Origin of the sequence: Pantoea sp. Ap-870, from assembly GCF_011752515.1 — a bacterium.
GTDB lineage: Bacteria > Pseudomonadota > Gammaproteobacteria > Enterobacterales > Enterobacteriaceae > Pantoea > Pantoea dispersa.
In genome coordinates this window covers 510,201-567,871 of sequence record NZ_VWXG01000002.1, presented here as the reverse complement: position 1 = coordinate 567,871, position 57,671 = coordinate 510,201, and the positions used below count along the sequence as shown (strand labels likewise).

Below are 57,671 nucleotides of genomic sequence, written 5' to 3'. Positions count from 1 at the left end.
TGCAGCGACGTCATGAATGACAATCCGCTACGAGACTGGCGGCGCAGGTTGGTGTCCAGCATGGCAACAGTCTGGCTATTCCTTTCAGCCAAATCCTTTGGTGATGAACTTGCCTGGCATGTATGAAATTTATCAAAGCCGATATTCTTATCCTGTAGCAATGCAGCATATTCCCCTATAAATCATCGCCTCACCATAGAATATCATGTGCAGAATACCATCAGCTTTAAACATCAGCACAATGGATTATTTCAGCCGCTGCGCCTTTTGACAGTCTCATACTCTAACGCTACGCTTAATTGCAAGGATATATGTCACAAACTTGCGTAAAGATAAAATATTTCCTAAGGTGACCGCCTTTCAGCCTCTTATAGCTTTCATTTCCCTTCGTGAAGTGCCGGCTGCGAAAGCTATAAGATCGCTCCAATTTTACTCATGGGGAGTTTATGAGCACCGGAACGATGACCAATAAACCTGATTTGACCGTTGACGATATTACCGTCATTGACAACAAATTATTGAAACGCGCCGTAAGCGCAGCAGCGCTGGGTAATACCATGGAGTGGTTTGATTTCGGCGTTTATAGTTACCTTGCCGTGATTATCGGCCAGGTATTTTTCCCGGACGCCAGTAATACCGCGCAGCTTATTGCGTCGTTTGGTACTTTTGCGGCCGCGTTTTTAGTACGCCCAATTGGCGGCATGGTATTTGGCCCACTCGGCGATCGCTTTGGCCGGCAGAAAGTGCTGGCCTTCACCATGATTATGATGTCGATTGGCACCTTCTGTATTGGCCTGATTCCCAGCTATGCCAGTATCGGTATTGCCGCGCCGATCCTGCTGTTGCTGGCGCGTCTGGTGCAGGGCTTTTCCACCGGCGGTGAATATGGCGGTGCCGCCACCTTTATTGCGGAATACTCCACCGACAAACGCCGCGGCTTTATGGGCAGCTTCCTGGAGTTTGGTACGCTCGCCGGTTATCTGCTGGGCGCCAGCCTGGTGACCGGTATGATTGCGCTGCTGCCGCATCAGGCGATGATGGACTGGGGCTGGCGCATTCCGTTCTTCCTGGCCGCGCCGCTGGGGCTGTTTGGCCTGTATATCCGCCTGAAGCTGGAAGAGACACCCGCGTTTAAAGAGCACATGGATAAGCGTGAAGAGGCCGAACATAACAAGCCGCAGCTCACGCTGTGGCAAATGCTGCGCACGCAGAGTAAGCCGCTATTGAAGTGTATTGGTCTGGTGCTGCTGTTTAACGTGTCTAATTATATGCTGACCGCCTATATGCCAAGTTATTTAACCGGCATTCTGGGGCTGAGCGAAATATCCGGTCTGCTGCTGGTGATGGTGGTGATGTTTATCATGATGCCGCTGACCTTAATGTGGGGCCATTTTACCGACCGCATCGGCCGTAAACCGGTGATTGGTTTCGGCGCACTGGGATTATTAGTGCTGGCGATCCCGGCGTTCTTGCTGATTGGTTCTGGCAACATGCTATGGGTATTTGCCGGTCTGGCCGTGCTGGGCTTACTACATACCTGCTTTAGCGGTACCATGCCAGCAACTTTACCGGCACTGTTTGTCACGGATATTCGTTACAGCGCACTGGCTATCGGCTTTAATTTGTCAGTCTCGCTGTTCGGCGGAACGACACCGTTAATTACCGCATGGCTGGTCGACACCACGCACAATACCATGATGCCGGCGTATTACATGATGGGTGCCGGCGTGATTGGTTTGTTGACGGTATTAACGCTTAGTGAGACAGCACGTAAGCCACTTAAAGGTTCATCCCCTGCGGTGGCGACCAAAGCCGAAGCGCATAAACTGATTGATAAACTGCGTAAACAGCGCAGCCGTAAAAAACAGCAGCCAGCATAATCCTCGCTGATATTCACATCAGGTGCGCTCAATGCGCACCTTTTTTGTGCCCTGCGTCAGACTTATAACTCAGATAATCGCCCCGGGCTGCGGTAGACTGCCCCTCTCTGACTGTTTTTTACTCATTAAGGGATAATGATGTCATCTGCCGTGGCTCCCGCCGTTAATCAAAAACGCGTACTGATTGCCGGATCCGTCGGCAATTTTATCGAGTGGTATGAATTCGCCGTATACGGTTTCATGGCCACGCTAATCGCTAAACATTTCTTCCAGCTCGAAGGAGAAAGCGCCTTCACCAGCCTGATCCTCACCTATGCGGCCTTTGCGGTGGCGTTCTTTTTTCGTCCGTTAGGGGCAGTACTGTTTGGCCGCCTGGGCGATCGCTATGGCCGTAAACCAGTGCTGATCGCGGTGCTGGTATTGATGACACTGGCCACCGTCGCCATCGGTCTGGTCCCGGTTTATGCCAGCATTGGCGTGGCTGCGCCGCTGCTGATTACACTGCTACGCATTTTGCAGGGGCTGTTTGCCGGCGGAGAATACGGCGGCGCGGTCTCGCTGATGACCGAATCGGCGCCGCCCGGAAAGCGCGGATTTTATGGCGCGTGGCAGTCGCTGACGGTGGCGCTCGGACTGCTGGCGGGCGCGGGCGTGGTGGCAGTACTGCCGCTGCTGCTGGGAGACGCCGCCATGAACGCCTGGGGCTGGCGCATTCCTTTCCTGCTGGCGCTGCCGCTCGGCGCTGTGGCGCTGTGGCTGCGCAGCGGCCTCGACGAATCACCGCAGTTCAGCCAGACACCGGCGGCGCCGCAACAGCAGGCGTCGCTGGGTGTCACGCTACGCGCTATCGGGCTGGGCATTGGGCGGTTAATGGTATGGTCGGCCGCCGGTTATACCTATCTGGTAATCATGCCCACCTATCTGCAGGCTGCGCTGCATACCGGCTTTAACCAGGCGCTGCTGATTGCGGTAATCTCTAACCTCGGCTTTGCCGCCACCATCCTGCCGGCCGGCATACTCAGCGATCGCTATGGCCGCCGCACATTAATGCTGCTGGCAACGTTTTTGCTGCTGGTGCTGGCTTTCCCGCTGCTGAAAGTGTTGCAGCACCCGGAGAGCGGTATGGCGATCAAAGCGCTGGTGGTGTTTATCGCCGGTGCGCTGGTGGGCATGCTGGCCGGACCAGGACCGGCGATGCTGGCCGAGATGTTCCCGACCCGCGTGCGTTACACCGGGCTGGGGCTGGCCTATTCGCTCTCCAACGCGCTGTTTTCCGGCTGCGCAGGTCTGATCATTACCGGCCTGATGAAGCAAACCGGCAACGCCGACATTCCCGCCTGGTATGTGATGGCCACCGCCGTGGTGAGTTTTGTCGCGCTGCTTACGCTCAATAAGGACGATCATCGCAAACCCCTTTAACGTCATGCTGCTTCATTCCTGCACCTCATTTGATGCAGCCTTACCAGGGTGAGCGCTGCCCTCACCCATATCGACGCCGCCGGTTAGTCTGTTGACAATCAGCCCGATTAATAGTTGTATTATACAACCTTATAGCCACCGGGCGTTTGCACCATGACCACTGAATCGTTAGTTAATCAGATACGTTCCGCCTCACGACTGATGGTACGTGAACTCGGATTTATGCGCCCGACGCTGGCGGCAACGGACTATTCGCCTTCCGCTGTCCACACGCTGCTGGAGATGGAAACCCAGGGCACAGTGACTGCTGCACAGTTAGTGGAATTGCTCGGTCTGGAAAAGTCGAGCGTCAGCCGCATGCTGGCCAGACTGGTGGCGGCTGGTGAAGTGCAGGAAATCGCCGACGGCAGTGATGCCCGGGTTAAAAGGCTGAAACTGACTGCGCAGGGTATGGCTACCGTTGCCAGAGTCAATCAGTACGCGGCACAACGGGTGCTGGCCGCGCTGGCTGGACTTGAACCGGCACAGCAGCGCACGGTAGCGCAGGGACTGAGCGCTTACGCTGACTCCCTGCGCTGCTGTCGGACCGGCACGCAGCCCCTTCCCTCAGGTGCCATCGACATCGTCAGCGGTTACCGGCCCGGGATGATCGGCCGCATCGCCGAAATGCATGGCCGTTACTATGCCCGGCATCATCAGTTTGGTCACTATTTTGAAGGCAAAGTCGCCAGCGGGCTGGCAGAGTTTGCCGGACGGCTGGGAAGTGAGCGCAATCAAATCTGGCTGGCAGTGCATAACGATAATATTGTCGGTTCAGTGGCGATTGACGGAGAGGATCTCGGCAATAATCAGGCCCATCTGCGCTGGTTCATTCTTGACGAGACATGTCGCGGTAGCGGCATCGGGCGACGCTTGCTTCATGAGGCTGTGGCTTTTTGCGATGGTCAGCGCTTTAGCGCAACGCAACTGTGGACCTTCAGTGGGCTGGATGCGGCCAGACGACTCTACGAGCAGGCGGGCTTTACTCTGACGCGCGAGTGGCAGGGCGATCAGTGGGGCAAAATCATGACTGAACAGCACTTCACGCGATGGTGGCCGGGAAAGATTCTCAACGGCTGATGCGCTGCCGTTTCACCACCGCGTCAGGCCAGAGAAATAGCCGGATTAATGCGGAAAAAACAGGTTTGAATATGAATTTCGGGTTAAGTAATAAATGGCATTAAATAAACGCAAGCTGGATTTTAAAATTATCCGGCAAAAAACCTCAGCAGTCTGCAATAACAAAACCCCGGCACATCAGTGTGCCGGGGATAACCAACACTACCAGTTAAATTTATTACTATCTTCCCACTCTTTGACTTCTTTCTCTGCTTGATCTTTACCGTAGCCGTAGCGCTCCTGAATGCGGCCGACTAATTGATCGCGTTTCCCTTCGGCTACGTCTAAATCGTCATCTGTAAGCTGGCCCCATTTCTCTTTCACTTTTCCTTTGAACTGCTTCCAGTTTCCGCTGATACGATCTTCGTTCATCAGTGTTCTCCTCATTTAGGTGACAGTGCCGCCTGGCATTATTTCGCGCATCGGTTAGCTGCGCAGAGATAAGCGTAGCCTATGACTGAGATTAAAAGGTGCTTAAGCGAACAAATCGGAAAATTTACGTAACGGTACTGTTTAAAGCGCAGCGGGAATTAAATCTGAAAATATAGGCTATGATTTTTCAGGGTACTCAGTGATTTATCTGCGTACCCGTTTGCTACCAGGGCATTTAGTCTTTTGTATTCAGAGAGTAAATGGTTTTAAGGAACGCGAATCGCTTGATGTCGTCCATTCCCCGTGCGGGGCTTAACGAGGCAATAGAATGGAATCCACAACGTTGGAAAAATCCTGGGGTGCTGAAATCCTTGCTGACGGCAGCGTGCGGTTTCGCCTTTGGGCACCCGGTCAGCAGCAAATTACCCTTCACGCCGATGGTCAGCAGCATGCCATGCAGCCGCAGCAGGATGGCTGGTTCAGCCTGACGCTGCGCGGACCTGGTCACGGCAGCGCATATCACTACGAGCTGGCCGATGGCAGCACGGTGCCCGATCCGGCCGCGCGGGCACAACGCGCCGATGTCAACGGCCCTTCTCTGGTTATCGACCCTCACCATTACGACTGGCAACAGCGTGACTGGCAGGGACGGCCATGGCACGAAACGGTGGTCTACGAGCTGCACATCGGCACCTTTACCGCCGAAGGCACCTTCCGCGCGGCTATCGCAAAACTCCCTGCGCTGGCTGACCTCGGTGTCACCATGATCGAAGTGCTGCCGGTATCGCAGTTTGGCGGCGCGCGCGGCTGGGGCTATGACGGCGTTCTGCTTTATGCGCCGCACTCGGCTTATGGCTCACCGGATGATTTCAAGGCCTTTGTCGATGCCGCGCACGCGCTGGGACTGTCGGTGGTGCTGGATATTGTGCTCAACCACTTTGGTCCGGAAGGCAATTACCTGCCGCTGCTGGCACCGGCCTTTTTCCACGAAGAGCGCATGACGCCGTGGGGTGCCGGAATTGCTTACGATGTCGATGCCGCGCGGCGTTATATCGTCGAAGCGCCGCTCTACTGGCTGAAAGAGTTTAACCTCGACGGCCTGCGCTTCGATGCCATCGACCAGATTGAAGATACGTCCAGCCAGCATGTGCTGATCGAGATTGCCGAACGCATTCGCAGCGAAATCCACTCTCGCCCGATCCATCTCACCACCGAAGACAGCCGCAACGTGATCTTCCTGCATCCGCGCGATGCGGACGGTAACGCGCCACTGTTCAGCGGTGAATGGAACGACGATTTTCATAATGCCATTCATGTCTTTGCCACCGGCGAGACGCACGCGTATTACCAGGATTTCGCCGACGTACCGGAGAAATTAATCGCGCGCATTCTCACCGAGGGCTTTGCTTATCAGGGCGAGCTGTCGCCACAAAGTGGCCAGCGGCGCGGCGTACCCAGCGCAGGCCAGCCGCCGGTCGCGTTTGTCGATTTCATCCAGAACCACGATCAGGTGGGCAATCGCGCCCAGGGCGAACGCCTGATTAGTCTGGCCGGTGTCGATCGCACCAAAGTACTGCTCGCCACCCTGCTGCTGTCACCGCATATTCCGCTGCTGTTTATGGGCGAAGAGTACGGTGAAACCAACCCGTTCCTGTTCTTCACCGATTTCCACGGCGATCTGGCGAAAGCGGTGCGCGAAGGACGGGCGCGCGAATTTACCGGTCACGCCGGTCATGACGAGACGGTGCCGGATCCCAACGCTGAAGAGACCTTCACGCGGTCGAAACTGGACTGGAGCAAAGTGGAAAATCCCGCAGGCCAGGCGTGGCTGACGCTCACGCGCCAGCTACTGGCGTTGCGCCAGCAGCACATCGTGCCGCTGCTGCCGGATGCACGCCAGCACAACGGCCAGGTGCTGCGCACCGCACCGGGCTTTGTCGCCGTTAGCTGGCAGTTCCCGCAGGGACAGCTGTCACTGGCGCTGAATATTGGACAGCAGAGCCAGCCGCTGCCCGCGATGCCCGGCGAGACGCTCTTTGCGTGGCCACAGGAAAGCGGCGAACTGCCGCAGCACTCTCTCATCGTGCGTCTGGCAAAAGGAGCAGCGCAATGAGTATTCCAACCGCGACTTACCGTATCCAGTTCCGTAACGGCATGACGTTTGACCGCGCGGCGCAGCTGGTGCCCTATCTGCAGCAGCTGGGTATCAGCCATCTTTACGCCTCGCCGATCTTTACCGCCACCCGCGACTCGACGCACGGCTATGACGTCACCGACGCCAATGAGATTGACCCGGCAATTGGCGGACGCGCCGGTTTTGACCGCCTCAGCGCGGCGCTGCAGCAGGCCGGGATTGGCCTGATCCTCGATATTGTGCCTAACCACATGGCGGCGTCGCTGGAAAATGCCTGGTGGCGCGATGTGATTGAACACGGGGAAGCCAGCCGCTACGCGCGCTACTTTGATATCGACTGGTCACGCAGGCTGACGCTGCCGTTCCTTGGCGATGATTTTGACCGCGTGCTGGCCAATGATGAACTCAGCATCAAGGCCGATCCGCACAGCGGCAATCCGGCGCTGGTCTATTACGACAGTTACTACCCGCTGACGCCCGCCAGCTGGCAGCAGCGTAAAGACGAGGTGCTGGCGCTGCGCGATCGCGCGGCCATCGCGGAACTGCATGCGCAACAGCCGTGGCAGCTAATGAACTGGCGTGAGGCGCGCAGCGCGCTCTCCTACCGCCGCTTCTTTGAAATTACCGGGCTGGTCGGCGTGCGCGTCGAAGATGAAGAGGTGTTCGCGGCTTCGCATCGCCTGATTCTTGAACTGGTACACAGCGGTGTGGTGAGCGGGCTGCGCGTCGATCACGTTGACGGGCTGGCCGATCCGCTCGGCTATCTGCAACAGCTGCGTCAGGCCGCGGGCGACGCGTGTTATATCACGGTGGAGAAGATTCTCGCAGACGGTGAGCAACTGCCCGCCGACTGGCCAGTGTCCGGCACCACCGGTTACGAGTTTATCGCCGCGCTGTCACATGCGCTGATTGATGATAATCAGATCGATATGCTGCATCTGGCCTATGAAGCGGTATCCGCTGAACGTAACGACGTGGCGGCTGGCCTGCGTGCAGCGCGTGAACTGATGGTCGATCGCAACTTTGCCGGGGAATTCAGCCGCCTGCTGGCGCTGGCTACCGAGGCAGCCGATCTGGTGCATCGCAACTTCAGTGAGGCTGAACTGCACGTGGCGCTGCGTGAACTGCTGATCGCCTTCCCGGTGTATCGCACCTACGGCCGCAAAGCCGGTATGCCGCTGGAAGGCGAAGCGTTGCTGTTACAGGTGCTGGAGCAGGTTAAACACAGCGCCTCGCCTGCGGCGCTGAGCTTTTTGCAGGCATTACTGCTGGGGGCGATCACTGAACAGGGCGAGCAGGATGCGGCGGAATTCCGCGCCCGCTTTCAGCAGCTGACCGGCCCGCTGATGGCGAAATCGGTCGAAGACACGCTGTTTTTCCGCAATCACGTGGCGCTGGCAATCAACGAAGTGGGTGCCGAACCGCTGCCGCACGCGTTCTCGCTTGAACGCTTTCATCGCGAAATGCAAATCCGACTGCAGCACCAGCCGGATGGGCTGTCGGGCACCTCCACGCACGATACCAAACGCGGCGAGGATGCACGCGCGCGGCTGTATAACCTGAGTGAAGCGCCGGCGCTGTGGGCGGAGAATGTGACGCGCTGGCGCCAGATGAATCAGCCGCACGTGGTCGCGCTGGCGGACGGACCGGCGCCCGAACCGCCGGTTGAGTGGATGCTGTACCAGGCGCTGGCCGGCGTCTGGCCCACCACGCTGCAGCCGGAGGACACGGCGGCACTGGACGCGCTGCGCGATCGCTTTTTGCCGTTTGTGGAAAAAGCCCTGCGCGAAGCGAAGTTACGCACCGACTGGGCGGACAGCAACGAAGCTTATGAAAATGCCGTGCTGGAGTATGCCCGCCAGCTGCTGTCACCCACCAATCCGGCGTTCCTGCAGGACTTCAGCCACGCACTACAGCCGTTTATCCGTGCCGGACTGGTTAACAGCCTGAGCCAGACGGTGATCAAACTGACCGCGCCGGGCGTGCCGGATATCTATCAGGGCTGCGAAGCGCTGGATTTCAGCCTGGTCGATCCGGACAACCGGCGCGAGCCGGATTTCGCTCAGCTGATGGCGCAGCTGGATGTCCACGCCGCGCCGGATTTCGCCAGCCAGCAGGACTGGCTGAGCGGCCGGCTGAAGCAGCAGATGGTTGCGCGCCTGCTGCATCTGCGCCGCGACCATGCGCAGTTGTTCCGCTTCGGTGATTATCAACCGCTCAGCGCATCGGGCGAACACGCAGAAAAAGTGATCGCTTTTGCCCGGCAGGACAGCGATCACGCGCTGCTGGTGATTACGCCACGGCTGATTTTCAATGGTGCACAGTGGAGTCTTACCCGACTGGCACTGCCGGAATCGCTGGCGCATCGCCACTATCGCAATGTGCTGACCGGTGAAACCGTAGTGATTAATGATGATATTACGCTGGACAATGTGAGCTATAGCGCGCCGCTGGTGCTGATTAGCCAGTAGCGTCCCCGATAAACCTGTTGTTTTACATGACTATCTATTCACTGGATGGAGAGGATTGAATGTCTAACGGTAAACCTATGGAAATCACCGCCGGATCGGGGCACCAGCTCGGCGCCAATTATGATGGCGCAGGCGTCAACTTTGCGCTGTTCTCAGCACACGCGGAACGGGTCGAACTCTGTCTGTACGATGAGAGCGGTCAGCATGAAATTGCCCGCTTCGATCTGCCGGAATATACCCACGAAATCTGGCACGGCTACGTGCCCGGGCTGAAACCCGGCGCGCTGTATGGCTATCGCGTTCACGGACCCTTCGATCCGGAAAACGGTCACCGTTTTAACCCAAGTAAATTACTGATTGATCCCTACGCCCGCGAGCTGCAGGGCAACATCGACTGGAATGAAGCGCACTTCGCTTACGATTTATTGCACGAAGATAAAGATCTGACGCTGGATACCCGTGACAGCGCGCCGTTTACCCCCAAGTGTCGGGTAATTGATACCAATGAGTTTGACTGGCAGGACCATAACCGCCCCAGCATTCCGTGGTCCAACACGGTGATTTATGAAACCCACGTCAAAGGTTTCACCCAGCTTAATCCGGCCATTCCGGCAGAGATGCGCGGCACCTATGACGGCATGAGCCACAAATCTACCGTCGATTACATCAAAAGCCTTGGCGTGACCTCAGTGGAATTGCTGCCGGTGCACTGGTTCCCGGACGATCAGCATCTGCTGGATCGCGGACTGAAAAACTTCTGGGGCTATAACTCGCTGGCCTTTTTCGCGCCTGCCAGCCGCTATTTTGGCCCGCGCGGTATTCAGGGCTTTCGCGATATGGTGCGTGCTTTCCACGATGCCGGCATCGAAGTGATTCTCGACGTGGTGTATAACCACACCGCAGAAGGCAACGAACTGGGGCCGACGCTGTCGTTTAAAGGGATTGATAACTTCTCTTATTACCGCACGCTGCCAGATCAGCACCGTTATTACATCAACGATACCGGCACTGGCAACACGGTGAATACCTCCCATCCGCGCGTGCTGCAGCTGGTGACGGATTCGCTGCGCTACTGGGCAGAATCGATGCATATCGACGGTTTTCGCTTCGACCTCGGCACCATTCTCGGCCGCGAGCCGGAAGGATTCGATCAGCGTGGCGGCTTCTTTGATGCCATGACGCAGGATCCGGTGCTGTCTAAGCTGAAGCTGATCGGCGAACCCTGGGACATCGGCCCAGGTGGCTACCAGGTGGGTGGTTTCCCGCCCGGCTGGGCTGAGTGGAACGACAAATATCGCGACACGGTACGTGAGTACTGGAAAGGCGACAACGTCTCAACCGACTTTGCCGCGCGCCTGCTCGGCTCCGGTGATCTCTACGATCAACGCGGCCGCCGCCCGTGGGCCAGCGTCAATTTCATCACCGCGCACGATGGCTTTACGCTGAACGATCTGGTCTCGTACAACGACAAGCATAACGATGCCAACGGGGAAGATAACAACGACGGCCACAACGATAACCGTTCGTACAATTACGGTGCCGAAGGCCCCACCGACGACGAAGGCATCAACGCGGTGCGCGAGCGGCAGAAGCGTAACTTCCTCGCCACGCTGTTTTTCTCTCACGGCACACCGATGCTGCTGGCGGGCGATGAGTTTGGCCGCAGCCAGATGGGCAACAACAACGGCTATTGCCAGGATAGCGAGATTTCCTGGCTGCACTGGGAAGATCTGCCGGCTTCCGCTGATGCGTTACGCGATTTCACCCGTCAGGTGATTGCGCTGCGCGCGCAGCAGCCGCTGCTGCGACGCGAAAGCTGGCGCGACGGCATGGAGATTAAATGGTTTAACGCCGGCGGCGGTTTCCAGCAGGCGGAACAGTGGGATGAGGGCTCGACGCTCGGCGTGTACATCGGGCGTCCGGACCTGCAAACCGAAGAGGGTATCTGGCACGATGTGCTGATGCTGTTCAATCCGTTTGAAGGCAATGTGCCGTTCCGCATCCCGCAGTTTGGTGAAGGCGGCTGGGTGCTGGAGCTGACCACCTCCGACAGCGCCAGTAAGGGATTGGTGATTACCAAAGAGAAGGATTTCGAGCTGGAGGGCCGCAGCCTGGCGCTGTTCCGCCGGCCGTGAGTTGTGCGCGGGGTGCCGGTTTCCAGGTGCGCAGGAATGCGCACCCTACGGAAATAACGGGACATGCACCGTAGGGTCGCCGTTCACGGCGACCGGCTCCACTGTTAACCCGCCAGACTCTTCTGCTACCCGGCACTAAAATTTCATTAACTAAAAACCACAATCTGCCGATGTTCTTTAATCTGCCCTTGTACCCGCCGCGTCAGGCGTCGGAGTGCGTTTAGATTAAGGATAATAAGATGAACATCTCCCAACGATTGTTACTGACCTTTACCATGCTGTTTGGCGCCATCATTCTGCAAGCCGTGCTCGCCATCTCACTGCTGTCCGGCTTTCAGGAGCGCTTTGAGTACGTGCAGACTAACGCCATTCCGTCGATTAAAGACCTCAATACGCTGATTGACCGCAGCAATCAGCTGGCGCTGACGCTTTACAAACATCAGACTCAGCTGCAGGACAGCAATATGCCTGCGGTTGAAGCGGACATTGATAAACAGATCGGCGGCCTGAAATCGCTCACCGATTACTACCTGACTCACAACCTCTCCAGTGACGAAGATAAGCGCCTGACTGAGCTGGCCTTTGCCAATATTCAGCGCGTGAGCGAGCGGCTGCCGGCGTTTCTCACTGCCTCGCGCGCGCATCAGAACGCCATCAGCCTTGATCTGATCGAGGGGCAGAACGGCATTGGTGCCGCCATTCGCCAGCTGGTCACCAATTACCAGCAGCAGCTGATGCTGAATATTTCTATCGGCGATGAGTTACGCGCCACCAACCTCAGCACCTTCCATGAAGTGCTGTGGACCACCATTACCGGCGTGATAGCCACAGTGATTATTTTTGGCCTGTTCGCCCTGTTCACCGTGCTGCGCATTCGTCGCAGTCTGTCCGATGTCGGCAAAGTCATGATGCGCGCCAGTGAAAATCTCGACCTGACGCTCAGCGCCGACGAAAGCCGTCGCGATGAGGTGGGCACCATGGCGCACTCTTTCAATCAGCTGATGCGCAGCGTGGCCGGTTCGCTGAGTGCCGTGCGCAGCGCGTCACATTCGGTGGGCAGCGCATCGGTGCAGATCGCCGCCGGTAACGAAGACCTCTCTGCGCGTACCGAGCAGCAGGCTGCTTCGCTGGAGCAGACCGCGGCCAGCATGACTGAACTGAGTGAAACCGTACGTCAGACCGCCGATAACACGCGCCAGGCCAGCCAGCTGGCGGCTAACGCCAGTGCGCTGTCGGAAAAAAGTGGTACCTCGCTCAGCACCATGCTCTCGACCATGGATGATATTCGTGGCAGCTCGCGCAAGGTCACGGACATTGTTTCGATGATCGAAGGTATCGCTTTCCAGACCAATATTCTGGCGCTCAACGCGGCAGTCGAAGCGGCACGCGCCGGTGAGCACGGCAAGGGCTTTGCGGTGGTGGCGGGTGAAGTACGCAGCCTGTCGCAGCGCTCAACCTCGGCCGCACGCGAAATTAAGGGACTGATCGAAGAGTCACACCGCCTGACTGAAGCCGGGGCCGCCCAGGCCAGCGACGTCAGCAGCAATATGCAGGTGATGAATGACGCTATCCATCAGGTCAGCGAACTGATGAGCGAAATCGCCGCGGCCGCGGTTGAGCAGAGTCAGGGCATCAGCCAGGTGCAGCAGGCGGTGAATCAGATGGATGATGTGACGCAGCAGAACGCCGCGCTGGTGGAACAGGCCTCAGCCGCGTCGCAATCGCTGCAGGAGCAGGCCGAAACCCTCAACCAGCTGGTCGCCAGATTCGTGCTGGCGGAATCCGGCGCAACGCCGGCGATCAGGCCTGCGGCAGTCAGCCACAAAGCGCCACAGCCTGCGCGCCTGGCAGTGGCCAGCGATGCCGACTGGCAGAGTTTCTAATCCCTTTGCCCTCCGCGTCGTCGCGCGGAGGGGCTTTCTCCCACTGACAAACTCCCCCGGCGCGCTGGCGCGAGCGACATTGCCTCAACGAGCGTCAGCAAAACTGCTATTCTGTGAACCATACTAATGGTAATCAGCAACGAAAGCGTTTCACCTCCGCATGCCCGCCGCTCCCTAAAGGAATCTTATGCACCCTCAGCAACAGACACGCGGTAAATGGGCCATCTTTGGCCTGATGTTTATTCCTGGCTTTACCTGGGCTTCCTGGGTTAGCCGCACCCCCTTTATGCGCGATGTGCTGCACGCCTCGACGGAAATGATGGGCCTGATTCTGTTTGGCTTCTCCTGTGGCTCCATGCTGGGCGTGCTGCTTGCCGGTAAGCTGGTCGCGCACTTTGGCACCAGCCGGGTGATGCGCACGGGTTACCTGATCCTGCTCGGTGGCCTGGTGCTGATGACCGTTGCGTTAACGCTCGCCAGTAGCGGGCTGGTGTTTACCAGTCTGGTGTTGCTGGGCGGCGGAACCGCGCTGATGGATGTGGTGGTTAATGTCGAAGGGGCAGCGTTTGAGCGGCGCATCGGCAAGTCAATCATGACGATCATTCACGGCTTCTTCAGTTTCGGCACGCTGATCGGCGCACTGGCGGGGCTGGCCATGACCGCAGCCGATATCAGCACCCACTGGCACTTTAGCGTGGTGCTGCTGGTAAACCTGCTGATTGCCGCCCTGGCGCTGCGCCATCTGCCCGCCACCAGCGACAGCGAACGCAGCGAACAGCCGCATCATGGCGGCTTTCTGGCCCAGGTAGGACGTGAACTGCGTGACCGCCAGCTGCTGGTGCTCGGCGTGGTGATTCTGGCAATGGCACTGGCGGAAGGCTCGGCTAACGACTGGCTGCCGTTACTGATGATCGACGGCCATAACCTCAATCATACCCAAAGCACGCTGGTCTACGCGGGCTTCACCGCTGGCATGACGCTGGGGCGCTTTCTCGGCGGGCTGGTGGTTGATCGTCTGGGCCGTGTCTGGGTACTGCGCGCCAGCGCATTCTCCGCCGCGCTGGGGCTGACGCTGGTGATTTTCTCCGATAACCCATGGCTGGCGGCGGCGGCCGTGCTGTTCTGGGGCGTCGGCGCGTCGCTCGGCTTCCCGCTAACGGTCTCGGCGGCGGGCGATGGCCATAACAGCGCGGTGCGCGTCACGATTGCCGCCACGCTGGGCTATCTGGCGTTTCTGGTAGGCCCGCCCGGACTGGGCTTTATCGGCGAACATGCCGGATTGCGCATGGCGATGCTGCCGGTACTGATCATGGTGCTACTTGCGCTGGTGTGCGCCGGTGCGGCTGGCCGCCCGCGTCAGGCAAAAACACCGGCGGAACAATAAATCTCAGGGCACGCGCCAGCTGCCCTGCCAGCCAGCCGCAGTGGCCTCGAATCGCGCGCGCTGATGGGGCTCGCGGCTGACATCCAGCCACTCCACGCTATGCAAGGTGATCTGCACCAGCGCGAAGTGCTCGTCGGGCCCGGTGCCCGCCTTTTGCGCGCTGGCAGGCAGTGCGTCATCAGGATGAGCAATCACGCTGCCCGGCCTGACCGGTGACTGAAACAACGCGTGCGAATGCGGGCGCAATGCATGCCAGGCTGCGGCACGCTGTTGTGCATCGTCAACGCGCTGAGCCGTGCCTGCCAGCCTGAGCTGAACGCGCCTGGCGGCATCATAAGCCAGTAACGCCACCTGCGGCTGGGCTGCAATATCCTGCATTTTGGCGCTGCGCCGATCGGCGGTAAAACGCAGGGCCGGCAGCGTGGGCAAAAACTGCCGTATCACCACGGTGCGCAGGCTGGGCTGACCGTCGGCACTCACCGTTGCCAGCTGCATCAGGGTGAAAGCTGAACGCGATGTGGTGGCAGTGCTAAGCAACTGCCAGATAACTTGCAGGCGGTCGTCGAGCGAGATCATGATTCCCTTCCTTAGCGGGCGTGAAGCGGGTTGCTGCCAGCACGTTTCAGCGCCGACAGCGCCAGCGCGCTGAGCAGTAACCCAATGACGATCAGCAGCGCGTAGCTTAGCCACTGCAGCAGCAGAATGCCCAGCACCCCGCCAGCGAGAAATGCCAGCACGGTGTAGCAATGCAGTTTTAGCCGCTCAATGTACAGCGGCGCGTCTTTCGGTGACTCTTTGCGACGCAGCACGTCGAACAGCATCGCCAGCTCAATGCCGATATCGGTTGACGTGCCAGAGACATGCGTCGTGCGCACCCGGGCATTGGAGATGCGCGTTACTACCGCATTTTGCAGCCCCATCAGAAAGCTCAGGCTGAGAATCAGTAACACACCGCCCTCGCTGAAATGAAAGCCGCTTTCGACAATCCCCAGCACCAGCAACGCAATGCCCTCCAGCAGAATATTGATGGCGTAGATGCCGCGTATCTGCCGCCTGCGGCCGGAATTGATGATAAGCGTCGAGACCGACGAACCGGCGATGAATAACAGCACAATCAGCAGGAAGAACAGCCCGATATGCAGATTGGCTTTCGCCAGATGATCGGACAGTGACGAGACGTTTCCGGTCATGTTGGCGGAGAAGAAACCAACCGTTTCGAACGCTGCAGTGTTCAGTGCACCCGCCACGGCGGCCAGCGTCGCCGCCAGGCGGATGTCGGTGTTGAAAGTGCGCGTATCCTCAGTGGAGATCAGCATGAAAAGGTCCCGGCCCGGCAAAAGGTTTATCATCCTCCGGCGGTCAAAAATTCTCAACTGGCAGGGCTGAACATTAACGCGGTTCGCTGTCGATCAGCGCACGCCGGGCCAGGCGTTTGGGCAGGATTTGACCCTGTCACTGATAAGCCGGATAATTTGGAAACGATTCATTCTAAATAGCCCGCATTATGACCAGTAAACCCAATCCGGCGCCGGCTGCCAGAGAGCGCGGCAGACCGCGCAATTTTGATATCGACGAAGCGCTCGACAGCGCCATGATCGTGTTCCGCCAGAAGGGTTTTCATGCGGCCTCGATTGCCGATTTAGGTGAAGCGATGAACCTGACGGCGGGCAGTATTTATAAAGCGTTTCAGGATAAACGTTCCCTGTTTCTGCGGGTGTTTGAGCGCTACATCCTGCTGCGCAACGTGGACCTGCGCGCCCGTTTGCAACAGTACCCGACCGGCCGGGCGCGCATTGCTGAGCTGCTGCAGTTTTATCTCGACTCAGCCAGCGAGATCGAGGGCAGACGCGGCTGCCTGGTGGTTGGCAGTACCGTGGAACTGCAAACGCTGGACGAAGAGTTATCCCAGCTGGTGCGTGAAGCGGTATTACGCAACCGCAACTTCCTGACTTCGCTGGTTGAACAGGGACAAGAGGACGGATCGATTTCGCCACGACTGGATGCCGACACCGCCGCCGGACTGCTGCTTTGCGTGGCATTTGGTATGCGCGTGGTAGGCAAAATTCAGGATGTGACTAATGGCAAAGAAACCATTAATATGGTGCTCGGCATTCTGGACTGATTCGTCTGGCCTATTAGGAAATAGGCGTTTCCTAATTAATATTCGCCGCGATAATTTTTTAAACCCTGGAATCGCGCGCTTAATAATATTTATCAGTCAGTAACATATTACTTAGATTTATGTTTATTTGTTCCGGGGGTTGAGTGAAGCACGATGAATTAGAAGATGCCGATGAGATCTATCTTTTATTGGGCAAAGTCGTCACACAGATTGTACAACCGGGTGAAACCTTATCTGTTCAGCAAATAATTGGCGCACTGTATCGCACGGGCTTGCGCTCGGAGAATCCGGCCATCCAGCAGGCCTGCGATAATGCGATCAGGCTGCTGGCCAAAAAGCTGAATTAACGCACTGCTATCAGGGTAATGATGATGCGATACGATCCTTTTCATAATAATTCTGAAGATGCATTACCATGGACTGGTGGATCGCTGCAGGCAAAGCAGCATGAGTTACTTGGCACGCTGGTGCAGGAAATTTTGTGTAGCGGCAAGTTGCTGAACCGAAAAACCCTTTTTATCGCGCTGATAGCACGTCTCGACCAGTGCGACGATGTGATATTAAAAACGCATTACGAGGCTATTTTTTCTCTGCTGCTTGGTCGCCTGGCCGCTGAGTAATATCGTAACGCTATCCTGCCTTCCCAATATACGCGGCGAAACACATTAGCCGCGCCTGGTAATTTCCTCCTCATCAATTGCCCGCTAAACCGCATTAATTGTGCAAAGAAAGCGAGTCAGGTCAGACCAGAATCCGGATTTTGTTCTACGCTTATAACTGGACTTCAGACCAATCAGGGAAATTACTATGAAGAAACTGACTGTAGCGGCTGTGTTATTGACATCGATTTTTGCCATCGCCGGCTGTTCATCGAATCAGGCGATTAAAACCACCGACGGACGCACTATCGTCACCGATGGTAAGCCACAGGTGGATAGTGATACTGGCCTGGTCTCTTATAAAGATGCGCAAACCGGTAAAACAGAACAGATTAACCGTGACCAGATCACCAATATGAGTGAACTGAACAACTGATCTACTCGATAGGGAGAGCGACATGAAAAAAGTGATTTTGTTACCACTGGCAGCCATTGTGGCACTGAGCGCCCTGACCGGCTGTACCCGTACCAGCTACGCCATTCATACCAATGATGGCCGTACCATTGTCAGCGATGGTAAACCGCAGGAAGCGGAAAGCGGACTGCTGGGCTACGTTGATGCCAATGGTGTCAAACAGCAGATCAACAAAGCGGATGTCAAAGAGGTCTCTGAGATTCCGCATTAATCGGTTCTTATCAAGCCCGCGCAGCGGGCTTTTTTGTGCCAGAACTTTGTGATTAAACCAATACGCAGGGCCGTCGTAAGAGAGCCATCCGGTCCATCGCGCGCCTTTGATCTCAGGGACGCACGACGGTGAGTTTAAATGGCCCGCTGTTTTTCGCAGCATGCGCGACTGAATCATTCACTCTTTCAAGCGGAAACTCGGTTACGTCATAGTGGCTCAGATCAAGCAGTCCCGCGCGTATAAGGCCGCAGAGCGTAGGGACTGCCGAAGGTTCATACATCCACTGCCCTTTTACGGTAATGAGGTTACGCATTATCCAGGGATAAGGTAGCGAAAGATCGTCCCCACCCAGCATGCCAACACCGCCCATAAGGACTGCACGACCATAAGGTCTGACTGACATAATCGCATTCCGGGCGACAGAGGCCTGCGCAGACGGCGGAAGGAAATCAAGGACCGCATCAATGGATCCCCCGGCCATGTGCTTCATGGCAGCAATATCGATCTCTGCTGTACCTGTGAGCTTTACTGTTTCCACACGCGATACAAAACGTTTTTTCAAATCGTTCAGCACCCGTTCATTACGGCCCGGTGCGATGACTTTATGGGCTCCCATGGCAAGGGCAGCAAGCACAGCGGAACTGCCGAAATTACCGGTTGCGCCACTGACCAGCAGGCGCTCTCCCGCTTTCAAATCCATAGATAACAATCCGCCATAGGCTATAAGCAGCGTATTGATGGCACACCACCGCCCCGCTTCTGCAGGCGATATGTCGCCAATGGGCACCGCGTTTTCAGTCGGAATGCGTATTTGTTCAGCAAGACTGCCATTCAGGTGATATTGCTGGATTTTTTGTCCTCCTTCACCACGGGCACTCCATCCCTGAAGGACAATTTCTGGCGACAGCGCGTTGTCACGGGAACGCACCGTCGGATCGCAAAATACCCAGTCTCCTGGTTTCAGCCAGGCTGAGTCAGGGCCGGTCTGGCGAACCTTTCCGATGGCACCACAGCCCGGGATGACCGGCACAGGTAAAAGATATTTTCTTTCCCCACTCAGTACTTCATTCGTGTAGGAAAGAACGGGCGCCGCAACCACATCGACAATGACTTCCCCGGTTCCCATCACCGGTGCAGGCACATTCTTAACGTCTAGCGGGTGGCCAAAGGCAGTAAGCACAGCAGCTTTCATGGTCATATTCTCCTGAGGGCATAGAACAATATGAAACCATCATAGGGCGACCCAAAACGGCGTAAAATACACTAGTTTTATACAGGTATAATTTACTACCAGGTTCAAAAAATGGTTAAGAATACTGAGCTCAGTCAGTTTTTACGTTCACGACGTGCAAGGGTAAAGTCTGAGCGTCTCCCCTCTGCCGGGCATGAAAGACGGCGAACGCCCGGCCTAAGGCGTGAGGAAGTTGCGGCGATGCTGGGAATAAGTACGGAGTGGTATACCAAAATCGAACAGGGACGGGTCAGCACGCTTTCCGAACGGATAGTTAACGCCCTGGGTAAAGCTCTGCAGCTGAACAAGGCAGAATGTCTGCACCTGAAAACACTGACAGGCCGGAAAAAAAGTGCAGATATCGAACATGAAGTCCCGGCTAGCTTATCGCATCTGGTCAGGGCGCTGAGTGAGCCTGCCTACATCACCAATGACAGATGGGATGTATTGGTGTGGAATTCTGCAGCAGAACAGGTCATCACGGACTTCAGCCTGTTGGCTGCAAATGAGCGAAATATCATGGTTTTCATGTTCACTACAGAGGAGGCCAGATACCTTTTTGGCGACACCTGGCCTGCAGAAGCACAGAGAATGCTCGGCCTGTTTCATTCCAGTTATTCACGAAATGCATACAATGAGACCTTCACTGCGCTGGTAGAACTCTTAAGCCGTGAATGTCCGGAGTTTGATACATGGTGGAGTGAGCATGTGATAACGGCGCCGGTTTCCGGAGAGAAAAAACTCACAGGGAAGGACGGGATAACGCGGACATACTGCTATTCAACGTTTACGTCAAATGACTCCCCTGCACTCAAGCTGGCAATTTATGTCCCGTTGTTATCTGCTGACGTCCGCATGTCAGCAGAGCAATCGATATAATCTCAGGCCGCTCTGCGCTGTGAGTTCAACGGGTCGGTGCAACGCTATCTTAATCAGGGGGCGTTGCCATGAAACGAAAAATACGCATTAACTTCATGCCAGGCGTTCGCGGATGTAATTACACATTTCTTCAGGCTGCTGCCGCTCCATTTCACCTGGAATCTGGTGTTAGACCCGGTCTATTGGGGGCTAAGGTCCGGAGTGATGAGATAAGGCGCCACTCATTAACGCCCGCGGTGAAACCACTGCGTCAGGGCGCATTTTAAGCCGCTGTGGGACCACGAAAGCGCCCTGACGGGAAGTTTTCCTGCGATATGTGCGGGCTTGAATGGAAGCCTGAGCAGGATAAACGTGACAGAGATAAACAATGAAACCCCGCTTTTGCGGGGTTTTTTAATGGACCGAAATCTGGAAGTTAATCATGGCTAAGCTGCTCACCCTGACCGAGTGGGCGAGCGAAACCTATTCTCAGCCGCCTTCCCTGTCCGCTATGCGCCGCTGGGCACGCGAAGGGCGAATCTACCCATGCCCGGAGCTACACGGCAAAGAGTGCCGGCTTCATCCGGAAGCGATTTATCTCAATTCCCATAAACACGCCAGGAATCCAAACGTTCATTCGCATAGTGTTGTCGGGGGGTAATTTGCTGATGGAAAAAGTAAAATATGATCAAAAGGCCTGAAACTTATGATGCTAACCTCCACCGTAACCAGACCTGCCGCCGCGCCCGGAAAATCTGACGCAGGCATTGACGCAGGCGCGAACCCGCTGCGGTCTGGATGAGGCGGACAACCCGCCAGCTTTCCATGAGATCCGCAGTTTATCGGGAAGGTTATTTGAAGCGCATTATGGTGAGGTGTTTACACAGCGGTTGCTGGGTCATAAGAATCTCTCGATGACGCAGAAATATTCCGACCTCCGTGGCGATGAGTACGTACTGGTATGAGGCATATGTAATTACGGACAAATTTCGGACATTTTCGTACAGGCGAAAATCTGAACTTGCAAATCATGCATTTCTGAATATGCGGTATATGTATCATATTTGTTAAAAACCGCCCGCTTAATCCAGAAAATTCAACGATATATGGGCACGATACCAGCATGTAAATGGTAGCAATATTTACCAATTCAGCACTTTATAATCAGACAGTTAGATTTTTCTTAGGTCTTTTTCTGACGGATTTCGGCCCGCCCTTACCAGCCAGAATAAAGTTTACCTGGACTGAGAAGAAAAAGTATGGCGCGACTGGCAGTGGTAAATATCAGGTTATGGTGAAGCGTTCTGGATACCATGCAAACGGGCCTCAGTGTCCGACAGATTGCCGGTTTTGTAATGCAGCGATAGCGTTTATTTAGAGTAAAATCTTAAGAAAAATGTCTGAGTGAGGTAACTGACAGGAATAAGTTTTATGCGAAAGGCACTTATGATAGGGGCTGTCACTACAGATTCGCAGATAATGCTTTTTACGACCGTCTCACCCCCAGCCGTAGAAACCGTGTCCCTTCCTTCGGCACGGTGAGCATCAGTGCGCTGCAATATCACTTAACTCCAATTCACACCCATGCGTTGCGACTCGATCGGCACGGTAATAGCGCACCACATCGCCCACAATCAGTAACGACGGCGACACCGGTTTTTGCTGTTCAACAGTTTCAGGCAACCCGGCCAGCGTGGTGATCAGCACCCGCTGGTTCTGACGCGTACCGTTTTCAATGATCGCCACCGGCGTCGCCTCGCTGCGGCCATATTCCCGTAACCGGGCGCTAATCACGCTGCTCCAGCTTAATCCCATGTAAAACACCAGCGTCTGATTGGTCGCGGTCAGCGCCGCCGCATCCAGCTGCGGTTCGCCGCTGCGCCCGTGTCCGGTGATAAAGCGCAATGACTGGGCACAGTCACGGTGCGTCAGCGGAATGCCGCTGGCAGCCGCACAGCCCACTGCGGCGGTAATACCGGGCACCACTTCGCAGACAATATTCGCCTGCTGCAGGCTGACCATCTCTTCACCGCCACGGCCAAAGATAAAGGGATCGCCGCCTTTTAAACGCACGACATTGCGCCCGCTGGCAGCCAGGTCCACCAGCAGTTGATTAATCTGAGCCTGCTTCAGGCCGTGATGACCCGGCTGTTTACCCACGTCGATACAGAGTGCACTGCTGGCGACTTCCGCCATCACCGCTTCGCTGACCAGGCGATCATAGACCACGACATCCGCACGTTGCAGCAGGCGCAGCGCCTTGACTGTCAGTAGATCCACATCCCCCGGTCCGGCCCCTACCAGCCAGACTTTGCCAGGGCTGGACGCGTTGTCCGGCGCCAGCAGTTTATCTAAAGGGTTGATCGCAATCATCATTCTTCCTCCGGTACAGCAACGGAAAGCAAAAGGTGTTTTAGCTCCGGCAGGCAGGAGCCGCAGTTGGTACCACAGTTGAGTGCGTTACCCAGTGCCTGAGTGCTGTGACAGCCCTGTTTAATCGCCTGTAAGATGGTGTTTTCCCCAACGCCAAAGCAGCTACAGATCGTCCGGCCAGCCACGGCACGTTGTGCCGATTGTCCCGCCAGCAGAGCATGCCGGTCCGCCGCATTCATAGGTGCCTGGCGAAAAGCCTGCGCAACCCAGTCATGATTGATCTCGGGTAAAGACGCGCCTGCATAAAAGACCAGGTGCAGCTCACCGTTACGCCAGGCCAGCAGGCGGTAATGCGGTTCCGCCGCATGAGCGGTTTGCAGTTGCAGCCCGGCCAGCGGGATCGTTGCCATGAGCCACTGTTCTGGTGAACCGTCTCCAGCCACGCTAAAGCGTTGCACGCCCTCATAGGGTGTTCGCGCCCAGTAGCGCAGCGCATCAGGCGGGCTTGCGTCGCGCTGCCAGAGCCAGCCCTGCCAGCTGGCGTTGAGCGGGTGGATACGCACAGCGGTTTGTTTAAATGCAGGCTGTGCCGAGACTGGACAGCGGGTTGAAGCCACCAGTCCGCCAACCGTGCCCTGCAGGCTGAACTGTCGGTTCCAGTGCATAGGGACAAAGATCTCACCGCGCCGCAGACCGCTGTCCAGCGTCACACGCACCGTCACCCAGCCCGCGTCGGACTGCACCCGTGCCAGTGCGCCCGCGCACAGGCCATAGCGTTGTGCGTCCTGCGGATGCAGGGCTGCAAATGGCTCATCACAATGCTGCATGAGCCGGGGAACCAGGCCGGTACGCGTCATGGTGTGCCACTGATCGCGGATCCGTCCGCTGTTCATTAATAACGGGTAAGCCGTTTCGCACACCACTGGCTGCGGCGTGGCCGGTGGCAACAGGCGGGCTTTACCATCAGGATGGTAAAAGTGCCGGTCGCTAAACAGCCGGGCGCAGCCCTCGGGATAACGAGCGTTGATTGGCCACTGTACCGGCTTCATCGCATCCCACTGTGCGTCGCTCATACCGGCCAGACCGCTGATATCAAAGGCGCGCTGGCCGTTGTTCTCAAACCCCGACAACGCCGCATGCTCGCGGAAGATGGCTGCCGGATGCGTCCAGGTAAAGCCTTCATGAAAGCCCAGACGCTGGGCGACCTGCGCGAGTAACCACCAGTCCGGTTTAGCTTCTCCGGCCGGAGGCATAAACGCGCGCTGACGGGAAATCCGGCGTTCAGAATTGGTCACGGTGCCGTTCTTTTCCCCCCAGCCCTGCGCGGGTAGCAAAATATGCGCAAAGGCGGTGGTATCCGTTTGCGCCAGCACGTCTGACACAATTACCAGCGGACAGGCAGCCAGCGCCCGGGCAATGCGATTGCCTTCTGGCATCGAAACCGCCGGATTGGTGCCCATAATCCACACAGCTTTGATTGCTCCACGGTCAATGGCGTCAAACAGATCAACCGCCGTCAGGCCGGGCTCACGCGCCATACGCGGACTGCGCCAGAAACGCTGTAAACGGTCGCAATCTTCTGCGGTGAAACTCATATGCGCCGCCAGTTGGTTGGCCAGCCCCCCTACTTCCCGCCCGCCCATCGCATTCGGCTGTCCGGTCAGCGAAAACGGGCCGCAGCCGGGTCGGCCAATCTTGCCGCTCAGCAGGTGCGCATTGAGAATAGCATTGTTGTTGTCACTGCCGCTTTGTGACTGGTTAATGCCCATGCACCATAAGGTCAGTACGCGCTCATGCCGGGTAAACAACCCGTAGAACGCGGCGATCACTTCATGGCTGATATCACAATGGGCTGCCACCGCCGCACCATCCCACTGCCGCGCGGCCCGTAAGGTTGTGTCTACACCGTCCAGATGCGGCAGCATCGTGACGTCAATGCCGTCATGCTGTTCCAGCCAGTGCAGCAGGCCCGAGAACAGGGCCGGATCGCTGCCCGGCCGGAGCGGTAAATGCAGATCGGCGAATTCACAACTGGCCGTGCGGCGCGGATCGATAACCACAACCTGCATCTCAGGGCGCTGCACTTTTGCCTGTTTCAGGCGCTGAAACAGCACCGGATGGGCCCAGGCGGCGTTCGAGCCGACAAGAATGACTACCTCGGCCTCATCCAGATCCTCGTAACAGCACGGTACGGCATCCGCCCCAAATGCCCGTTTATAGCCTGTCACCGCGGAGGCCATACACAGGCGTGAATTGGTATCGATGTTGGCGACGCCGAGAAAGCCTTTCATCAGCTTGTTCGCCACATAGTAATCTTCCGTGAGCAACTGGCCGGAACCGTAGAAAGCCACCGCCTCCGGGCCATGCGCATCGATAATCCTGCGCAAACCATCAGCCGCGGCATCCAGTGCCGTCTCCATGCTGACCCGCTGGTGATGAAGCTGAGGATGCAGCAACCGTCCGGCCTGTGTCAGGGTTTCGCCCAGTGCCGCGCCCTTTACGCATAGCCGCCCGGCATTCGCCGGATGACGGGTATCGCCACTGACCTGAGGCGACGCGCTCTGCGGCTGCGTGACCTCGACGCCGCAGCCCACCCCGCAATAAGCGCAGGTAGTTTTCATGATGCCTGCGCCATCAGGTTAAGCGGACGGTTTGCGACCCAGACCTGGCCGTCCTCCAGTTTAACCGGCCAGCAACGCAGCTGATGCTGGGGATTATCAAGGCTCTGTCCGTCACGCAGGCGTACACGCTGTTTGTAAAGCGGCGAGATCACCACCGGCTCCCCCGCAACATCACCAAGGATACCGCGTGACAGTACGCTGGCTTCGCTGCCCGGCTCACGATCCTCCAGCGCATAACAGTCATCACCCATGCGGAATAAGGCAATACGGACGCTGCCAAGACGGGCTCCGATGCCGGCCTCTGGCGGAATGGCCTCCAGTGGGCAGATTTCGCTCCAGGGTTCGGCGGGCAGATGCATCAGGGGAATACCACTAGCCTTGTGTGGCTGGCGCTGTCCGCGCACGCGTGCATAGTGCAGCGTTTCATCCGGCTGATCGCTGTTCACTGTGGCGGTAAACAGCGCACGTCGCGAGGGATCGGCCAGCGTGGTCTGCCATTCGCATTGCCAGGTGTCCACCACCTGTTGCATTTCCTGTTCCAGCGTGGCGGCGATCCCCAGGCTGTCATGAATCACCACCTCACGCAGGTAGTCCAGCCCGCCCTCCATGTTATCCATCCAGACGCTGGTACGCTGCAGGCGATCCGCCGTGCGCACGTAGAACATCAGAATCCGGTCGACGTACTGGATTAGCGTGTCATCGTCCAGATCGCTGGCAAACAGTTCCGCATGGCGCGGCTTCATGCCGCCATTGCCGCAGACGTACAGGTTCCAGCCGTTTTCCGTGGCGATGACCCCGATATCTTTACTTTGTGCTTCCGCACATTCGCGGGTGCAGCCGGACACCGCCATCTTGATCTTATGCGGTGCGCGCAGACCCTTATACCGGTTCTCCAGCGCGATGGCGAAGGCGGTAGAATCCTGCACGCCATAACGGCACCAGGTCGAGCCGACGCAGGATTTCACCGTACGCAGGGATTTTCCGTAGGCATGACCGGTTTCAAAACCGGCTTCCAGCAGGGTTTCCCAGATAGCAGGCAGCTGGTCCAGCCGCGCACCAAACAGATCGATACGCTGGCCGCCGGTAATTTTGGTATAGAGATCGTAACGCACGGCCACTTCGCCGATGGCAATCAGGCCCTGTGGCGTGATCTCGCCCCCCGGCACGCGCGGTACGACCGAATAGGTGCCATCTTTCTGGATATTGGCAAAGTAACGGTCATTCGTGTCCTGTAACGGTAAATGTGCCGTTTTCAGCAGGTAATCGTTCCAGCACGAGGCCAGTAGCGACCCCACCAGCGGTTTGCATACCTCGCAACCACAACCCCGTCCGTGGCTGGCCAGCAGATCGTCAAAGGTTTTGATGCCATTAATACGGATCAGGTGATACAGCTCCTGACGGGAATAGGCGAAGTGCTCACAGATGTCTTTTTTAACAGCGACGCCCAGGTTTTCCAGCTGAAGCTCCATCACCTGTTTTACCAGCGCGGCGCAGCCGCCACAGCCTGTTGCGGCTTTAGTGCAGCTTTTTATACTGGCCATATCGCCACAGCCACTCTGCACCGCATGGCAGATATCGCCTTTACTGACGTTATGGCAGGAACACACCTGGGCACTGTCCGGCAGCGCAGCGACGCCCAACCCTTTGGCCGGCGCGCCATTCAACGCAGGCAAAATCAGCGCTTCCGCTGCCGTCGGCAGCGGCATGGCGTTTAACATCATTTGCAGGAGCGTGGCATAGTCGCTGCTGTCTCCCACCAGCACGCCGCCCAGCAGTCGTGCATTGTCGGCGCTAACCACGATCTTCTTGTAAATGCCTTTTGGCCCGTTGGCCCAGTGGTAGCTCAGGCTGCCCGGCGTTTTGCCGTGCGCATCGCCAAAGGAGGCGACTTCTACGCCCAGCAGCTTCAGTTTAGTGCTCATGTCGGCACCGGTGAACTGCGCCGGTTCGGCCGCCAGATGCCCGGCCAGCACACGCGCCATCTGGTAGCCAGGCGCTACCAGGCCAAAAATCTGCCCGTTCCACAACGCGCATTCGCCGATAGCATAAATGTCGCTGTCACTCGTCTGGCATTGATCATTGATGGTAATGCCGCCGCGCGGCCCCACGCTGATGTCGGCGCTCCGGGCCAGCTCATCACGCGGGCGGATACCGGCAGAGAACAGCACCAGATCGGTGGTCAGCTCGCCGCCATCGGCAAAGTGCAGCACCAGACTGCCGTCAGGCTGGGTGGCAATCTGTTCGGTCTGCTTCGAGGTATGCACCGTCACGCCCAGCGAGTCGATCTTTTGCCGCAGCATCAGCGCCCCGCCGTCGTCCAGCTGCACGGCCATCAGGCGCGGCGCAAACTCAACCACGTACGTCTCCAGCCCCAGCTGCTTCAGCGCATTGGCGGCTTCCAGCCCCAGCAGCCCGCCGCCGATCACCACGCCGCGCTGACTCTGGCGGGCACAAGCTGCGATGGCATCCAGATCGTCCAGCGTGCGGTAGACAAAGCAGCGCCCGGCGTCATGGCCGGGTACCGGTGGTACAAAGGCGCGGGAGCCGGTGGCCAACACCAGCTTATCCCAGGCCAGCTCACGTCCCGCGCTGTCACGCAGGCTGCGCTGCTGGCGATCGATCGCCTCTACCCGGCAATCGCTGCGCAGTTCAATTGCGTTCCGGGCAAAAAAATCCTCGCTCACCAGCGACAACTCTGTTGCCGTTTTACCGGTGAAATACTCAGAAAGGTGAACCCGATCGTAAGCCTGATAGCGCTCTTCGCCGTAGACCACAATGTGATAATGCTGATGCAGGTTACGGGCGACCAGCTGCTCCAGAAAATGGTGGCTGACCATGCCGTGACCCACCACGGCTAATACAGGTTTCGTTTGGCTCATCACAGGGTTTCCTGCAGCCAGCGGCTGCGTTTCAGGTTCATCAAGGCCGAACAGCGTATTCACAGAAACCGGTCCGGCATTATGGAGTTGGTTCAGCAGCGCGCCACTTTGCTGGCAGTCGCCATACAGCAGCACGCCGTTCAGTCGGCCGTCTTTGAGGAACAGGCGGCGATAGTGCCCGGCGATCGGGTCAAAACTGGTGACAGACGGGGCTTCGCGAACGTCACCAGCGCTAAACAGGGAAATGCCGCTGACTTTGAGACGGGTGCCCGTGGCCGCACTGTAGAAATCTCCCTGAGGCCGATCGGCCAGTTGCGCCGCCAGAATCTTTGCCTGGGCCAGACAGGGCGCGACCAGACCGAAGGTCTCGCCGCTGATTTCACAACATTCGCCTACGGCATAAATTCCGGCGTGCGCAGTGCGCAACTGGCGATCCACCAGAATGCCGCGCTGACAGGGAATACCGGCGGCCTGCGCCAGGGCGATCGCCGGCTGGACACCAATGGCCATCACCACCTGCTGCGCCGCCAGCACACGGCCATCGTGGAGGATCACGCTATCCGTGCGGATCGCCGCAAGGCTGGCATTCAGTTCACAGCGAATGCCGCGCGCCCGGAGCTGAGCCAGCAGTAATTCCCCTGCCCTGATATCCAGCTGTCTGTCCAGCAAACGTGACTGACGATGAATCAGCGTGACCTGACGTCCCTGCGCCTGAAGTCCGGCGGCGGCTTCAATACCCAGATAGCCCCCACCGACCACCACTACCGGACCGTGCCCGGCCAGCAAAGTGTTCACATCCTGCAGCGTGCGAAACGTGCTGACATGCGGCAGGTCGCTGCCTGGAACAGACGGCCTGCAGGGCTGCGATCCGGTCGCCAGTACCAGGCGGTCCCAGTGCAGCAGGCGCTGGTCGGTGCGTAAGGTCCGCTCAGCAATATTCACCTGTTCCACCGTCTCTCCCACCCGCAATGTTATGCCGTGACGGTGATACCAGTCAGGGTCGTGGATCAGCGTTTGCTCAACGGTGGTTTCTCCGGCCAGCAGCGGCGACAACAGCACACGGTTATAGTTGCCGTGCGGCTCACGGCCAATCACAGTGATGTCGTAACGCATCGGCGCCAGCTGCAACAGAGTTTCTACCATGTGCATGCCCGCCATCCCGTTACCCGCAACCAGCAGCCGTTGTCTCATGGTGTCGTCCTTATGCCGCCGAAGTCTGTTTTTCGTAGAGAAAATGCAGCACTTTCTGGCGCAGCTGGTGATAACGCACGTCATCCGCCAGCGCCACGCGTGAACGCGGCCGGACCAGGTCGATCGTCAGGATATCGCCCACCTGCGCCGCCGGACCGTTGGTCATCATCAGTACCCGATCGGACAGCAACACGGCTTCATCCACATCATGGGTAATCAGGACGATGGTGGTGTTCAGCGCCTGCTGGATGCGCATGACGCTGTCCTGCAGATGCGCGCGCGTTAAGGCATCCAGCGCACCGAAGGGTTCGTCGAGCAGCAGCACGCGAGGTTTCATTGCCAGCGCGCGGGCGATACCGACACGCTGCTTCATGCCGCCGGAGATCTCGCCGGGGCGTTTATGCATGGCATGACTCATTTGCACCTGGTTCAGGTTGTGCTCGATCCAGTCACGCATTTCCGCCTTGTTCATCTTGCCTTTAAACACCTGCTCTACCGCCAGCTCAACGTTCTGATACGCCGTCAGCCAGGGCAACAGCGAGTGGTTTTGAAACACAACGGCGCGCTCAGGGCCGGGGCCGGTGACTTCGCGGTTATCGCATAACAGGACGCCGCTGGTAGGTCGGGTTAAACCGGCGATCAGGTTGAGCAGCGTGGATTTACCACAGCCGGAGTGGCCGATCAGGCTCAGGGTTTCCCCCTGATGAATATCAAAGCTGACATTATCGAGCGCCAGAAAATTGCCGCCGGAAGTGGTAAAACGCTGGCTGACCTGCTGTACACGAATGATAGGTTGCATAGTGTTCCCCTTATTTATCCCAGCTAAAGCGACGCGCCAGCAGCATCAGTCCCTGCTCCAGTAGCAGGCCGACGACGCCAATCAGCAAAATGGCAATCAGTATGTTTTCAACATTGAGGTTGTTCCACTCGTTCCAGATCCAGAAGCCGATCCCCAGGCCTCCCGTCAGCATTTCGGCAGCCACGATCACCAGCCAGGCGATACCAATCGACAGGCGGACCCCGGTCAGCACCGCAGGCAGAACGGCGGGAAACAGGATGCGGCGCAGGATGGTCCATTCCGACAGTTGCAGCACGCGCGCCACATTGAGGTAATCCTGTGGAATGCGCTGTACACCTTCGGCGGTATTAATAATCATCGGCCAGATAGAACAGATAAAAATGGTCCAGCTGGAGGCCGGTTCGGCGCGCTGGAACAGCAGCAGGCCGATAGGCAGCCAGGCCAGCGGGCTGACCGGACGCAGTAGCGCGATAACCGGATTGAACATGCGTGCCACAAAGGCAAAACGCCCCAGCAGAAAGCCTGCGGGAATCCCCACCAGCGCGGCCAGGCCAAAGCCGATAGCGACGCGCTGCAGCGAGGCCAGCACATTCCAGCCGATGCCCTGATCGTTAGGGCCGTTGTTATAGAACGGATCGGCGAACAGGATTTTCGCCGCTTCCCAGGTGGCGTACGGGCCGGGAAAGCCTTTGCTGGAAAGGGCCGCGATCTGCCAGATCAGAAGCAGAAGCATCACACCGCACAGCGCGGGAATGGCACGCTGCAAAAACGGACGCAGGCGCGCAGGCGAGCGCATCTTTTTTGGCGTGACCTGAAGGGGCACCACCGTGGCCCGGGTGGGCAGCGTCTCAGGCTGCGTCAGGGAGCGAGTCTGGCTTTTCATCACGACCTCTCTTTGTGGTTAATGGCAAAGCTGGCGGCGTAAACGGCAGGATTCGTGCCATCCCACACCTTGCCGTCGATCAGGGTGCTGCTGCGCATCTCACTGCCGGGCAACGTGATGTTGCCGACGGCGCTCGCTGCCTGTTTGTAGATATCAATTCGGTTGATCTGCTTTGCGACGCCCAGATAGTCCGGATCCTCGGTCAGCATTCCCCAGCGCTTAAGCTGGGTGAGGAACCACATGCCATCGGACAGATACGGGAAACTGACGCTGCCGTCATGGAAGAAGCGCATCGCATGCGGGTCCTGCCATTTCTGTCCCAGCCCGTTTTCGTACTGGCCGAGCATGCGACCCTGCAGAATCTCAGGTTTGGTGTTGATCCAGGCGCGTCCGGCCAGCACCTGCGCCGTTTCGCGGCGGTTATCATCGGAGGCATCGATCCAGCGTGCCGCCTCCAGGACAGCCGCCGTCAGCGCGCGCGCCGTATTGGGGTTCTCTTTCACCCACGCGGCGCGGGTGCCAAGAATTTTTTCGGGGTGATCGGGCCAAATCTGCTGACTGGTAGCGACGGTAAAACCAATATCATCACTGATGGCGCGCTGATTCCACGGCTCGCCCACACAGAAGCCGCTCATATTGCCAATCTTCATATTCATCACCATCTGCGGCGGCGGCACGACGACAGTGCGCACGTCATCAAATGGATTGATACCGGCATTCGCCAGCCAGTAGTAGAGCCACATCGCGTGGGTACTGGTCGGAAAGGTATGCGCAAAGGTGAGACTGCCTTTGGCCTTGCTGTCGATGGTCTTTTTCAGGCTGGCGGCATCGGTGACTTTTTGCGCTTTAAGCTGGTTCGACAGGGAGATTGCCTGGCCATTGTTATTGAGCGTCATCAGGTTCGCCATCGCATGCTGAGGACCGGCAACGCCCAGTTGCAGGCCATAGATCATGCTGTACAGGACGTGTGCTGCATCGAGCTCACCGGAGATCAGTTTGTCGCGGACGGCTGCCCAACTGGCTTCTTTACTGGGCTGTAGCGTCAGACCATATTTTTTGTCGAAGCCTTTCACCGAGGCCATGACGACCGGCGCACAGTCGGTCAGTGGAATAAATCCCACCCGCACGGTGGCTTTTTCTGGCGCATCGGAACCCGCCGCCCATACGGCGTTGCGCAATCCCGGCAACAGCCACAGCCCGCCAGCGGCGGCGCTGGATAACAGCAGTTGACGTCGAGACAGTGAAACTGGCGATTTGCTCATTTTTTGCCACCCTCAGGAAATAAAAAAAAGACGTCCTCTCCACTGCTTTCACAGGGAGATGGACGCCTTTATCCAAAAGCACTCGCTTTACCGCCGTTGGCAAAGCTAATGCATACACTTAATAGGGTAAAGCAAACTGCATGCCAGCTTTGAAACGGCCCTGCGCGTGGCGATCAGGGCTTTCCCCGGGCTGGTTTTTTAACCGATTTTGCACGTTTTTGACGCAGAATACGCACAAGCATTGTGCAGCTAACGCTTTAGAGTTATCTCTTCATTGTGGCTGCCACCGTGACGATCGCCTGGGCGATTTCCGGTAGCCGTTTATTCTGATCCATCGCGCTTTTACGCAGCCGTTGCCAGGCGTGCTCTTCACTCAGCCCATGCTGCTGCATCAGCCAGGTTTTGGCCTGGTCGAGCAGTTTGCGCTCTTCCAGCGTGGCGCGCAGGGTGGCCAGCTCATTGGCCTGATGCTGTAAACGCTGAGACTGCTCCGTGATCAACGACAGCAGTGAACGACCCAGCTGGGGTGCCAGCCCGTCGCTGTTCAGCGCACCGGACTCGGTGGGCAGCCAGTCCACCCCGGAGACATATAATGTAAAATCGCAGCCCGACTGCGCCACATGCAGAGGTTCAGCTGCCTGATGCTGTGCCAGTGCGATCGCCTCGCGGCAGCGCAACATCAGCGTGGCTGACAGCCGATCCTCCAGCAATTTCATTTGGTCGATGCGCTGTGACAGCAGCGAAAACCAGTGCAGCGCGCCACTGTTGTCCCGCCGACCGTCGGTACAGGCAATGCGTCGCAGTCGTTCAATTTCACGACTGGCCTGCGCCAGCGGCTGCCAGTGGTGTAAAACCGCCTCATCGGCAAACTGCTGGAAGGTCGAAAAGCTTTGTTCCTGTGCTTCAATTAAGGCCACCATGGCGCTGCGCTGCTCCGCGCTGAATTGTCCGGCAGCAAAGCCGGCCGCTCCCAGGGCGCGTTCCTGTCCCGTCAGCTCTTTGCCCTGCATAAAGCTGAACAGCGCAATGAGCGCGCGGGTAATGTCAGGATGGCTGGCGGTGTCGGCGGCCTCAAAAACCAGGTTCAGTAAGCTACGGATAATGGTACTGAACGCCGCAACGGCCTGCGCGTGCGCGATCTGCTGTTGCGTAATCTGCTGGCGCAACGCCGGTAATCCGGCCAGGGCCTGCAGCGCGGCGGCGATCAGGTTGCAGAAGCGGCTGTATCCCGGCTGGGCTTCAACCCTGGGTAAGGCCTGGCAAAAATCCCGTTGGCAGCGCGTCACATCCTGCTCACTGGCGAGCCGTTGCTCGCCGTAAAGCCTGCCTTCTGAACATATCCACAGATTGCTCGCCCCCCGCTCGCGCTGAAGCTGATGCACCAGCTCGCTGACGGTGGTAATGAGTTTGCCGGTCTGGCGAAGGCGTTGCAGGCTGGCAATATCGCTTTGCCTTGAGGCCTGTAACCAACTCAGTGCGTCATCCATTGCTCCCCCACCCTTTGATGCCAAAAAGTGAGTCAAGCAAAAGCCGTGCCGTTTTCGTATCACCTCATTTCTCTTCACGAGAATCGCAGCGGCTGCCCGGTCATAAAAATCTTTCTATGACCAAAAAGTATCCCGGTCCGCGTGGAGACGAGAACGTAGTGGTCTAAACAATGTATTTGATTTTCTGACAAATTTCGCAAATTTACGCACAGCTGAAAATCTGACCTTGCAAATCATGCCGTTGTGGATATGCTATATACATATCATATACGTTTCATATAAAGGCCAGCTATGGGTATCGTCAAAATTTCGGATTTAATGCATGAGAACCTGCGCATCGCCAGCACGGCGCTCAGTCGTTCGATCAACGCGCAGGCGGAGCACTGGATGAAAATCGGCATGCTGGCCGAACTTTATCCGCAGCTCAGCCATCAGGAACTGACACGCCTGCTGATGCGGGTCGAACGTGATGGCGGCGCTGAACTGGCGCAGCTGCTTGACCAACCTTCCTTTATTCCGCAGGGAATCGCGCAATGAGTATTAAACTGCATACCGCTGAAGAAATTGAACGGGCGCGCGCCGCCGGTCACGCCGCCGCCAAAGTCCTGGAGATGATCGCGCCCTGGGTGAAACCCGGCGTTACCACCGATGAACTGGATCGCCGCTGTCATGACTATATTGTCAATGAGCTAAAGGTCATTCCGGCTAACATTGGCTATCAGGGTTACACCCGTACCGTTTGCACCTCGGTTAATCACGTGGTGTGCCACGGGATTCCGGGCGAGAAAAAGCTCAAAGACGGCGACATCGTCAATATCGACGTGGCGGTCATCAAAGACGGCTGGTACGGCGACACCAGCCGCATGTATTTCGTCGGTCAACCTTCGGTACGCGCTAAGCGCCTGGTTGACGTGACGTATGAATCAATGGTGGCAGGCATTCGGGTGGTGAAACCCGGTGCCACGCTGGGCGATATCGGTGCGGCTATTCAGCAGGTCGCTGAAAAGGCCGGGTTTTCCGTGGTCCGCGAGTATTGCGGTCACGGCGTTGGCGAGATCTACCACGGCGATCCACAAATCCTGCATTACGGCACGCCGGGCCAGGGGCTGGCGCTGCAGGCTGGCATGATTTTTACCATTGAGCCCATGATTAACGCCGGTAAAGCGGGCACCAGCGTGCTGTCCGATGGCTGGACGGTGGTGACCAAAGATCGCTCCCTGTCCGCGCAGTGGGAGCACACTGTTGCCGTCACGGATACCGGCTTCGACTTGCTCACACCCTGGCCGGAGGGGACCGGTGATTACGCCGCGATCGTTTAACATCTGCCAATCGTCCAATCTGTGATCTGTATTGTAGTACAATCAAAATAGATTGTACTACACTGCTTACTCATGACGATTTATATCGCTCATGTGCAACATCACTATCGGCATAGTTAATGCTGCCGCGTGGCCGAAATAAAATGATTTTTATTTTCGGCTGCACTTCATTTATTGCTTAGCAAGCGAAACAGATCATTCATGACATCGCTACCCTTGCGCCCGTCTGCCGGCGCGGAGTGGCGTAATGCTGCGTGACGAGGTGGATATGATAAGTTCCGATGTTTCTGGTTCTACGTTGAGTCAATTAAATAAGCGCATCATCCCGTTTATCGTGATCTGTTATTTTGTCGCTAATCTCGATAAAACCAATATCTCTATCGCTGCGCTGCAAATGAATGCCGATCTCGGGCTTACCACCAGCATGTACGGCCTCGGTGTCGGCATGTTCTATATTTCCTACATTCTGTTTGAAATTCCCAGCAATGTCATTATGACCAAAGTCGGCGCCCGGCGCTGGATAGCGCGCATTATGATTACCTGGGGTATTGTCAGTACCGGCATGGCGCTGGTTCATAGCGCCAATCAGTTATATGTGATGCGTTTTTTACTCGGTATGGCCGAAGCCGGTTTTGCGCCGGGTATTATCTATTATATTTCCTGCTGGTTCCCTAAAAGTAACCGCGCACGGGCAATGTCTTTCTTTTATATGGGATCGGTGGGCGCGTCGATTATTGGTCTGCCCATTTCCGGTGCCATTCTCAATATGCATGGCATTGCCGATATCGCAGGCTGGCGCTGGCTTTTCGCGCTGGAAGGCATTCCCGCAGTGGTGCTTGGTTGTCTGGTGCTGTGGCGCTTACCCGATAAGCCCGACGATGCTGTCTGGTTAACTATACCGCAAAAACACTGGCTGCGTCAGCGCCTCGAACAGGACAATCTGGGTGTTACCCTGAATAAGAACCACTCCTGGCTGCAGGCATTAAAAGATCGTACGGTGTTATTGCTCAGTCTGGTGTGGTTTTTACAGGCGTTCGGCTCCATCGGCATTACGTTGTTCATGCCGTTGATTATTAAAAGCATGGCCGCAGAGCAGAGCAATTTTATTATCAGCCTGTTATCCGCCCTGCCCTTTGTGATGGCCTGCGTATTTATGTATTTAAACGGACGCCATTCCGATCGCAGCGGTGAACGCGCCTGGCATATGGGCTTGCCATTAATTTTATCGGGCCTGGCATTAACCGGTGCGATTTATTCTGGCAGCCTGCTCCTCGCCTATATTTTGCTGGTCTTGACCGTCGGGCTTAACTTTGCCCTGACGCCAATATTCTGGGCCGTGACCACAGAAAAATTAGCTGGCGTAGCCGCTGCGGCATCGATTGCCTTTATCAATACGGTGGCAAACTTTGTCGGACTGGGTTTACCGCCGCTGCTGGGAAAAATGAAAGATGCGACGCAGAGTTATCACTCAGGATTGCTGATTGTGGCGATGGCGCTGATTGCCGGCGGTATTCTCGGTATTATTATCGCCCGTCCATCGGGCGGTGCCGGTGCCAGCAAAACCCGCGCACCGCATGCCGAAACCGGGCACTGAACGTGATTACGGCCCGCCTGCGGGCCTGACGCTGGCCATCGCCTCTATCACCTCGGTCATGCGCTGAATCACCATCTGCGCCGCCCGCGACAGCTGGCGCGACGGCGCAGTACACAGCGCCAGGGTCAGCGGTCGCATCACGCTGTGCCTGAGCGGTACAAAGCAGAGCTGGTTCTCCTGCACCTCGGTCATTACGTCCAGCAGGCTCAGCACGCTGATGCCGGTGCCCTGCGCGATCAGGCTGCGAATCAGGCGGATGTCGTTACAGGCGATAATGTTTTCCGGCGCCAGGCCCTGCTTGCGGTACAGCGCATCGACACGTTCGTGGACCACCAGCGCGGCGCCAGGCACAATGTGTCGCTCATGACTGAGTTCGCTGAGCGACAGCAGCGGCCTCGTGCTGAGCGGATGGTCAGCGGCCATCACCACGCCCATCTCCAGTTCGGCAAACGCCAGCACTTCCAGTCCGCTCTGCCCGGCGGGATCGAGAATCAGGCCAAAATCGATTTCCGACTGGCGAATCATCTGGCTGATGCGGTGGCTGTTGTCCACCGTCAGCTCCAGCCGCAGCCACTGATGCTGGCGTGCGATATCGGCAATGGCGTCTGCCACGCTGCCTTTGGTCAGCGACTGCACCAGCCCGGCCGTGACGTTACCGCGCTTGAGTCCCTGTATATCATCGAAACGCTGCCGCGTGACGCGAAACTCACGCTGCCAGCGCATCACATCGTCATACAGCAATTCTCCGGCGGTGGTCATGCGCAGCCCTTCCGGCAAACGTTCGAACAGCGGCGTACCAAAACTCTCCTCCGCCTGCAGAATCTGCCGGTTAATGGCAGAAGCGGAAACGTGCAGTTGCTCAGCGGCTTTGCGCAAACTGCCGCTGCGCGCCACTTCGGCAAAATAGACGGCAAAGCGGGAAAACGGGCTCATTGCTCACCTGTACGGTTTTTTGCAACACCTGGCTGCATTCTTGCTGATGGATTTGCACAAGCAAGCATATTAACAATGTCCTGACAAAAATGAAGCCTTCTATTTCGCCTTGTGTGAGCACCTGACAGGACAACAGCATGAATAACATTACGCCTCCCGCACACTGCACGTTTGAACCTGATGACTGGCTGCGTCTGGCGCGTCAGTGGCATCCGGTTGCCCGTTCCTGTGATATCGCCGGCGCACCGACCAAAGCGGTGCTGCTTGACGAGCAGCTGGTGCTGTATCGTCTGCAGGGTCAGGTGGTAGCGGCACGCGACGTTTGCCCGCATCGTGGCGTCCCGCTGACGCTGGGTTTTCATGATGAAGAGGGTATCATTTGCCCTTATCACGGCTTGCGCTTCGGTGCCGGTGGCCGCTGCAATCGCATCCCGTCCAGCCCCGACCAGCCGATTCCGGCCAAGCTCAATCTGATCAGTTACGCGGTGGAAGAGCGCTTTGGGCTGATTTGGGTGTGCCTCGCGCCGGATGCTGACCAGCCCGCGCTGCTGCCCACCATGCCGCACTGGGATGATGCAGGTTTTCAACAGATCAACTGCCCCGGTTTTGACGTCAACGGCTTTGCCGGACGTCAGGTGGAAGGTTTTCTGGATGTGGCGCACTTCGCCTGGGTGCACACCGAAACCTTCGCCGATCCCAACAACCAGGTAGTACCTGCCTATAACCCGGTCGAAACCGAGACCGGCTTTGCCGTGGATTACTGGAGCTCAGTGAGTAACTTTGCCGCTGACAGTCCGCAGCAGGCGCCGGAAGGATTTAGCTGGCTGCGTCATTTCGAGATGCATCTGCCGTTTACCGCCACGCTGACCATTCATTTCCCCGGCGAATCGCGCCTGGTGATCATGAATGCCGCGTCGCCGGTATCAGCGCGCAAAACGCGCATGTTTGCGCCCATCGCGCGTAATTTTGACCTGCACATCCCGGTCGAAGAGGTGCACGCCTTCAATCAGCGCGTGTTCGAGGAAGATCGCCTGATGGTGGAAACCCAGCAGCCGGAGCGTTTGCCGCTTGACCTCGCTCTGGAAGCGCATATTCCGGCCGATCGCAGCTCCATTGCTTATCGCCGCGGCCTGAAGCGCATGGGCTTCGGCGAATTTTTCCTGGTGTAAGGAGGCAACGATGAGTGATCTGCTGAATGTGGTGGTGGATGGCCTGTACCGTCAGGGACGTCACAATCTCAGCGTCACGCTGGTGGCGGAAAATGGCCAGCCGCTGCCGGACTGGCAACCGGGTGCGCACATTGATGTCCATCTGCGTGATGGTCTGATACGTCAGTACTCACTGACCGGACGCTGCGATGACGCGCGCGGCTATCAAATCTGTATTGCCCGCGACGGGCAATCACGCGGGGGATCACGCTACGTGCACGACACGCTGCGCCCCGGCCAGACGATTGCGATTTCGCCACCGCGCAACCTGTTTCCTCTGCAACCGGCCACTAAAGTCATTTTGCTGGCGGCCGGAATTGGCATTACGCCGCTGTACGCCATGGCGCTGGCGCTGGAGGCCGCCGCCGTGCCTTTTGTGCTGCATTACTTTGTGCGCCAGCGCGGTGATGAAGCTTTTGCCGCCGAACTGGCGCAGCGTTTTCAGCATGGATTTTGTGAAATCTGGTATAGCAGCGAAGGTCGCAGCGCACGTGATTATCCACCGGCGGAACTGCTTGATGCTGCCGCCGACACGCATCTGTACCTGTGCGGGCCGGAAGGGTTTATGACGCACATGCAGCAGCAGGCGCTGGCGCGCGGCTGGGACAGCGCCAATATTCACGCTGAAGCGTTCAAACCTGCCGCCCGCACGGCTGGCGCGGAAGAGGGCTTTACCGTGACGCTGGCACGCAGTGGGCAGCAATGTACCATTCCGCCTGACAAAACCATTGCCACGGTGCTGCTGGAGCATGGCGTCGACGTTCCGCTCTCCTGCGAGATGGGCATGTGCGGCGCCTGCCTGACGCGGGTCACCGCCGGAGAGATCGATCACCGCGATACCGTGCAGTCTGACAGCGAAAAAAGCGCCCCGGAGCAGTACATCGCCTTATGCTGCTCGCGCAGCAAATCGGCGGAACTGGTGATTGATCTCTAGGGCGCGCCGCAGAATGACTTAATCCGTGCCGGAAAGCTCAGGTTCCGTACGTAGCACAATGGCTTCCTCTGCCGCCTGTGGCAGCAGTTGCAGCAGCCAGCTGGCCATCTGGCTTTCCTGCTGCAGAATGCGCCGCACAATCCTGACATCCTCCCCCTCTTCCGCCTGCTCTGCGGCCACCAGCAACGTCGAGTAGGTGGCGATTTTATAGTTACAGAACACGTAGCTGCTGACGGCCACACGGATGCCCTCTTCATCCTGCAGCATATCGCTGGCGGCCTGACCGACCGCCGACATCCGGCCTAACGACTCCTTCAGCACCGACCAGCTGCTGTCATACTGGCGCAGCAGCGTTTTCACCTGCTGCTGCTGGTCACGGCTCTGCTCAAGATACTGCTCAATACGCGCCTGCAACGCGGGATGATCCGTCAGACGTGATGCAGCCGCCTTCAGCAGGCTCTCCGCATGTTTCTCCATAGCATGCGCATCGCGCAGCCAGTCCAGATATACAGATTCCTTCGTCATGGTTTGCTCCAAAGTGAATGACACGGGCGATCTACCTCAACGGCGTCAGAGACGGCTCCCTGATCGGGCAGCCCGCTTTGACCTCATCGCTTTCAGGCTGGTTATCTGAAAAATAAGCGAAGCGCTAATTAAGTCCAGGCGAACAACTTAATTAAACGTAGCAAGCAAGCCGGGCTGTGCAAGAAAGGTTTTTAAGAAATGCGACAGCGGTTAATTGTCACAACGTCATCAATTCACATTAGCGCCGCTAAAAGAACGCTTCCCTTTATGAAAGTAAAATGTTAACAATTCCCCCCCAAATGATTTGCCGGAATAAATCAGCTGAAATTGACTCATCGTTAAACAACCAACGTGCTGTAAATTAAAAGTTAAGATTATTCCTGGCTTGATTATGGTAAAAACATCGCTACATTTATTTTTGCTTCATGCGGGTATGAACAGAGAGGAAAAAATGAAGGATCCAAAGAAGAAACCTGAAGAGGAAGAAAAAGTGACGCAACGTCGTGGGGGTTCAGGCAACTTCGCCGCCGATAAGGAGCGCGCGGCTGAAGCAGGCCGCAAAGGCGGTCAGGTCAGTGGTGGTAACTTCAAAAATGACCCACAGCGCGCCATTGAAGCCGGCAGGAAGGGAGGAAAGATCAGTCGTCGTAAATAACTACTCCCCATCTTTGTATTGATTTAACCTCGATAACTTTTTGCACTGTGCTCTCCTGACATCGCGTTTACGCTTCGCTTAAACGCACGTCTAACCTTGTCAGGAGAGTAATTTTCCCATCCGAAAACAATTAATCGATCAAATCTTCAGCGATCCTGCGTTATTTACCGCTTCGCTTATCAGCGACCGCTTTTCAGTTTATTTATCCCAAAATTAAATCATTGATTATCTAACTATCAGCTTCAGGCACCCTATATTTGTACAAGCCACGCAGAGTTGTACACTTTTATTTAATCTGCGTTAATTACCCGGGCTGATATATATACACAAGCTTACAATTGGCTAACTCCGCAATATTTAAGGAATTATTGCATACGCAATGCACCTTACATGGATTAATTACCCGCTATCCGCTTGATATCACCCCGCTTTTAGCTAAATTCTCCATTCACGCTCACTATTGCGTCGCTATTAACCTGACGCTAAGGGAAACGCATGAACGCTGACCTCAATGACTGTATTGCGCTGTGCTATCGCTGCGCGACCGCCTGCGACCAATGTGCAGCCGCCTGTCTGCTGGACGCTGACGCCAGTGAGATGAGCGTCTGCATTAGCCTGAATCAGCAGTGCGCGGCGCTGTGTCGCGTAACCGCCCAACTGCTGGCTGCCCAGAGTGAACTGAGCGAGCAGCTCTGTACCATCACGTCGATGGCCTGTCAGCTGGCCGGTTGGGAGTGCCAGAAGCACCAGCATCCACACTGTCAGACCTGTGCAGAAATTTGCCTGCAGTGCGCAGATAGCTGCATGACGGTGGGCATGGCGGAATAACGGATTGAGGTACCGGGAGGGCGGTGGCAGGTCGCCAGTGCAGCGACTGGCGACCTGGCTTAATGATCCTGCATCACCAACCCGCCATCGACATACAGCGTCTGGCCGGTGACAAATTCGCTCCATGCTGATGCCAGAAACAGCACCGGCCCGGTGATATCCGCAGCGCGCGCCAGTCGTCCGAGCGGCGTTTGCGCTGTCAGCGCATGGCGTACCGCTTCTGGCGTATGCTGACTGGCATCGGTGGGATACACCAGTCCCGGCGCCACGCAGTTCACCCGAATACCCAGCGCCCCCAGTTCGGCCGCCAGCGTCCGGCTAAAGCCCGTCAGCGCGGTTTTTGCGGTGATATAGTCGTGATAAGCCACCGCTGGCCGGGCGATCAAATCACTCACCAGATTGATGATACTGCCGCGCGCGCGGCGGCGCATCAGCGGCAAGGCCGCCTGACACACGTTGTAGCAGGCGTTCACTGCGCCATCAAACTGCGTCTGGTAAGCGGACCAGGACGTTTCCCAGAAGCGCTGGCGCTGGTCCGGATCGAAGCGATAAGGTGCGAAGGCATTGTTCACCACCACATCCAGTCGGCCGGTGGCGGCGTCGATCTGCTGCATCATATCGGCTACCTGTGCGGCACAGGTCACATCGGCGGCAATCGCCAGTGCCCCCCCGCCCTGTGCTTCACAGGCCGCCACCACCTGCGCAGCGGCGTCGTGATTACGTAAATAGTTCACCACGACAAACGCGCCTTCGGCGGCAAAGGCCTGGGCAATGGCGGCGCCAATACCGCGGCTGGCGCCGGTCACCAGCACGGTGTGATTGCTGAATTTCATTGCGTTTCTCCACGCCCGCTCAGTCAAGATAGGGCGCATAGTGTTCAGCGGCGGTTTCCGCCGCCTGTTCGATTTCGCACAGGGTGACCAGATCCAGCAGGCTAAAGCGGCCATCGTGATGCCAGCCCGCCTCCGGTGAAGTCATGTTACCCAGCGCCGTGATGCGCGTGACGCCCGCCGCACCGAGCTGCGCCGCCAGCCGAAACAGCACCTCGGGCGCGGCCGCGAGGCCAACGCTTTGCAGATACGCGCGCTGCGCGGCTACCCAGCTTACCGTCTCCTCCAGCGTATCCACGGCAATCACCTTCAGCGTGCGTCCGAGCGCGCCCGGTTGTAACGGCTCCGGCTTATCGACGTACACCACCGCCCAGGCATCGTGCTCATCACCGTACAGCGTGCGGTCACCGCTCAGCGCACGCATTTCCTCCGCGTTGCGCCATGCGGCCACAGCCTGACTTTCACCCAGCGTCAGCGTCGCGCGCGGATAGCGCTGTGCCAGCGCGGCAAGTTCATGGGCGAGGTAAGCAGCAAAATCCTGCGGCGACACCCGGCCACCGCGCTCAATAAACAGCGCCTGCGGCGAGTAACAGCCGGCCTGGTCATAGCGCATCACATCGTAAGCCACCTGACGCGCCAGCGCCGGACCGCGCCGCACGTCCAGCGCCGAGCGCGCCACCATGCCAAAGCTGATTTTGTGGCCATGCGGCAGAAAGCGCGTGGCTGGCGGCAGACGCCGCTGCATCGCCGTCAGCGCGGCTTCTCCGCCATAAGCCATCACTACATCTGCCTGGCGGAACCACTGCTGCTCAGTGCGTTCATCACCGCCCTGCCACCATACGACGGCGAGACAGTCGCCCAGCTGCGGATCGATCTCCGCCAGCAGCTGGGCGAACCAGCCCGCCATCAGCGGCTCAGCGCTCGCCACTTTGCCCACGCTTCCCGCCTTTACCAGCAGGCCGGCAATCAGGCTCCACAGTGGCAAACCCGGCACATTGCCGGCCCAGACCTGCAGCAACAGCTGCGGACCAAACGCGCGGGCAAAGCCGCCTTTTGGCCGCGGCTGAAAATCGTCCAGCATCTGCACGTTGCCGAAATCTTCCGCCAGAAAACGCCGCAGCTGCGGTTCACGGAAGGTTTTGAGATAGCCGGTTAAACCGAGCCGCAGCATCCCGGCGTCATAGCCGGTAACCAGCGGCAGCAACCGCTCCGCCTGCTGGCGCAACGGGTGCGAACGGTCAAGCAGGCGCGCGATGGCTTCATCAATCAACGCGGTGATGCGCGCTACGCTCAGGGTGTGCAGGTAGCGGCGCGCGTTATCGCGTACGCTGGCCGCCAGCGTGGCAATCTGCGCCTCGGACAGCACCGGCACGCACACTTCCAGCGTGCTGCCTTGCTGGCCAAAGTGCAGGCTGTGCCACGCCACCTCGCTGTGGCGGATGCCCGGCAGATGGCCGGCATACAGTTTCATGCCCGTGCCTGCGCAGCAGCGAGAAACGATTCCATCGCCAGCGAGCAGCCTTTGGCATCCGCGCCCGCGACGCGCCCCAGCAGCTGAAACCCGCCGGGCACCATCACGCCGGCATCTTCGGTCAGAATCGCGGAAACAGAATTGAAATGGGCGAGATCGTGATGCACCAGTACGCCTGTCTCACCTTCCGGCACGTCCGCACCGGTCAGCGGATTAACCACGCGCGTGCGGATCCAGTGCGGTCCGGATTTCACCGGCGGGCAGATTTCATTGCCGGAATCGTAAAACTGCGTGCTGAGTTCAGTCATGCCGTACATATTGATGCAGTGCGAACGCGGCACGCCGAGCGTCTGCTGCAGCGCGCTATAAAACGCTTCCGCCGCAACTTCACGCGACTGGCCCTTAAAACCCCCGGTGTCGAGGATGCGGCTGCCCGGCGGCAGCCTGAAACGCCGCTGCTGACGCGCCAGTTCGTCCAGCAGGTGGACAAAACTGTAGCTGGCACCCAGCAGGGCATAGGGTTGGCCGCTGGCCTGCGCCTGCTCCAGCGCGGCGATCAGACGCGGCAGTTTCAGCCCCTGCGCATCCACCATCACTTCGCTGTCTGGCGTGCCACATTCTTGCATCGCCAGCGTCAAATAATGGGCCAGCGAAGAGTTGGGCAGCTCGCTGCTGTGCGGAAACAGGATCGCCATCGGCAGGCGCGGATATCCGGCCATAAAGCGCTGGCGGAAATTGATCAGCATCGAGCGATCGTAAACCGCCAGCGTGGGGTGATAGCTGCGCCCCCGGCCGGTCCCCGTGGTGCCGCTGGTCATAAAGATGTGGGGAATCTCCGCCGCCGGACGGCAGCTCAGCGTCAGATCTTTAAACGCCGTAATCGGCACCGCCGGAATCTGCCGCCACTGTTTGACCGTCAGCGGCGTACGGCCGCGCTGGCGGGAGAAACGGGCGTAAGGGAGATTGTGTTCGAATTGCCACGCGAACAGCTGCAGCGCCAGCTGGTTGAAATCCGCTTCGGTGGTTTCCTGGCGCTGCATAAATGCCAGCAGCGCGGCAATGATTGACGCTTCGGTCATGAAGGTGCCCTCTTTGGACTGCGGCATAACGGCCAGCCAGGGGCTGAGTGATGCGCAGAATTCGCAGAAAGGCGCAAAGAGGGAATGAGGGCGTGCAGTGACCCCGGTTCCACATCCCTACGCCGGTATTAGCCGGATCAGGTTCAGAGGGTCACTACGTTGCCGGCCGTGACAGCCGCGCGGGTAGAATCTCAGCCCTCTAACAGGGCACCCCTTGGAACAAGCTGCATTCTGGGGTCGGAACGGAGGGCATGTCAAGGCGGGAAGGCGCAGAACCCCCGCTTCAGCAACGCGATTATTAACGCGCAATATCATTCACAGGAGCGCGATCAGCCCGGCTGACGCAGGCAAAGCGATCGCTGAGCAGCGGATAGTTTTGCGCATCCGGCAGTTCAAAGTGCCACCATTCGGTGGGCATGCCGACAAAACCGCCGCCGAGCATGATGGCGTTCAGCAACAGGCGATGGCGCTGCGCCTGCTGCGGCACGTTGGGATGGAACGGGTGCGACTCAGCAGACATGTCGTCAAACCCGGTCCCCATTTCCAGAATGTTGTCCGCCTCATCCACCAGCGTCACATCGATCGCCACGCCACGGCTGTGATTCGAGCCCCGCGCCGGTGGCACCACATAATCCGCGTCCGGACAGGCATCCCACAAGTGCCACTGCGCCTGCTGCGGACGATACGCGTCCAGCACCAGCAGGCGAAATCCCGCCAGCCGGGCGATATCGCAGCTGCGGCGCAGCGCGGCGGCGGCATCCGGATGCAGCAGCGCCTGCGCGTCGCGATAAATAGCATACCCGGCGATGTTATCGACGGTGGCGTATTTCAGATCAAACATCAGGCCCGGCAAGGTGGCAGCCAAATCGATTAATTCAACGTCCTGCACTGTACATCATCCTGTTAATTGTTAGCCGGCAGCGTAAAGGGCTGGCGCGGCAGCGTGGTGAGTCGCTCTGCGCCCTGTGCCGTGACGCGCACGGTTTCACTGAAGGCGAGGCCCTGCGCTGAAATATACATGTGAAACACCATGTTTTCCTCCAGTAACCACGGCGCCTGAGGATGAAAACAGCAGCTGAAATCGCTCGGACGCGGGGTGCGCGTATACAGACCCAGCGCATAACCGGTGATGTTGCTGTAATCGTCACGCAGCCCGGCGCTGAGCACCGCCTCACGCGCGACGGCATCCACCGTGCAGGCCGCAACGCCCGGCTTCATCGCCCGCAGCTGGCTATCCTGAATGGCGATCAGCTGTTGTGCCAGCGCCGCGCGTGCCGCAGAGATTTCACCGACAATCAGCGGACGCATCAGGCGCGCGCTGTAGTGCCGCACTTTAGGGATCAGCTCAACGTGCAGTACATCGCCCGGCTGCAGACGCTGCTCATGGCCGCTGGCATGCAAAAATCCGCTGTCGCCGCTGGCGATAACAATCGGTCCGGTTTCACCGCTGTCAGCACCGAGCCGCAGAAATTGTGCCGCCGCCAGCGCGGCGACATCACGCACGCGCCAGCCGCCCTGCACCTGCGCACTCAGCTGGGCCAGCGTGGCATCGGCAATGCTGGCGGCCTGGCGTAAGCTGGCGATTTCAGCCTGAAATTTAACGCTGCGCAACCGGTCGCTGAGGCCGCTGACATCACACCAGCGCACCCCGGGCAGATGACGCGCCAGCTGCTGCCAGCTGTGTACCGACATGCCGTAGGATGCATAATCCGCGCCCAGCCGCGCCCGCTGATAGCCGCGCCGCGTCAGGCTTTGCGCCACCGCCAGCCACGGATCGTCTTCATCACGGTACGCGTCAATCGCCAGCTGCGGTGACTGCGCGCGGCACGGCGCGGCATCCAGCTGGCGCAGCACCATCCACGGTTCGTCCTGCAACGGCACCAGACAGGCACGATAACGCGTTTCCGACACGGTATAACCGGTTAACCATGCCAGCAGTTCGCCATGATCGATCAGCATCACCTCGATGTCGGCGGCGCGCATGGCGCTGCGCAGCCGTGACAGCGCGTCGGCGATCATGACGCCGGTTCAACCGGCTGGCAGATGTCGAGGATGGCCAGCAAATAGATGCGCACCATATCGAGAAACTCACTGATCTCGACGCGCTCGTCCGGCATGGTGTTGTACTTGCCGCCGGGCCCGCACACGATGCCCTCCATGCCCGCATGCTGATACAGGTGCGCCGCATCGGTACCGTAGAAGGCGGGCGGCGTGATCACCCCGGTGGGCTGCGGCGTGCCGCGCACGGTCTGCCAGCCGCGATTGACCGCTTTAACGATTGGCGATTCCGGCGACACCTCAAACGGCAGCATGGTGGGTTTATCGCGCAGGCCGTCATCAAACAGCTGCGCCTGCAGACCCGGATAGCGCTGGCACAGTGCATCCAGCAGGGCCTGCAGATCGGCCAGCACGCCGTCCACCGTTTGCCCCGGCGCAAAGCGAGCGGAGCCTTTCAGGCGGACAAAATCCGCGACCTGCGGCGGCCGCCACTCCTGCAAATCACGCCCCAGCGCACCGTGTACGGTGCCAATATGGCCACGGTTAATTTTGCGGTGTTCTGCACTTTTCGCTCCGCTGAAAGTGATGTTATTGATCTGCGGAATCAGTTCGACCGCCGCCGCAATCGCGTCGACCGCCTCCTCACGCTTTGACAGATGGCGCGTATCGCCGGTCAGTTCAATGGTGAACATCAGCGAGCCGGCATGCATGGTCAGTGCCTGTAAATCCGTGGGTTCGGCATTGATGAAATAGTCGGCGCGTACGCCCTGCTCAATCGCCGCCAGCGTACCGATGCCGCCCTGTAACTCGCCGACCACGTATGTGAGGATCACGTCGCCCCTGAGCTTCACGCCGGCATCAATCAACGTCTTCAGCGCGCAGAAATAGGCGGCATCGCCCGCTTTCATGTTAGAAACGCCGATGCCGTAAATAAACTGCTCGTCGATTTTTCCCGCCCAGGGATCGACGGTCCAGCCTTCGGTGACCGGGTTAGTATCAAGATGACCGTTGAACAGCAGGCTGTGGCCGCCTCCGCTGCCGGCCAGCCGCCCAATAGCGTTCAGCCGATCGCCGGCCACCGGCTGCAGTTCCGTCTCCAGCCCGAGCTGCGCCATCTGTTCTGCCATATAGCGGGCTAATTCGCGCTCGCCCTCGGTGGCACTGTAACTTTTGTGCTGCACCATTTTTGCCAGGAAAGCGAGGCAGTATTCACGATCGATGTGATGAATTAACTGTTCAGGGTTCATGCGCTTCTCGTTATGCCACGGATTGGGTCAGATCAGGGATGTGCACGGCATCAAGCAGTGCACGGGTATAAGGATGCTGTGCCTGCGCCCGCATATTCTCGCCGGGCAGCACTTCCACCACATCGCCGCGATACATCACCGCCACGCGATGAGCGATCTGGCGGATGAGATTGAGATCGTGGGTGATGAACAGATACGCCGTGCCGTAGCGACGGCGCAGCTCCAGCAGCAGCTCGATAATGGTGGCCTGCACCGACACATCCAGCGCCGCCGTGATTTCATCGCAAATCACCAGGTCCGGCGGGTTAGCGAAGGCGCGCGCAATCGCTACGCGCTGCTTTTGCCCACCCGACAGCGCGTGCGGATAGCGGCTGGCAAATTCCGCGGGCAGCCGCACTTCCTGCAGCAGACGCGCCACCGCCTGCGCCTCGCTTTCTCCTGGTGGCAGTCCATACAGCCGCAGCGGACGGGCGATGATTTCGCCGACGGTCATGCGCGGGTTGAGTGACGCGTCCGGATGCTGAAAAATCATTTGCACACGGCGGCGATACGCCGGGTCCATCTGCGCGCGGCCATATAACGTTGCGCCGCAGAAATCGAGACTGCCAGTGAACGGCACCAGGCCGGTTATCGCCTTACCGAGTGAAGATTTACCCGAACCGGACTCGCCGACCACGCCGAGAATTTCGCCCTGATGCACCGTCAGCGAAACCGCATTGGCGGCCCGCGTCGTGTTCGCCTCCCGTTTCAGCAGCCGATCGAGCACGCCGTGCTGGCCATAATCAATCGTCAGCGCCTGCAGGCTGAGCAGCGGCTGACTGCCGGCCGCATCCGCGACCAGCCGATGCTGCGGATCCGGCACCGCGGCAATCAGTTTGCGCGTATACGCATGCGCGGGTGCGCTGAACAGCGTGCGCGTCGCGGCCTGTTCGACGATGCGGCCCTGCTCCAGCACGCACACCCGGTCGGCCACTTTCGCCACCAACGCCAGATCGTGTGAGATATACAGCGATGCGACGCCGGTCTCGGCGCGCAGTCGCTCGTAAAGATCGAGGATTTGCGCCGAGCTGATAACGTCCAGTGCCGTGGTCGGCTCATCAAAAATCAGGCAGTCCGGCTGGCAGGCGAAGGCGGTGGCGATCAGGATGCGCTGCTTCTCACCGCCGGAAACCTGATGCGGATAGCGCTGCATCATGCGTGCCGGGTGCTTCAGCTCGACATCGCGCAGCAGAGACTCTCCCAGCTGCTGCGCTTCGCGCGCTGACAGCCCACGATGACGGCGCAGCACTTCGGTGACCTGTTCACCCAGCGTCAGCGTCGGGTTCAGCGACGCGCTGGGATCCTGAAAAATCATGCCAAGCTTTTTACCGCGCAGCGCCATCAGTTGGTGCGCTGGCAACTGCAGCAGGCTTTCGCCGTTCAGCCGGATATCACCCGCCTGCTCGCGTGCGTTACTGGCCAGCCAGCGCATGATCGCCCAGCCGAGGGTGGTCTTGCCGGAGCCGGACTCCCCTACCAGCCCCAGCACTTCGCCCGGCATCACCTGCAGGGTGATATCGCGCAGTACTGGCAGCGAATGGCCGCGCGCTAACGCATAATCGAGGCTGTAATTGTCCACCGACAGCACCGGGTTGTGCGGACTTTTCATTTGTGGCTCCCTGGATTTAGCACATCACGCAGGCCATCGCCCAGCAGGTTGAAGCCAATCGCCACCAGCGCGATAGCCAGACCGGGGATCATCATCATCCACGGTGCTTTAAAGAAATAGCTGCGCGCCTCGGACACCATCAGCCCCCACTCTGGCTCGGGCGGCTGCGCGCCGAGGCCGAGAAAGCTCAGCGTGGCAAACAGCATGATGGCGAATGCCACGCGAATGGTGGCTTCCACGATGATCGGCGCGAGAATGTTCGGCAGCATTTCGCGCAGAATGATGTAGTAACCCGCTTCGCCGCGCGCGATGGCGGCGCTGATGTAGTCCTGCTGACGCGCCGCCAGCGCCACGCTGCGCGCAATGCGCACCATGCCCGGCACGAAGGCGATGGTGATGGCCAGCACGGCGTTCATGCTGCTCTGCCCCAGGGTGCTGACAATCAGCAGCGCAAACAGCAGGCTGGGAATCGCCATCACCGCATCCATGGTGCGCATCAGGAATTCATCCACTTTGCCGCCAAGGTAGGCGCTGGCGGTGCCCAGCACCGAGCCAATAACCATCGCCAGCGCGGTCGCCAGCAGCGACAGCAAAATGGTGGATCGCGCGCCGACCAGCACCCGGCTGAAAATGTCACGCCCCAGCTGATCGGTGCCGAACCAGTGTTCTGCGCTGGGCGGGCGGTAACGCGTCAGGATCGAGATCGCTTCCGGATCAAACGGTGCCACGTGCGCGCCGCCCGCCACCATCAGCAGCGCCAGCAGCAGAATCAGCACCCCCGCCGCACCCTGCGGCGAGCGCAGTAATCGTTTCAGTATTTCAGGCATAGGAAATCCGCTTATCGAGCATCACATAGGCCAAATCCGCGAGGAAATTCACCACGGCATAGGTTGCCGCGAGGATCATCACGCCGGCCTGAATAGTGGGCAGATCGCGCGCCTGTACCGCGACAATCAGCTCCCGGCCAATACCGGGAATGGCAAAAATCTCCTCCACCACCACAATCCCGCCCAGCAGATAGCCGACGTCGAGCGCCACAATGGTGATGGTGGGCAACAGGCCATTGCGCAGCGCATGGCGCCACAGGATGCGCCGGCGCGACAGGCCTTTCAGCCACGCGGCGCGAACGTAGTCGGTGTGCAGCACGTCAACCATTTCCGAGCGCACCATGCGCGAAACGTGTGCCACCAGAATCAGCGCAACGGTGATCGACGGCAGAATCAGGTGCTGAATACCGCTGATAAAATTTTCGCTGAGCGGCACGTAGCCGGTAGCGGGCAGAATCTGCCAGACATCGGCAAACAGCAGCAGCACCAGCGTGGCGGTGACGAATTCCGGAAACGAGATGCCCATGTACGAGATCACGCTGACCAGCACATCGGCGGTCTTACCGCGCCGCACGGCCGCCCAGATGCCGAGCGGAATGGCGATCACCAGCATCAGTAACAGGGCGCACAGCGCCAGCAGCAGCGAGCGCGATAGCGCCGTCAGCAGCGTTGGCCCGACGGCCAGGCCATTGCGCATCGACACGCCAAAGTTGCCCTGCAGCGCCTGTGTCAGCCAGTGCCAGTATTGCAGCCAGGCGGGCGCATCCAGCCCAAGCCGCGCCCGCACCGCCGCCAGCGCTTCCGGCGTGGCGTTTTGTCCCAGCAGCGTAACCGCGGCATCGGCGGGCAGCAGCTGAGTGATGCCAAACACCAGCAGCGACACCACCAGCAGCGTGTAAATCATCAGCAGCAGGCGTTTAAGCAGGTAACTTGCTGTCACGGTCGCTCCTTACAGGCTGCGCTTTGGCGCGTTAGCGGTCAGCCAGACATGATCGAGGCGGAACACCGCCCCGCGCGGATGCAGATGATAGCCCGCCACGTGCTCACGACTGGCAGCCAGCAAATCAAAGAAAGTCGGGATTAACGAGGGCACCTCGTCGTGCATCAGCTGCTGCGCTTTGCCGTACAGCTGGCTGCGCAGCGTTTCGTCATTGGTTTCGCGCGCCGCCATCACCGCACCGTCGAAAGCCGCATTGTTCCAGCGCGTTTCGTTCCACGCCGCTGTTGAGGTATAGAGCAGAGAAAACACCGCATCTGGCGTCGGCTGCATGTTGTAAAAGCCGACGTAGAAATTGCCCTTCTTCCACACCTGATCGAGATAGGTGCTGTGCGCCATGGTCTGCACATTGATGCGGAAACCGCCCGGTTTCGCCATCTCCCGCAGGGCAATCCCCAGCTGGGTGCGGGTTGACGGCTTGTCTGAGGCGATAAGCGTTAAATCCAGCCCATTCGGATAACCGGCCTCCGCCAGCAGCGCTTTGGCTTTGCTGTAGTCCAGCGCTTTTTGCGTCAGCTGCGCGTAATACGGATAAGCGGCGTTGATCGGCGTGTCGTTACCCGGCGATCCGAGCCCGTCTGCGACAAAATCCACCGATGCCTGGCGGTCCACGCACAGCGCCAGCGCCTGGCGGACGCGCACATCATTAAACGGCTTTTGATCGCAGCCCATGTTGACGTTAAGAAACTGGCCGGACGCCACGCGCAGCGGCAGCACGCCCGCCGATTTGGCTAAGCGGGCGAACTCGCTCGACTGCGCACTCAGCATCAGATCGGTATCGCCGGCGATCAGCGCGGAGCTTTCAGCGATAGCGTCGGGATACACCACTACTTCCACGCCATCCAGATATGGCCGCGTGGCGTCGTAATAGTGCGGGTTGCGTTTCACCACGATTTTGCGTTCCGGATCGTAAGACACCAGCTGGAACGGCCCGGCCCCCAGCGAGGCGCTACTCAGCTTGTCGTACTGCCCCTGCGCGATGTGTGCCGGGATGATTTTGGCATCCGGATAAGCCAGCATCACCGGCAGATCGGCGTAAGGCGCTTCGGTTTCAATCAGCACGGTGTTGCTGTCTTTGGCGCTCACAGCTTTAATCGGGCCGATGTTATGCAGCGCCGGTGAGGCGTTTTTCGGGTCCAGCAGCGCCTGCAGGCTGGCGACCACATCCGCTGCGGTGAGCGGCGAACCGTCGCTGAAGCGCAGATCGGGCCGCAGGGTGAAGGTCCACTGGGTTAAGTCGTCGTTCGGCTGCCAGGACTGCGCCAGATCGGCTTCCGCTTTCATCGCCTGCGTCAGGCGGGTTAAGCCGCTGTACAGCAACTCTGCCACCAGATATTCCGGATTAACCCGCACCTGATGGGGATTGAGCACGCTGACCGCCTGGTCAACGCTGATGCGCAATACGCCACCTTTACGCGGCGTGCCGCCCGGGGTCGCGCTGGCAACGGCGGCAGCCGAGGCACTGAATGACCAGGGCAGCAGCGCCGCTCCGGTCAGGGCGGTTGAACTGGCGATAAACTGTCTGCGGTTTAACCCTTTCATGGCGCACATCTTCTGTTCCTCGTTGGTTTATTAATTACCCTGGGTTGGCTAAAAATCATTGGCGAGATACGCCAGAATCGACTGCGAAAGTGCAATAACATCTGCCATCGTGGTGTATTCATCGGCGGCATGAATGCGGTTATCGGGACGGGCAAGTCCGCCCAGCAGAATTTCCTGAATGCCGGCCTGCTGTACCCAGCCCATATCCGAGCTGGTGGCGGATCCCCAGGCTTTGAATTCTGCTGGCGGGAAGCCGAAGCCCTGGCTGAGCGCCGCCTGCCAGCGCGGCCAGTGCGGACCGGTGGGATCGGCGACTGGCGCCAGATGGCCAATCAGCTGCAGCGTGACGTCGCTGGCGGCGCTGCCCTGCATCGCCTTATCCACGCACTGCGTCAGCTCCTGCCACACGTCGGCAAACGGCTCTTCCGGCGCATAACGGCGATTAACCAGCAGCTCGAAGCGTTCCGGAATGGTGGAGCCTTTACTGCCGCCGTGCGCGGCGGCCAGCGTCAGTAAGGCGGTGAGCGGCCGGCCCTGATAATGCGGCGGTGCGGGCATTGCCGAAACCCGCTGTTCCACCTCGCCTTTCAGCTGATACAGCGCATTCATCAGCGGAAGCGCAGCCTCAATGGCGTTAATACCCTGCAGCGGATCGCCGGAGTGCGCCGAGCGGCCACTGACGATAATTTTGATATCGATACTGCCAAAGCAGCCGGCCCAGATGCGCGGCACCGCGCCGCCGTTGAAGCTGAGCAGGTGACCATGGAATAACTGCTGCTCCGCCAGATAACGAATACCGGGATAAAGGCCGCCCTCTTCATCGGTACAGAGTAAAAACACCGGGTTATAGCGCAGGTGGAGCTGATAGCGCTGCGCGGCCCGCACCGCAGCCAGCGCGGCCACGATGGTGCCTTTCATGTCCGCGGCACCGCGTCCAAACAGCTTGTTTTCCGCCACGCTGAGCGCCAGCGGCGGAAAGCGCCAGCCATCACCGGCCGGAACCGTATCGGTGTGAAAGTAGAGATTGCAGTTTTCAGCCGCGCCGGCATCCAGCGCGGCCAGCAGATTCACCCGCTCGCCCTGCGCGCTGCCGTCCGGCGTCTGCCACAGCGCGTCGGGCACCGAAACGCGCTGCAGGTTAAAATGCAGCGGCTGCAGCATCGTGCTCAGCAGGTCGGCGAATGCTGCGTAACCCAGTCCGGGCGGGAAGCAGGTATCTACCGCCAGCATGCGTTGCAGATCGTCAAGAATCTGCGCCTGATCGTCGGCGATATGGGTCAGAGCGCGCTGTAGTGATGAATTTTCCTGCATAAACTGTTCACTTATTGTATTTCTATATAGTTTATAGATAATGCAAATGAACAGCTGGGGTCAATCGGTAATCGGAAACATGCAAAAAAACTATGACGCGCACGACGTTCCTCAATTCAGCCGCCTGAACGAAGGCGAAGGCGCTCCGCTGTACGAAGTAGTGAAGCGCCATATCAGTGAATCCATCCTGCAGGGCGAACTGCCGGCAGGCACCATTTTGCCCAGTGAAAACAGTCTGGCGGCGAAGTTCGGTGTCTCGGTCGGTACGGTGCGCAAAGCGCTGGCGGCGCTCACAACGGAAGGGATGCTGATGCGCCGGCGCAAAACCGGCACGGTGGTGACCGGCTGGGCACCGCTGCATAACCTCAGCCATTTCTTTCACTATTTTCGTCTGCATGACAAATCGGGCGGTTTGCTGCAGTCGGAAACGCGACTGCTGGAGTATCAGCACAGCCGCGCCAGCGCCGACGAGGCCGATAAGCTGCAGATCGCAGCAGGTGACGCAGTGATTCGCCTGAAACGCCTGCGCCGGGTGAAGGGCATTGCGGCCATGCATGAAACGCTGGTGCTCCCCGCCGCGCGTCTGCCCGACTTTCCGCCGGCGGAACAGCTACCGCAGTTGCTGTATCGTTACCTGTTTGAGCAGTACGATGTGCGTGTTGCGGCAGTGCGCGAGCAGATCAGCGCCACGCTCGCTACAGAAGAAGATGCCAGCCTGCTGGAACTTGCTCTGCCGCACGCGGTGATGGTGATCGATGAGGTCTCATTTGATCAAAGCGCCACGCCGGTGATTCTTGCGCATCACCGTTTCAGCACTGAACACTTTATGTATGTCAATGAGATACGCTGATTACGTAGATGTTTTACTGTAAGGTGTTCAGATGCGCATCGACGCGCACCTGATTAATTTGCACCAAAACGCAGCGAACGTTGTGAATAACAACCGCTAAGGTGATCTCACTGAACAGGACATTTCCCATGGCAGCACGGCAGCATCATTACCAGATTCACCTTCGCTGGAGCGGCAATCGCGGCGATGGCACAGCGTCTTATACCGCTTACGATCGTGACAGCGAATTACAGGCACCCGGAAAACCGCCCATTTTGCTGAGTGCCGATCCGGCATTTCGTGGGGATAAAACGCGCTGGAATCCTGAGGAATTGCTGCTGGCGTCTGCGGCGGCCTGCCATAAGCTGTGGTATTTACACCTGTGCGCCGATGCCGGCATTGTGGTGGAGGAGTATGAAGATGCTGCCGAAGGGAACATGGTTGAGGGGGCGCGTGGCCGCTTCACCGATATCACGCTGAAGCCGCGCATCAAACTGCGCGACCCAGCGGATGTCGATCGCGCGCGGGCATTGCATCATCAGGCACATGAAGCCTGCTTCATCGCCAACTCGCTGAATTTCCCGGTAAACTGCGATCCTGAATTTTTCTGATTATGATGCGCGGGCCAGCGGCGTTTGCCACAGCCGCACGCCGTTGCGCCCGGCGCGCTTCACTTCATACAGCGCTTCATCCGCATGGCGCAGCCAGTCGCTTAACGATTCGGCACTGACCGCAGGCGCAATACCGATACTAACCGAGCAGCGAAACTCTGCCGAGGCCGGTAAGCGCAGCTGGGCAATCTTCTCTTTTAGCCTTTCGGCCAGCTCCATCACCGATTCATCGCTGGCCTGATGCACGATAACGCCCAGCTCATCGCCGCCAAAGCGCGCCGGAATGTCCTGCAGCCCGACATAGTTGCGCAGCAGCGCCGAGATCTCGGCCAGCAGAAAATCGCCCGCCTCATGACCCCAGCTATCATTGACCACTTTGAAGTGATCGACATCCAGCAACAGCAGATAGCCGCTGCTATCGCCGCGCCGCGTGCTGAGAAATTCACTCTCCAGCCGCCGCTCAAACAGGCGCCGGTTAGGGATTTTCAGGCCGGGATCCATCAGCGCGATGCGCTCCAGTTCACGGTTGCGGGTGCGTAGATGCCAGGTGAGATTGTAGGAAGCTACGCTGAGTACCAGCATGTAACAGGTGGCCAGCGGCAACGTCAGCCAGACCGTTTGCGTGCTGAACGCCAGATGTACGCTGGTGCCATCCAGCAGCCACACCATAATAAACCCGCACAAAAATGCCTGTATGGCGGCAATCAGCTGCGCGCCGCCGCCAGCGGCATAGCGATCCGATGCCAGCACCGCCATGATGACAAAAGAGGGCATCGGGCTTAACGCCATCAGCGCCACCCAGATTCCGCCAAAGGCGGCATCCAGCGTCAGATTCTGGCGTTCGGTACCGGTTGAGTCTTCGGCACGAAGCGCACGCTGATACGCCAGCCATGGCCAGAAAAAGGCGTTCACAAACAGCAGCGCGCTGAATGCCAGTCCGCGCTGCATTTCCAGTAGCACTGAGAGAATCGGAAAGAAACAGAGGATCGTGCCGAGCTGACGCATGATGAACATACGACGAACGAAGCGTTTTGACCGGCGCTTCAAATGGTTTTCATCAGGCGAGTAGTAATTCATTCACGGGAAAATTCAGGTCGACAAAAATGGCAGTGTATCGGGAAAAAGTCGCCCTGCGGCGACTTTTTTTAAGAATTTTCGCCTTGCACATTGGCGCACACGTAAATAACAGCGCTTTGCCGCCAATAGCAGCAGCGGCCAGCGGGTAAAGTTCGCTGCCGCTGCGCGTGTTTTTTAGTTCACTGCCCCTTGCAAACGGAACTGGCTGACCAGCCGCTGCAGCATGAATGCCTGCTCTTCCAGCGCCTGTGCGGAATGGGATGACGCGCTGACCAGCGACGCATTTTGCTGGGTAGTACCGTCCAGCTCACCTACTGCGCGCGCGATTTGCTCAATGCCGCGGCTCTGCTCATCAGAAGCAGCCGAGATCTCCGCCATGAT

51 protein-coding genes and 1 riboswitch (1 of these 52 only partly in view) are annotated in these 57,671 nt (G+C 58.2%); of the genes, 25 read left to right on the top strand and 26 right to left on the bottom strand.

The window, feature by feature from the left end:
* The first annotated feature begins 446 nt into the window (after positions 1-446).
* The 3 genes from proP to F3J41_RS08775 all read left to right on the top strand — a co-directional run bounded on the left by proP (position 447) and on the right by F3J41_RS08775 (position 4,418).
* Positions 447-1,880 (top strand): glycine betaine/L-proline transporter ProP, encoded by a 1,434-nt coding sequence (gene proP, locus F3J41_RS08785; protein ID WP_166710718.1) that lies wholly within the window; start codon positions 447-449, stop codon positions 1,878-1,880.
* A gap of 135 nt (positions 1,881-2,015) precedes the next feature.
* Entirely contained in the window at positions 2,016-3,299 is a 1,284-nt protein-coding gene (locus F3J41_RS08780; protein ID WP_166710716.1) for an MFS transporter, read from the top strand.
* 153 nt (positions 3,300-3,452) lie between these two features.
* Positions 3,453-4,418 (top strand): bifunctional helix-turn-helix transcriptional regulator/GNAT family N-acetyltransferase, encoded by a 966-nt coding sequence (locus F3J41_RS08775; RefSeq protein WP_166710714.1) that lies wholly within the window; start codon positions 3,453-3,455, stop codon positions 4,416-4,418.
* Between the two features lie 201 nt (positions 4,419-4,619).
* Here the strand turns inward: F3J41_RS08775 and F3J41_RS08770 are convergent, their stop codons facing one another.
* Positions 4,620-4,829 (bottom strand): CsbD family protein, encoded by a 210-nt coding sequence (locus tag F3J41_RS08770; RefSeq protein ID WP_021509571.1) that lies wholly within the window; start codon positions 4,827-4,829, stop codon positions 4,620-4,622.
* A gap of 328 nt (positions 4,830-5,157) precedes the next feature.
* On the opposite strand from F3J41_RS08770, the gene treZ reads away from it, so the two are divergent.
* From treZ to F3J41_RS08745, 5 genes are all read left to right on the top strand, one after another.
* Complete coding sequence (treZ, locus tag F3J41_RS08765) at positions 5,158-6,942, top strand: malto-oligosyltrehalose trehalohydrolase (RefSeq protein ID WP_166710712.1); 1,785 nt, start codon at positions 5,158-5,160, stop codon at positions 6,940-6,942.
* The gene (treY, locus tag F3J41_RS08760; RefSeq protein WP_166710710.1) at positions 6,939-9,434 is read left to right on the top strand and encodes a malto-oligosyltrehalose synthase; all 2,496 of its coding nucleotides are present in this window, start codon (positions 6,939-6,941) and stop codon (positions 9,432-9,434) included. The genes treZ and treY overlap by 4 nt, the downstream gene beginning before the upstream one ends.
* Positions 9,435-9,493: 59 nt before the next feature.
* Entirely contained in the window at positions 9,494-11,569 is a 2,076-nt protein-coding gene (gene glgX / locus F3J41_RS08755; protein ID WP_166710708.1) for a glycogen debranching protein GlgX, read from the top strand.
* A 239-nt stretch (positions 11,570-11,808) separates the two neighbouring features.
* Positions 11,809-13,452, top strand: a complete 1,644-nt coding sequence (locus F3J41_RS08750) for a methyl-accepting chemotaxis protein (protein ID WP_166710706.1) — start codon at positions 11,809-11,811, stop codon at positions 13,450-13,452.
* Positions 13,453-13,639: 187 nt separating this feature from the next.
* Positions 13,640-14,836, top strand: a complete 1,197-nt coding sequence (locus F3J41_RS08745; protein ID WP_159377522.1) for an MFS transporter — start codon at positions 13,640-13,642, stop codon at positions 14,834-14,836.
* A gap of 3 nt (positions 14,837-14,839) precedes the next feature.
* Here the strand turns inward: F3J41_RS08745 and F3J41_RS08740 are convergent, their stop codons facing one another.
* Together F3J41_RS08740 and F3J41_RS08735 are read right to left on the bottom strand one after the other, a co-directional pair.
* Positions 14,840-15,412: a pyridoxamine 5'-phosphate oxidase family protein gene (locus F3J41_RS08740; RefSeq protein ID WP_166710704.1), complete on the bottom strand. Its 573-nt coding sequence runs from the start codon at positions 15,410-15,412 to the stop codon at positions 14,840-14,842.
* Between the two features lie 11 nt (positions 15,413-15,423).
* Positions 15,424-16,152 (bottom strand): YoaK family protein, encoded by a 729-nt coding sequence (locus tag F3J41_RS08735; RefSeq protein WP_010615793.1) that lies wholly within the window; start codon positions 16,150-16,152, stop codon positions 15,424-15,426.
* Positions 16,153-16,340: 188 nt separating this feature from the next.
* Here F3J41_RS08735 and F3J41_RS08730 point away from each other — a divergent pair, with 188 nt between their 5' ends.
* From F3J41_RS08730 to F3J41_RS08710, 5 genes are all read left to right on the top strand, one after another.
* Positions 16,341-16,958 (top strand): TetR/AcrR family transcriptional regulator, encoded by a 618-nt coding sequence (locus tag F3J41_RS08730; protein WP_166710702.1) that lies wholly within the window; start codon positions 16,341-16,343, stop codon positions 16,956-16,958.
* 143 nt (positions 16,959-17,101) lie between these two features.
* On the top strand, positions 17,102-17,305 hold the full coding sequence (locus F3J41_RS08725) for a hypothetical protein (protein ID WP_021508701.1): 204 nt from the start codon (positions 17,102-17,104) through the stop codon (positions 17,303-17,305).
* Between the two features lie 18 nt (positions 17,306-17,323).
* Positions 17,324-17,578 carry a biofilm development regulator YmgB/AriR family protein gene (locus tag F3J41_RS08720; RefSeq protein ID WP_166710700.1) on the top strand — a complete coding sequence of 85 codons (255 nt, stop codon included), beginning with the start codon at positions 17,324-17,326 and terminating at the stop codon, positions 17,576-17,578.
* Between the two features lie 187 nt (positions 17,579-17,765).
* On the top strand, positions 17,766-17,993 hold the full coding sequence (locus tag F3J41_RS08715) for a YgdI/YgdR family lipoprotein (protein ID WP_021508703.1): 228 nt from the start codon (positions 17,766-17,768) through the stop codon (positions 17,991-17,993).
* Positions 17,994-18,015: 22 nt separating this feature from the next.
* Positions 18,016-18,243: a YgdI/YgdR family lipoprotein gene (locus tag F3J41_RS08710; RefSeq protein WP_021508704.1), complete on the top strand. Its 228-nt coding sequence runs from the start codon at positions 18,016-18,018 to the stop codon at positions 18,241-18,243.
* A 112-nt stretch (positions 18,244-18,355) separates the two neighbouring features.
* On the opposite strand, the gene F3J41_RS08705 is transcribed toward F3J41_RS08710, so the two are convergent.
* Positions 18,356-19,435 carry a zinc-binding dehydrogenase gene (locus F3J41_RS08705; protein WP_166710698.1) on the bottom strand — a complete coding sequence of 360 codons (1,080 nt, stop codon included), beginning with the start codon at positions 19,433-19,435 and terminating at the stop codon, positions 18,356-18,358.
* A 111-nt stretch (positions 19,436-19,546) separates the two neighbouring features.
* On the opposite strand from F3J41_RS08705, the gene F3J41_RS08700 reads away from it, so the two are divergent.
* The 3 genes from F3J41_RS08700 to F3J41_RS08690 all read left to right on the top strand — a co-directional run bounded on the left by F3J41_RS08700 (position 19,547) and on the right by F3J41_RS08690 (position 21,297).
* Positions 19,547-20,353: a helix-turn-helix transcriptional regulator gene (locus tag F3J41_RS08700; protein ID WP_166710696.1), complete on the top strand. Its 807-nt coding sequence runs from the start codon at positions 19,547-19,549 to the stop codon at positions 20,351-20,353.
* 421 nt (positions 20,354-20,774) lie between these two features.
* A complete protein-coding gene (locus F3J41_RS08695) occupies positions 20,775-20,993 on the top strand; it encodes an excisionase (protein WP_166710694.1) in 219 nt (72 codons plus the stop codon).
* Positions 20,994-21,066: 73 nt separating this feature from the next.
* Entirely contained in the window at positions 21,067-21,297 is a 231-nt protein-coding gene (locus tag F3J41_RS08690) for a tyrosine-type recombinase/integrase (RefSeq protein WP_166710840.1), read from the top strand.
* Positions 21,298-21,877: 580 nt separating this feature from the next.
* On the opposite strand, the gene cobA is transcribed toward F3J41_RS08690, so the two are convergent.
* From cobA to F3J41_RS08655, 7 genes are all read right to left on the bottom strand, one after another.
* Positions 21,878-22,708, bottom strand: a complete 831-nt coding sequence (cobA, locus tag F3J41_RS08685; protein ID WP_104093534.1) for a uroporphyrinogen-III C-methyltransferase — start codon at positions 22,706-22,708, stop codon at positions 21,878-21,880.
* The gene (locus F3J41_RS08680; RefSeq protein WP_166710692.1) at positions 22,705-25,326 is read right to left on the bottom strand and encodes a nitrate reductase; all 2,622 of its coding nucleotides are present in this window, start codon (positions 25,324-25,326) and stop codon (positions 22,705-22,707) included. The genes cobA and F3J41_RS08680 overlap by 4 nt, the downstream gene beginning before the upstream one ends.
* On the bottom strand, positions 25,323-29,396 hold the full coding sequence (gene nirB, locus F3J41_RS08675) for a nitrite reductase large subunit NirB (RefSeq protein WP_166710690.1): 4,074 nt from the start codon (positions 29,394-29,396) through the stop codon (positions 25,323-25,325). The genes F3J41_RS08680 and nirB overlap by 4 nt, the downstream gene beginning before the upstream one ends.
* A gap of 10 nt (positions 29,397-29,406) precedes the next feature.
* Positions 29,407-30,195 carry an ABC transporter ATP-binding protein gene (locus F3J41_RS08670; RefSeq protein ID WP_166710688.1) on the bottom strand — a complete coding sequence of 263 codons (789 nt, stop codon included), beginning with the start codon at positions 30,193-30,195 and terminating at the stop codon, positions 29,407-29,409.
* A gap of 10 nt (positions 30,196-30,205) precedes the next feature.
* Positions 30,206-31,078, bottom strand: coding sequence for a nitrate ABC transporter permease (gene ntrB / locus F3J41_RS08665; RefSeq protein ID WP_021508712.1), 873 nt, complete (start codon positions 31,076-31,078; stop codon positions 30,206-30,208).
* Positions 31,078-32,340 carry a CmpA/NrtA family ABC transporter substrate-binding protein gene (locus tag F3J41_RS08660; protein WP_166710686.1) on the bottom strand — a complete coding sequence of 421 codons (1,263 nt, stop codon included), beginning with the start codon at positions 32,338-32,340 and terminating at the stop codon, positions 31,078-31,080. The genes ntrB and F3J41_RS08660 overlap by 1 nt, the downstream gene beginning before the upstream one ends.
* Positions 32,341-32,603: 263 nt before the next feature.
* On the bottom strand, positions 32,604-33,827 hold the full coding sequence (locus F3J41_RS08655; RefSeq protein ID WP_166710684.1) for a nitrate regulatory protein: 1,224 nt from the start codon (positions 33,825-33,827) through the stop codon (positions 32,604-32,606).
* A 291-nt stretch (positions 33,828-34,118) separates the two neighbouring features.
* Here F3J41_RS08655 and F3J41_RS08650 point away from each other — a divergent pair, with 291 nt between their 5' ends.
* The 3 genes from F3J41_RS08650 (at position 34,119) to F3J41_RS08640 (ending at position 36,740) form a co-directional block, all read left to right on the top strand.
* On the top strand, positions 34,119-34,364 hold the full coding sequence (locus F3J41_RS08650) for a ParD-like family protein (protein ID WP_010615787.1): 246 nt from the start codon (positions 34,119-34,121) through the stop codon (positions 34,362-34,364).
* Positions 34,361-35,146 (top strand): type I methionyl aminopeptidase, encoded by a 786-nt coding sequence (gene map / locus F3J41_RS08645; protein WP_150059739.1) that lies wholly within the window; start codon positions 34,361-34,363, stop codon positions 35,144-35,146. Before F3J41_RS08650 ends, map begins: the two co-directional genes overlap by 4 nt.
* Positions 35,147-35,414: 268 nt before the next feature.
* Complete coding sequence (locus F3J41_RS08640; RefSeq protein WP_211075143.1) at positions 35,415-36,740, top strand: MFS transporter; 1,326 nt, start codon at positions 35,415-35,417, stop codon at positions 36,738-36,740.
* A gap of 6 nt (positions 36,741-36,746) precedes the next feature.
* Here the strand turns inward: F3J41_RS08640 and F3J41_RS08635 are convergent, their stop codons facing one another.
* Complete coding sequence (locus F3J41_RS08635) at positions 36,747-37,673, bottom strand: LysR family transcriptional regulator (protein ID WP_021508717.1); 927 nt, start codon at positions 37,671-37,673, stop codon at positions 36,747-36,749.
* Positions 37,674-37,810: 137 nt separating this feature from the next.
* Here F3J41_RS08635 and hpxD point away from each other — a divergent pair, with 137 nt between their 5' ends.
* Both hpxD and F3J41_RS08625 read left to right on the top strand, forming a co-directional pair.
* Positions 37,811-38,842 carry a molybdenum cofactor-independent xanthine hydroxylase subunit HpxD gene (gene hpxD, locus F3J41_RS08630; protein WP_166710682.1) on the top strand — a complete coding sequence of 344 codons (1,032 nt, stop codon included), beginning with the start codon at positions 37,811-37,813 and terminating at the stop codon, positions 38,840-38,842.
* Between the two features lie 10 nt (positions 38,843-38,852).
* Positions 38,853-39,815, top strand: a complete 963-nt coding sequence (locus tag F3J41_RS08625) for a PDR/VanB family oxidoreductase (protein ID WP_166710680.1) — start codon at positions 38,853-38,855, stop codon at positions 39,813-39,815.
* 18 nt (positions 39,816-39,833) lie between these two features.
* On the opposite strand, the gene F3J41_RS08620 is transcribed toward F3J41_RS08625, so the two are convergent.
* A complete protein-coding gene (locus tag F3J41_RS08620) occupies positions 39,834-40,340 on the bottom strand; it encodes a DUF892 family protein (protein ID WP_058770487.1) in 507 nt (168 codons plus the stop codon).
* 490 nt (positions 40,341-40,830) lie between these two features.
* On the opposite strand from F3J41_RS08620, the gene F3J41_RS08615 reads away from it, so the two are divergent.
* Both F3J41_RS08615 and F3J41_RS08610 read left to right on the top strand, forming a co-directional pair.
* Complete coding sequence (locus tag F3J41_RS08615; RefSeq protein WP_010615780.1) at positions 40,831-40,995, top strand: general stress protein; 165 nt, start codon at positions 40,831-40,833, stop codon at positions 40,993-40,995.
* Between the two features lie 495 nt (positions 40,996-41,490).
* Positions 41,491-41,823, top strand: a complete 333-nt coding sequence (locus F3J41_RS08610; protein ID WP_058781368.1) for a four-helix bundle copper-binding protein — start codon at positions 41,491-41,493, stop codon at positions 41,821-41,823.
* Between the two features lie 59 nt (positions 41,824-41,882).
* On the opposite strand, the gene F3J41_RS08605 is transcribed toward F3J41_RS08610, so the two are convergent.
* The 11 genes from F3J41_RS08605 to F3J41_RS08555 form a co-directional block, all read right to left on the bottom strand.
* Positions 41,883-42,656 (bottom strand): SDR family oxidoreductase, encoded by a 774-nt coding sequence (locus F3J41_RS08605; protein WP_059011983.1) that lies wholly within the window; start codon positions 42,654-42,656, stop codon positions 41,883-41,885.
* A 19-nt stretch (positions 42,657-42,675) separates the two neighbouring features.
* The gene (locus tag F3J41_RS08600) at positions 42,676-44,124 is read right to left on the bottom strand and encodes an acyl-CoA reductase (RefSeq protein ID WP_104093528.1); all 1,449 of its coding nucleotides are present in this window, start codon (positions 44,122-44,124) and stop codon (positions 42,676-42,678) included.
* On the bottom strand, positions 44,121-45,230 hold the full coding sequence (locus F3J41_RS08595) for a long-chain fatty acid--CoA ligase (RefSeq protein WP_104093527.1): 1,110 nt from the start codon (positions 45,228-45,230) through the stop codon (positions 44,121-44,123). Before F3J41_RS08595 ends, F3J41_RS08600 begins: the two co-directional genes overlap by 4 nt.
* 68 nt (positions 45,231-45,298) lie before the next feature.
* A riboswitch (TPP riboswitch) is annotated at positions 45,299-45,428 on the bottom strand.
* A 73-nt stretch (positions 45,429-45,501) separates the two neighbouring features.
* Positions 45,502-46,092, bottom strand: coding sequence for a D-alanyl-D-alanine dipeptidase (ddpX, locus tag F3J41_RS08590; protein WP_104093526.1), 591 nt, complete (start codon positions 46,090-46,092; stop codon positions 45,502-45,504).
* Positions 46,093-46,106: 14 nt separating this feature from the next.
* Positions 46,107-47,222 (bottom strand): Xaa-Pro peptidase family protein, encoded by a 1,116-nt coding sequence (locus F3J41_RS08585; protein ID WP_166710678.1) that lies wholly within the window; start codon positions 47,220-47,222, stop codon positions 46,107-46,109.
* Positions 47,219-48,448, bottom strand: coding sequence for a M20 family metallopeptidase (locus tag F3J41_RS08580; RefSeq protein ID WP_104093524.1), 1,230 nt, complete (start codon positions 48,446-48,448; stop codon positions 47,219-47,221). The genes F3J41_RS08585 and F3J41_RS08580 overlap by 4 nt, the downstream gene beginning before the upstream one ends.
* Positions 48,449-48,458: 10 nt before the next feature.
* Complete coding sequence (locus F3J41_RS08575; RefSeq protein ID WP_058770481.1) at positions 48,459-50,096, bottom strand: ABC transporter ATP-binding protein; 1,638 nt, start codon at positions 50,094-50,096, stop codon at positions 48,459-48,461.
* On the bottom strand, positions 50,093-50,923 hold the full coding sequence (locus F3J41_RS08570; protein WP_058781361.1) for an ABC transporter permease: 831 nt from the start codon (positions 50,921-50,923) through the stop codon (positions 50,093-50,095). The genes F3J41_RS08575 and F3J41_RS08570 overlap by 4 nt, the downstream gene beginning before the upstream one ends.
* Entirely contained in the window at positions 50,916-51,863 is a 948-nt protein-coding gene (locus tag F3J41_RS08565) for an ABC transporter permease (protein ID WP_021508731.1), read from the bottom strand. The genes F3J41_RS08570 and F3J41_RS08565 overlap by 8 nt, the downstream gene beginning before the upstream one ends.
* A gap of 9 nt (positions 51,864-51,872) precedes the next feature.
* Complete coding sequence (locus F3J41_RS08560) at positions 51,873-53,471, bottom strand: ABC transporter substrate-binding protein (protein WP_058770478.1); 1,599 nt, start codon at positions 53,469-53,471, stop codon at positions 51,873-51,875.
* A 39-nt stretch (positions 53,472-53,510) separates the two neighbouring features.
* Positions 53,511-54,773 (bottom strand): M20 family metallopeptidase, encoded by a 1,263-nt coding sequence (locus tag F3J41_RS08555; protein WP_166710676.1) that lies wholly within the window; start codon positions 54,771-54,773, stop codon positions 53,511-53,513.
* A gap of 79 nt (positions 54,774-54,852) precedes the next feature.
* Between F3J41_RS08555 and F3J41_RS08550 the strand changes: the two genes are divergently transcribed.
* The gene (locus tag F3J41_RS08550) at positions 54,853-55,623 is read left to right on the top strand and encodes a GntR family transcriptional regulator (protein WP_021508734.1); all 771 of its coding nucleotides are present in this window, start codon (positions 54,853-54,855) and stop codon (positions 55,621-55,623) included.
* Between the two features lie 128 nt (positions 55,624-55,751).
* Positions 55,752-56,213 (top strand): OsmC family protein, encoded by a 462-nt coding sequence (locus F3J41_RS08545; protein WP_166710674.1) that lies wholly within the window; start codon positions 55,752-55,754, stop codon positions 56,211-56,213.
* Here the strand turns inward: F3J41_RS08545 and F3J41_RS08540 are convergent, their stop codons facing one another.
* Positions 56,214-57,290 carry a diguanylate cyclase gene (locus F3J41_RS08540; RefSeq protein ID WP_059011970.1) on the bottom strand — a complete coding sequence of 359 codons (1,077 nt, stop codon included), beginning with the start codon at positions 57,288-57,290 and terminating at the stop codon, positions 56,214-56,216.
* A gap of 174 nt (positions 57,291-57,464) precedes the next feature.
* Positions 57,465-57,671 carry the final stretch of a methyl-accepting chemotaxis protein gene (locus F3J41_RS08535; RefSeq protein WP_166710672.1) on the bottom strand. Its footprint extends 1,629 nt past the window's final position, so only the last 207 of its 1,836 coding nucleotides appear in the window; the start codon falls outside the window, past its right edge; it ends in the stop codon at positions 57,465-57,467.

Excerpts from the sequence above, each read along its gene's own strand:
- proP (WP_166710718.1), top strand. The coding sequence starts at position 447 with ATGAGCACCGGAACGATGACCAATAAACCTGATTTGACCGTTGACGAT.
- F3J41_RS08780 (WP_166710716.1), top strand. The coding sequence starts at position 2,016 with ATGATGTCATCTGCCGTGGCTCCCGCCGTTAATCAAAAACGCGTACTG.
- F3J41_RS08775 (WP_166710714.1), top strand. The coding sequence starts at position 3,453 with ATGACCACTGAATCGTTAGTTAATCAGATACGTTCCGCCTCACGACTG.
- F3J41_RS08770 (WP_021509571.1), bottom strand. The coding sequence starts at position 4,829 with ATGAACGAAGATCGTATCAGCGGAAACTGGAAGCAGTTCAAAGGAAAA.
- treZ (WP_166710712.1), top strand. The coding sequence starts at position 5,158 with ATGGAATCCACAACGTTGGAAAAATCCTGGGGTGCTGAAATCCTTGCT.
- treY (WP_166710710.1), top strand. The coding sequence starts at position 6,939 with ATGAGTATTCCAACCGCGACTTACCGTATCCAGTTCCGTAACGGCATG.
- glgX (WP_166710708.1), top strand. The coding sequence starts at position 9,494 with ATGTCTAACGGTAAACCTATGGAAATCACCGCCGGATCGGGGCACCAG.
- F3J41_RS08750 (WP_166710706.1), top strand. The coding sequence starts at position 11,809 with ATGAACATCTCCCAACGATTGTTACTGACCTTTACCATGCTGTTTGGC.
- F3J41_RS08745 (WP_159377522.1), top strand. The coding sequence starts at position 13,640 with ATGCACCCTCAGCAACAGACACGCGGTAAATGGGCCATCTTTGGCCTG.
- F3J41_RS08740 (WP_166710704.1), bottom strand. The coding sequence starts at position 15,412 with ATGATCTCGCTCGACGACCGCCTGCAAGTTATCTGGCAGTTGCTTAGC.
- F3J41_RS08735 (WP_010615793.1), bottom strand. The coding sequence starts at position 16,152 with ATGCTGATCTCCACTGAGGATACGCGCACTTTCAACACCGACATCCGC.
- F3J41_RS08730 (WP_166710702.1), top strand. The coding sequence starts at position 16,341 with ATGACCAGTAAACCCAATCCGGCGCCGGCTGCCAGAGAGCGCGGCAGA.
- F3J41_RS08720 (WP_166710700.1), top strand. The coding sequence starts at position 17,324 with ATGATGATGCGATACGATCCTTTTCATAATAATTCTGAAGATGCATTA.
- F3J41_RS08715 (WP_021508703.1), top strand. The coding sequence starts at position 17,766 with ATGAAGAAACTGACTGTAGCGGCTGTGTTATTGACATCGATTTTTGCC.
- F3J41_RS08710 (WP_021508704.1), top strand. The coding sequence starts at position 18,016 with ATGAAAAAAGTGATTTTGTTACCACTGGCAGCCATTGTGGCACTGAGC.
- F3J41_RS08705 (WP_166710698.1), bottom strand. The coding sequence starts at position 19,435 with ATGAAAGCTGCTGTGCTTACTGCCTTTGGCCACCCGCTAGACGTTAAG.
- F3J41_RS08700 (WP_166710696.1), top strand. The coding sequence starts at position 19,547 with ATGGTTAAGAATACTGAGCTCAGTCAGTTTTTACGTTCACGACGTGCA.
- F3J41_RS08695 (WP_166710694.1), top strand. The coding sequence starts at position 20,775 with ATGGCTAAGCTGCTCACCCTGACCGAGTGGGCGAGCGAAACCTATTCT.
- cobA (WP_104093534.1), bottom strand. The coding sequence starts at position 22,708 with ATGATGATTGCGATCAACCCTTTAGATAAACTGCTGGCGCCGGACAAC.
- F3J41_RS08680 (WP_166710692.1), bottom strand. The coding sequence starts at position 25,326 with ATGAAAACTACCTGCGCTTATTGCGGGGTGGGCTGCGGCGTCGAGGTC.
- nirB (WP_166710690.1), bottom strand. The coding sequence starts at position 29,396 with ATGAGACAACGGCTGCTGGTTGCGGGTAACGGGATGGCGGGCATGCAC.
- F3J41_RS08670 (WP_166710688.1), bottom strand. The coding sequence starts at position 30,195 with ATGCAACCTATCATTCGTGTACAGCAGGTCAGCCAGCGTTTTACCACT.
- ntrB (WP_021508712.1), bottom strand. The coding sequence starts at position 31,078 with ATGAAAAGCCAGACTCGCTCCCTGACGCAGCCTGAGACGCTGCCCACC.
- F3J41_RS08660 (WP_166710686.1), bottom strand. The coding sequence starts at position 32,340 with ATGAGCAAATCGCCAGTTTCACTGTCTCGACGTCAACTGCTGTTATCC.
- F3J41_RS08655 (WP_166710684.1), bottom strand. The coding sequence starts at position 33,827 with ATGGATGACGCACTGAGTTGGTTACAGGCCTCAAGGCAAAGCGATATT.
- F3J41_RS08650 (WP_010615787.1), top strand. The coding sequence starts at position 34,119 with ATGGGTATCGTCAAAATTTCGGATTTAATGCATGAGAACCTGCGCATC.
- map (WP_150059739.1), top strand. The coding sequence starts at position 34,361 with ATGAGTATTAAACTGCATACCGCTGAAGAAATTGAACGGGCGCGCGCC.
- F3J41_RS08640 (WP_211075143.1), top strand. The coding sequence starts at position 35,415 with ATGATAAGTTCCGATGTTTCTGGTTCTACGTTGAGTCAATTAAATAAG.
- F3J41_RS08635 (WP_021508717.1), bottom strand. The coding sequence starts at position 37,673 with ATGAGCCCGTTTTCCCGCTTTGCCGTCTATTTTGCCGAAGTGGCGCGC.
- hpxD (WP_166710682.1), top strand. The coding sequence starts at position 37,811 with ATGAATAACATTACGCCTCCCGCACACTGCACGTTTGAACCTGATGAC.
- F3J41_RS08625 (WP_166710680.1), top strand. The coding sequence starts at position 38,853 with ATGAGTGATCTGCTGAATGTGGTGGTGGATGGCCTGTACCGTCAGGGA.
- F3J41_RS08620 (WP_058770487.1), bottom strand. The coding sequence starts at position 40,340 with ATGACGAAGGAATCTGTATATCTGGACTGGCTGCGCGATGCGCATGCT.
- F3J41_RS08610 (WP_058781368.1), top strand. The coding sequence starts at position 41,491 with ATGAACGCTGACCTCAATGACTGTATTGCGCTGTGCTATCGCTGCGCG.
- F3J41_RS08605 (WP_059011983.1), bottom strand. The coding sequence starts at position 42,656 with ATGAAATTCAGCAATCACACCGTGCTGGTGACCGGCGCCAGCCGCGGT.
- F3J41_RS08600 (WP_104093528.1), bottom strand. The coding sequence starts at position 44,124 with ATGAAACTGTATGCCGGCCATCTGCCGGGCATCCGCCACAGCGAGGTG.
- F3J41_RS08595 (WP_104093527.1), bottom strand. The coding sequence starts at position 45,230 with ATGCCGCAGTCCAAAGAGGGCACCTTCATGACCGAAGCGTCAATCATT.
- F3J41_RS08585 (WP_166710678.1), bottom strand. The coding sequence starts at position 47,222 with ATGATCGCCGACGCGCTGTCACGGCTGCGCAGCGCCATGCGCGCCGCC.
- F3J41_RS08580 (WP_104093524.1), bottom strand. The coding sequence starts at position 48,448 with ATGAACCCTGAACAGTTAATTCATCACATCGATCGTGAATACTGCCTC.
- F3J41_RS08575 (WP_058770481.1), bottom strand. The coding sequence starts at position 50,096 with ATGAAAAGTCCGCACAACCCGGTGCTGTCGGTGGACAATTACAGCCTC.
- F3J41_RS08570 (WP_058781361.1), bottom strand. The coding sequence starts at position 50,923 with ATGCCTGAAATACTGAAACGATTACTGCGCTCGCCGCAGGGTGCGGCG.
- F3J41_RS08560 (WP_058770478.1), bottom strand. The coding sequence starts at position 53,471 with ATGTGCGCCATGAAAGGGTTAAACCGCAGACAGTTTATCGCCAGTTCA.
- F3J41_RS08555 (WP_166710676.1), bottom strand. The coding sequence starts at position 54,773 with ATGCAGGAAAATTCATCACTACAGCGCGCTCTGACCCATATCGCCGAC.
- F3J41_RS08550 (WP_021508734.1), top strand. The coding sequence starts at position 54,853 with ATGCAAAAAAACTATGACGCGCACGACGTTCCTCAATTCAGCCGCCTG.
- F3J41_RS08545 (WP_166710674.1), top strand. The coding sequence starts at position 55,752 with ATGGCAGCACGGCAGCATCATTACCAGATTCACCTTCGCTGGAGCGGC.
- F3J41_RS08540 (WP_059011970.1), bottom strand. The coding sequence starts at position 57,290 with ATGAATTACTACTCGCCTGATGAAAACCATTTGAAGCGCCGGTCAAAA.